The following is a 46,255-nucleotide window of genomic DNA, read 5'->3' as shown; positions in this document are numbered from 1 at the left end:
GTGTCATGGCCCCGAAGCTGCTTATCATCGATGAAATAGGTTATCTGCCGTTCAGTCAGGAGGAAGCCAAGCTGTTCTTCCAGGTCATTGCCAAACGTTACGAGAAGAGCGCGATGATCCTGACCTCTAACCTGCCGTTCGGGCAGTGGGACCAGACGTTCGCTGGGGATGCAGCCCTGACCTCGGCGATGCTGGACCGGATCTTACATCACTCACACGTAGTCCAGATAAAAGGAGAGAGCTATCGGCTGAAGCAGAAACGAAAGGCCGGGGTTATAGCGGAAGCTAATCCTGAGTAAACAAGGTGGATCAATATTAGACCGTTGGTGGTGACGGTAAGTGGATCACTTTTTACCCGTTGTTGACAGTAGCATAACCAGCCCCAGCCTTCTGAGGCACAGATTAGCGTAACAGAGCGATATTCTCGTCAACTCGACGCTGGATGTCTCTTAGGGTATCTTCGGTGATAGTACCCTGATAGCCGCTCCTGGCGATGCTCGCAAACTGGCTGGCCACACCACACATTCTGTCGATCATGTCGCCCGCAACGTGCGCGGGAACTTCCGCTTCCCTTGCCAGGGCAAGCAATGCCGCCCGGTCTATTTCAAGCGCTTCGCCCATCACATCCATTTGGTGGTAACCACCGGGTCCTTCGCAGAAAGTCACGTCGTAGGCGGGCGCCAAGTTCCATTCGCCGGACGGCTGCATGACGTAGGCAAAGTTCTTGGGGTGATCATCTCGATTATTGAACACGACATTGAAGACGGCCCGTTCGAATGCCCGTCCCATTTCCCGTACATCGTTGGTGCACATGCGAGTGGCGCGTAAGAAATTCACATAATCCAAAACCCCCGGACTTCTGTAGTCGGCGCCGGTAAACGCAGCGAGGCTTTGCATGGGAACGCGCAGTTCGTCCTGTCGGTCAAACCGTCTGGAAGCGAATGCCGCCATTCCATTGGGCAAATCAAAATACAACGTGTCTGGTGTCTGAATGCCGCACTGACGCAAACACTCGGCATAGACCATCTCAACAGCACACACCTCAGGGTGCTCTTCCTTGGCAGGAAACTTGATCAGCCAGGCTTCCGAGCCAGGCATGGCAGCTGTAGAAAAACCGCCCGTATTGCGATCACGATAGACCAAGGCTTTAGGTCTGGCCCCCTGCGGGGAACCGCCCACCTGCAACAGGTGTTCCAGGAATGCGCCACCCTCACCGTTGAGGACATCCTGCACTTCGGCTGCGAGCAGATCGAGAGAGATATGCCCCTGCTGCTCCTGGAGCTCAGGCGCCACGGGTTCAAACGACATAGCTCCCATCGCGTTGCCCCCAATGTAAGCCAGACGTTCCAGAGGCCCGATTCGCGCTGCATTGAGACCGCGGCGTTTGAACAACCGATCCATCAGCAGCATACCCCAACCATCAGGCAGCGAGTCATAGATAGGGCCTGGCAGTCCCAACTGATGGGGCGGAAAGTCTCTGCGCAACTTTGGCCCATTCAAAGGGAGGGTGTATGACGACAGCTCCAACCCTCTATTCCTCGCTTCATCGCTGTACTCAAAGACAACCAACGGGCGTCCCGTGATGGCCGTTGTAGAAACCATTGAACCCCACAGCCAGTGCTCCCCCCAGCCATCGTAGTAGACGTTTACTCGTTCAATCATTTTTCGATCTCCTCTTGGAGCGCTGACGTTTAGCACTGTTCTCGTAGCGAATGATGTCCTCCAGGCTGTCCAGCTTCGGCAGGAACAGTCCCTCAAGCTCCTTGCTTCGTCCAAGAACCATGGCCACGCGAACCACGCTCTCCAGGCTCACATTACGCCCGGCCTCCAGGTTGGACACGGTATTGGCGCCGACGCCGGCGCGCGCGGCCACATCGGTTTGAGTCATCTGCAACGCCAGCCGCTCCGTGCGAAGACGCTCGCACAGCAGTTTGACGATTTCACTGGGCTTGCTAAAGCTTAAATCCAACATATTGTGCCTTCCTGCCCTGTAAGCTCCATAATCCCCAAAATTATAGAGTTAAGCGCCATAGCACTCAAGAGGCATAAATCTCGTTTGTTGCTTCTTAAGAAAGAATTTACCACTCTATCACCATCAAAGCTGAATTAGCTCTGGAAACCTGGTCACGTGCCGAATTCAACGGGAGGCCCGGCATCTCGCCTGCCCACACCACCGGGACTATCTGGAGAGCAGGCAACCCGGATTGTTGGCAGCCACGCACTGTTTTTTTGATGACACTGGGCAGCACCCCATTTCATCGGTATTGCCATCGTGAAGCTATGCCATCCGCTCCCCTTGCTGGATAAGGGACAACCAATTCTCGCCAGGGGGCCGCTATGACGACCTGGTGCCAGCACTTTCAACGCGCGCCAATGCGCGTCCAAGAGCCAAGAGAGACAGATGCCTGGAGCAGGCACGTTCGAATGCTAGACGCGGCGGGGATCCCCGAACCCGGCAATACAGGGTCAAGCCAGCGCGCTACGTTAAATGATGAGCAGCAGCTCTATGACGTCGCCCCGTCCTTCGTCGACATGCTGCCTTGGGTCGAGTATCTGCCAGAAGCGCAAAGCCTGTTGCTGGAGGATGGTGCGTCGGTGGCGGCCTTCTTCGAGCTGACACCGGTAGGCACCGAGGGCCGTGAGCTGCACTGGCTGGCCCAGATACGCGACAGCCTGGAAAACGCGCTGCAGGACTCGTTCGACGAACTCGACGACAACCCATGGGTAGTCCAGCTCTACGCCCAGGACGAGACGGACTGGGCCAGCTACCTGAACACCCTGCACAGCTACATTCAGCCACGCGCGCAGGGCTCGGCGTTCAGCGAATTCTATGAGCGCTTCTTCGCACACCACCTGCGCGCGGTCGCTGCGCCAGGCGGATTGTTCGAGGACACCACCGTCACCCGCCTGCCGTGGCGCGGCCAGATACGCCGCATACGCATGGTGGTGTACCGCCGTGCATCGGCTCCTGCGGCGCGGCGCGGCCAGTCGCCGGAACATGCCTTGACAGTGGTCTGCGATCGCCTGCTCGGGGGCCTGGCAAACGCTGGCGTTCGCGCGCGGCGCATGACGGCGACCGACGTACACGACTGGCTGCTGCGCTGGTTCAACCCCAACCCAACCTTGCTCGGCCACGAAGCGGTTGATCGCGAGCGCTTCTACGCGCTGGCGGCCTATCCTGAGGAATCCGAGCCGGGCGAGATCGAACTGGCCAGCGGCACCGATTTTGCGCGGCGCCTGTTCTTCGGCCAGCCGCAATCGGACGTCGAGCACGGCGTCTGGCGTTTTGACGGCCTGCCGCACCGGGTCATGACCGTGGATCGATTGCGGTCACCGCCGGGCATCGGTCACCTGACCGGCGAAATGCGCAAAGGCGGCGATGCGGTCAACGCGCTGTTCGACCAGATGCCCGAAGACACGGTGATGTGCCTGACGCTTGTCGCCACACCGCAGGACGTGCTCGAGTCCCATCTCAACCACCTGAGCAAGAAGGCCGTCGGCGAGACGCTGGCCTCCGAGCAGACCCGGCAAGACGTGCACGAAGCCCGCAGCATCATCGGCAGTGCGCACAAACTGTATCGTGGGGCGCTGGCGTTCTACCTGCGCGGGCGCGACCTGGCCGAACTCGACGCGCGCGGCCTGCAGCTCGCCAACGTCATGCTCAACGCCGGCCTGCAGCCGGTGCGCGAAGAAGACGAGGTGGCGCCGCTGAACAGCTACCTACGTTGGCTGCCATGCATGTTCGATCCCGCCAAGGACAAGCGCCAGTGGTACACCCAACTGATGTTCGCCCAGCACGCAGCCAACCTGGCGCCCGTCTGGGGCCGCAGCCAGGGCACCGGCCACCCCGGCATCACGATGTTCAACCGCGGTGGCGGCACCATTACCTTCGATCCGCTGAACCGGCTCGACCGGCAGATGAATGCCCACCTCTTCTTGTTCGGCCCCACCGGCTCGGGCAAGAGTGCGACGCTCAACAACCTGCTCAACCAGGTCACTGCCGTGTACCGACCGCGGCTATTCATCGTCGAGGCCGGCAACTCTTTCGGCCTGTACGGCGACTTTGCCGCACGCCTGGGGCTTTCAGTTCACCGGGTCAAGCTGTCACCAGGCTCCGGCGTCAGTCTGGCTCCGTTCGCCGATGCCTGGCGCCTGGTCGACACGCCCGGACAGATCCAAACGCTGGACGCCGACGCGCTGGGCGATGAAACGGATGCGATCACCGCCAACGCGGAAGGCGATGACCAGCGCGATGTACTGGGCGAGTTGGAGATCACCGCACGGCTGATGATCACCGGCGGCGAAGAGCGGGAGGAGGCCCGCATGACGCGCGCCGACCGCAGTCTGATCCGCCAGTGCATCCTGGAGGCAGCCCAGCGCTGCGTCGCTGCGAAGCGCACCGCCCTCACGCGCGACGTGCGCGATGCGTTGCGCGAGCGCGGCCACGACACATCGCTGCCAGAATCCCGGCGCACGCGCCTGCTGGAAATGGCCGATGCCATGGACATGTTCACGCAGGGCGTGGACGGCGAGATGTTCGACCGGCCCGGAACGCCATGGCCCGAGGCCGACATCACCATCGTCGACCTGGCCACCTTCGCCCGCGAAGGCTACAGCGCCCAGCTTTCCATCGCCTACATCAGCCTGATCAACACGGTGAACAACATCGCCGAGCGCGACCAGTTCCTCGGACGCCCAATCATCAACGTGACAGACGAAGGCCACATCATCACCAAGAACCCGCTGCTCGCGCCCTACGTGGTCAAGATCACCAAGATGTGGCGCAAGCTGGGGGAGTGGTTCTGGCTCGCCACGCAGAACCTGGACGACCTGCCCAAGGCAGCCGAACCAATGCTCAACATGATCGAGTGGTGGATCTGCCTGAACATGCCGCCCGATGAAGTCGAGAAGATCGCAAGATTCCGTGAGCTGACACCGGCACAGAAGGCGCTGATGCTCTCCGCGCGCAAAGAGGCTGGCAAGTTCACCGAAGGCGTCATCTTGTCCAAGTCCATGGAGATGCTGTTCCGCGCGGTACCACCGAGCCTCTATCTCGCCATGGCGATGACCGAGCAGGAAGAAAAGGCGGAGCGTTTCAGGCTGATGCAGGAGCACGGCATCAGCGAGCTGGATGCCGCGTTCAAAGTTGCCGAGGCAATCGACCGTAAGCGCGGCATTGAACCCCTGGCTCTCGACGCCCAAGTCTGACATGGAGCCGTGCATGCCCCGTTATCTATTCATCCGCCGCCGCCTTTGGATCATCCTGGCTCTGGCGATGCAGGGCGCCGCCGCAGGCGCCATCTTGCTGAGCCACAGCCCACAAGAGGAGAGCCGCCCCGCTGCAGCCCCAACCTCGCAGTCCGGTCCGCCCTGGATATACGGCAGTGACGGTGCCCGCTTCACGATCGTGGTGTATGCCGACTTCGAATGCCCGTACTGCCAGACATCAATCCCCCAGTTGCTGCGATGGGTGAAAGCGAACATGGACGTGGCACTGCAATGGCATCACCTGCCCCTGTCGGCACACGAGCCGGTCGCATCACGCGAAGCCCGCCTCGCCGAATGCCAGGGCGAAGTAGGCGGCGCTGCGGCCTTCTGGCAGACAGTCGGTTGGATCTACGCCAATACGCGCGGCAACGGCCAGGGACCCGCAGCAGCAGCCATTCCCCCCAATCTCTCGCCGGCAGTACAAGCGTGCCTGGACAGCGAACGCCCTGCGCCCCTTGTGCGAGCCCAGGCCGATGAAGCCGCCGAGGCCGGCATCACAGCAACGCCCACACTGCGGCTGCACGACCGCGAAACCGGACGCACGCTCACGATCGAAGGCGCGGTCGATGGCAGCGTGCTGCTCTCCGCGCTGGACTGGCTTTCCAACACGCCTGACATAGCCAGTGGTAAGCACGGGACACCCTGAGTGCCTGACATGTCCGGGTAGCTGCAATCTTCCAGACCTACGGCGCACTACCACGCAGACAGTCTTGCTGCTGCTGGCCGTTGAGACCTCACTCAATCAGCCGCACTATGCAGCAACTCCCGGATAATCGTGGCAAAAACGGAGGGCACTCCTGCATCGGATAATGCCCGCAGTTCAGAATCACCCGCAGCGAGGCCTTTGGATGCTACGCTAGGACAGCTCGCCCTATATTATTTTAGGACTGGTGCCAGGCGAACAGCATCTCATTACATCCCATTGATGCAATAGTGCCAAATTGAAGGCCGCATTATTTCCCCTCCCCCTTCAAGTACTTACCCTTCTTACTGACCGGATCCCCGTCTCGAAAAAGACCAACAAATCGCTCATTGTGCTCAGCCCAGTAATAGATACCCTGGCCGTTCTTACTATCGCGCTTAAACTCACCTTCGTACCAGTCACCGTTGGGATAGGTCATCCGCCCCTTTCCATCCCGATCGTCTTCTTTGTAGTCCCCTTCATAAATCTGGCCACTGGCATAAATGTATTTTCCTTTTCCATCATATAAGCCATCCTTGTAATTACCTTTATAACGATCACCATTAGCCCACTGCATTTCTCCGTAGCCATTTTTCTGGTCATGAGCCCAGAGGCCTTTGAAATAAGTACCGTTACCCTTCTCAGTAACTATGCCACTACGCACCCCCATGTGATAGTTACCTTCGAACGTGAGCCCGTAGTTGCTATCGAAACATTTTGCCTGCCCTTCCAGGGCTTCTTTGTATTTACCTTCGCACCATCCTCCAGGATAGACAAAGCGCCCATACTTACGGAAGCCATCTTCAAAGTCACCCTGCCATTTTCTTTCATCAGACCACGCAACCCATCCTTTACCTGCCGCCTTCCCATTTATGCATTTCTCGCTACTCCATTTAAAATTATCATCAGGCTCATTCAAAGTTGCTATCGTGACTTTGCAAGTTCCAGCCTTATTTGAAATTTCATATATTTTAAAATCCTCAGCATAACCAACCCGAGGAAGTAATGCATAAGCACCCAAAACCAGTAAAAATCTCATAGACGTTTTCATATAACCCTCCAAAATCATAATTAGCCTCACCCTATCGCAAAGCCATGCAAATTCATCGAATTTATTTTTCGATACCAGACGACATCGTTTTTTTAAAATAACCTCCAACGAAATTAAAAAATATCTCAAAAATTTCTCACACATCAATGCTCCGTGGTTTTTAATATTCTCCGCCTCTTTCCCAGCTCGCTCAAAGTTCTACCGACATGATTCAGAATCAATTATTTCAAAGGTGGCACGCCATCCTTTGCTAAACGTCGGGCAAGCGAAGCGTCTGGCGTACAAAAATGCCAAAGCGGCGTCGCGGGCAAGTCCGGGTAGAGGCTTTGCGCCAGCCTTCGGCAGATTTCCTGCTGGCGGCCGCCACGCATCAACAGGCGATCCAGCACATATCGCCATCCCCGCGTCCCGGACACCACGACGAACACGTACCGACTGAACCCAGTGTCGATGCGCGACAGCTTCTTGAGCAGCCAGATGTTCTCGGCGTAATGGAAGATGGGCCTTAAATCCTGTTCGAGCTGGCGAATGCGGTGCAAGGGGAGCCCATGGGGAGCAAGGTCATCACCTTCATGGACCGCGTCAAACTCCGCATCGATTGCTCTCTGCTGCCTGACTACATCATCAACGCGCCGGCGATGGCGCGCTGCTCCCGGCATGTCACCGCGTGCCAGACTCAGTCTTGTCAGCGCTCGCGAGCAGCGCAAGGTTTCCATTGGGTCGAGCTCAATGGCCCGCAGCAGACATTCAGCAGCCTCTTCAAGCCTGCCCTGTTTCTGGTGCGCCGCCCCCATAGCATGGAGCACGTCCGGGTTGTCGGGCGCCAGCAAATACGCCTGCTGCAACTCCGCTTCCCAGGATGGATCGCTCAACCGTCTGCTTTTTTCCGACATGGCCAGCCAGTCCCATACTGACAGGCGCTGGGTCGTAGCACGCAAGCGCAGAGCCTCATGCTCGGCGACCACCTCTTGCCACCCCTGGTGGTGGCGCGTCCAGCCCGGTTCTGCAGCCTTCAACCATTGCGCGTCCATCTTCGCCGCAACGTCTCGCAGGAATGGCTCGGAAAGCAGCAAATGAGGGACTCCGCCAATAGGAGAGCACACCGTCTCGGTCAGGGTATTGGCGCCCAGCCGGGTCACGCGGTCGTGCAATGACGGATGCGTATCCTCATCACTAGTGGGCGTGCGCAAGGCATGGTAGATCCACTCCGTTGCCTGATCCGGCGTCATGTCGTCCATGCCTTTCCCCAAGAGCAGTTGCGAGAAAGGTGCCCCGCACGGGATGGGTGAGGTCCTGGCTTCGTCCCACCATTTTGGCCAGAACTCTTGGTGCAAATAGCGCTCGGCCAACTCCAGCAAGTACAGCGCCTGAATGAAGGTCTGCGCCCCATGCCAGCGCGCCGCCGCCTGATCGGCCACATACTCGCCCGCACGCCGAACCGCGAACGTTCTGGCATCCAGGCGGGGAACATACCAGCGCAGGAAAAGATGCAGGCCGCAACAGGAAATCTGGTGGAACCAGCCCCAATGCCGCGACGCAGTTCCACCGAGCTCGGACAGGCTTTCCTCCAGGCGGATCAAGCACTGGCGCAATGCCTGGATGCGTCGGCCAAGCAGTCCGTGCTTCCCCCTCAGGTGTCCAAACTCATGGGCAATGATCGCGCCGACCTGCTCGACAGGCAGCAGACAAAGCACGGGCAGCCCGATTTCCATCGTCTGCCGGGCCCTGCCCGGCCAGAGAAAAGAGCCCCGTTGCGATATGCTGGCGTTCAACCGATTGGACAAAATGACTGTACGCACGGCTGGGCCACCGACACTGGCTCGGACTGAATCTATCAGGGCATACAGCCCGGGGGCATCCTGCTCTCGGAGCACAGTCGCCTCCTCGACGCCTGACTCTGCAGGCCGATGCAGCACCCGGATGACATCGATGCCGTAGAAGACCGCCAGCAAGGCCAACAGCGTCGTTGCCCCCCCTTGCAGCAGCGGATACACGTACAAGGCCAACCCCAGCAGAGCCAGAATGGGCAACAGCACCAGCCCTGCGATGGCTGTGTAGCCGATGGTCAGCCAGAGCCAGATATGCAGGCGCTCATACCAATGCGCCAAACCGACCGACTTGGCGGGCGGTTTCGAGCGAACAGGCTCTTTGCCCGAGAACTGACTAAGCAAAGTCAGGCTCTCCCCTGCCGAAGGTCAGACGGTGTGCCCGGTCATCGATGCGCCCGCGAGCCCTGCGAAAATCGAGCGCCGCTCTCCATGCCCCGAGGAATGTGCCGCGCCGGTAGATCTTGTCCGCCATGTCGCGATAATGTTCATTGTCGGGACTGATAGCCAGAGCGCGATCGATCCAGATTTTCGCCAGGTATCGATTCGGCGCACATCCTCTGCCTTCCAGGAAAGCCTCGGCATAGCTGTACGCGGCTACACGCTGGTCGCGGTCATCGTCCTCGGCCCACATCCAGGCGAGAACCTCGTCCAGAGACGCACGCCGGTCCTCGTCGATATCGCCATGCATCATCAGCCATGCAAGGTTTGTTGCCGCCGCAGATTCAAGCCGGGTGCCCGGCCCTTCATTCTCCCAGACATCCTCCATCCATTCCTTGCACTGCGCATACTGCGCAGTGCTCAAGGGTTCGCCGGAGTCGGTGATACTGAAGACCAGATTGCAGCGGGCAATACTGTGCCCAGCCTCGGCGGCCTTGCGCAGCCACTGGAGCGAGAGTGCTTCGTCGATGGGATTGAATGTCGGATCAATCTTGCCGGCATACAACTCGCTCATCCCCATGTAGCCATCGCCATTACCGCGCGCGGCGCACTCTTGCCATAGGAACAACACGGCCTCGTGGGGAACGTAATCCCAAAGGTTGGACCCGAGTTGGGTGATGTTGATCTCCGGTGCCGTCGATGCCAGCGCCTGGTCGATCAGGGCGGCAGGGTCATGAGCGCCCTTCTCGATGCCGAAAAGTCCGAACCGGCTGCCGATAGCAGCGAGCAATTGGGCCTCGGAGTCGTTGCCCCAGCGTACGGCACGATCCAGAACCTGCCCCAATAGCTCCTGGGTATCAGGCATGCCGTTGAACCACAGGCACGCCTGAAGGGTATACAGCGTATTGGGATAGGTCTTCCCGGTGAAGTCAACGGCTGCGGGAGCGGATACCATGGCCTCCGCGAGCAGGTCATACGCGCGTTGCAACCGGTCACGATCCCAATGCACATTGCCCTCGTCTTCGCTTCGCGCTGCTGAGCGATGAAAGTCGGCATACAGGCACAACGCCCGGACCCTGCTCAGCGGTGACAGATCGAGTTGCAGGCAGCGTTCGAACTCGTCTGCGAATGCTTCGAGACGCTCGGTGTCGTCTGCATCCGGGTAGGCTCCGAAACCAAGATAGTCGAGTGCCTGCGCGAAACGCAATTCGTCGCGCTCATGCTCGCTCAAACCGGCACAGATGGGGCCTTCGATGAAAGCCTCCATTTCGGCGTGACTCCCACCCCAGCGCGGGTAGAGAAAATACAGGTAGTCGCCCAGAACATCACTGTCGCCGGGGCGCGCCATCAACGCCAGGCGGAGCCAGTAGGTCTTGCCGTCATCGAGCTCCCCCGCCGCGCGCCGCGGCAAGTCAGGAGGAAGAGCCGCTGGAATGTCCACAAGACTGTCGCCATACTCCTTCAGCAGGGTCAAGCCTCCTTCCCAGGTTTCCGGCCCCCATTGCGCCTGCAACGCATCATGGCCGCATGGGTCCTTGCCTTGTGCAAGGTCCAGGAGCCATTGCGGCTCCCCCAGATAAGCCCCCAGGCGCATCATGCGGTGCAGCGCCATGGCCGGTCTTGGGTGCAGGGCGATGGCCCGAAGGTAGGCCGCCAATCCATGATCACGCGCCATCTGTGCACCGGCCCATTGAGCCTGCTCCACATAGTCAGCGCAATATGACGTACGTATCTTTCCGACCGCACTCTCCCAGGCCTGACCATAGAGCAGATGCGCATGATAGGACGTCGGCGAACTCGCGCACCATGCCTGCAGTTGAACCAACATGTCCGGCAGCGGCAAAGGCCCTTCCGTGAAGTGCTTCACATACCAGACGTAGCCGTAGGCACGACGCGGGGTGTCCAGCCATTCGGCAGCGGCATCGTCGAAGAATACCTCCAGCGGGCCAAATTGTGCAGCCGCCAGGTGCTGGCGGAGGGTTATCAGCTGATTACACAGCGACTCGATAGTCGGGGAAGCAGAGAGCATGTTGTCGGTATCCACGGTTTATGAAGGTTTGCAACGGCTTCAGGCATTTATCGAAAGCCCGGAGTTCGGGCCCGGCGTACCGCAAGTACCTAGCGGTCTGCGGAAGCGAGAAGCTGGATGAGATTGCTGGTCATGCCCGGAGTGCCGACGGTCTACAACCGCCATGGCATTACTGACACGGAGTACAGCCGGCAGCCTGCGGAAGGGAGTCTGGATATGGGTCTATCAGGGTAGAACGAAATATGACTCTGGCTGAGATTTAGCCAGAGAAAACAAGTGCAGCGGAGCAGGCTCAATCCCCCTCCCTGAAATATTCGCATGCACCTCAACGCTATTGCCCGCCGTCCTTGACTGCACTACCGCCTGCTTTTATCGGGGGGTGTAATCGATCATCTGATTCACACCTGCATGACCCTTGGCGGGTTCATTCTCCATATTTCATCAGCCAAGAGCAAAAAACATCCTAGCAATCGGCAGCCGGCATGTGAAGCAAAAACCGACAAATAAAACTATTTATCCAATGAGAAATCATGCACTTCTATGATGCATCAGCCTTCCATCAAGCTTCCGAATATCTCCCCCAACTTCCCAAGAATTGATATGGCTCGTTCTGCAAGAGATGACCAAGGTACTCACTACCCTGCGTAGCTTGGCGGCGATGGTGGCACTTGTTCCACACACAGTCTGCCACCACAACTGGAAAGCAGCTCGCATCTATTCATCCCACGGCACGGGCAACGACTTCTGATGACCTTGTGTGCTACAGGCCCCATCGCGGCCCCCCTATTGCGAGGGTGAACCCAGAGTGTCTCCACACCTGCATGCCTGACACCTGAGTGGTTCGCTGGATAAGTCCAAGAATAAGGGGGGTTGCAGCAACGGATTCCTTGTAGCAGTCCTCCGCGATCTGCGGTCGACTGTACGCCTCCCCCCCCCCCTCTTGAGGCGCTACATGATGAATCTTGTGCTCACTGCAAATGCAGCTCTACTTGCAGTCATCGCTCTTCCGGTAACCGCGGCCGATCTCCACATCTTTACGGACCGCACAAATCCGGTTCGCAGCGTGCCTGCAGGTGCCATCGTGACGGAGCTGGATGCCGGCATCCGACTGGAAGATGAACTGGGGGCGGACTTGCCTGCCGATGCCGACCAGGCTGCGACTGCCGTCCAGCGACGTCTGCAAGCAGGCGGCCCCGCATTGCAACGCCGTCTGGCCGACGCCTACCAGGGCGTGGCGAAAGCCTGGAGCCTGGGCGTGACCAAGGTGCCTGCGGTGGTCGTCGATCACCGCTACGTGGTCTACGGTGAGCCAGACGTGGCGCAGGCGTTGTCCCGCATCGCCCGGTACAAGAGGGAGCAGCCATGAACAGCCCACGCCACCTTCGCATCGGCATCGCCACGTTGCTGCTTGGCCTCTGCGGCCCTTCACTTGCGCTCAATACCGCGTCGATCATCACGTCTGCGGTGTCGCCGAACTGCCTCGAATACCGCGTAGTCGGGATCTGCTACTGGCTTCAATGCGGCCTGGGTGGCTGCCGCATTCGCACCTCGGTGAAGGTGCGCCACTACATTCCGGACGCGGTGGTTTCGAGCTACGCAAACACGGGCGAGAACCCCTGGCTTGAAGTGCAATTGATGAGCATCCCCAACCCCACGGCCAAGGGCGGTGGCGACGGTACGACCAACCAGGGCAACGAGAACAACCTGGCCAAGTTCCGCAACGCCGATGTCATCGGCCATCCGGCTGGCGCGGTGTTCGGCAAGTTTGCCGCCTCGTTCGGCTATAGCTGCCAAGGTGCCGGCACCCCGCTCATGCCGTACCTGTTGAGCACACTCGACACACTGGCCTGGCGCTACAACGTGCCGGAGCTGGTCTATCCGGAATCGCTGGTCCCGGGCATGCGCGAAGTCGGCGGCCGCCTGACGATGAACCTCTGGGGCAACGTCTATCCTCGCGGTGGTCTGCTGCACCAGGTCGACGACCACAAGGCCAGTGCCGTTGTCGCGCAGCGCGCGGGCGATATCGTCACCCGAGGCGGTCAACCCCATGCCTACCAGCCACTGCTTGCGTCGAAACGAGACGGCTACTGGCCGGCCGGTGCCCTCGTAGAGAGCCAACCGGCGACCGGCAAGTGGCAGGAGCTCACGCCACGCATGTCCAGCAGCTGCGTGGTTTTTCCCAACACCAATTTCCTGGCCCAGGCCAAACGCGGTGACTACGCATGGGCGCTATGGCGGCCGTACAGCTGCTGCCAGCGGCGTGGCCAGAAGTTTCTGGGCAGCACAGACTTCCTGTAGGAGAACCAGATGATGAATCAATCAAGTATTGTCTCGCGCCCCCAACGGCGCATTTCCTTCCGGTCGATAGCCTGGACTGCCGCCTTGGCGCTCTTTTGCAGCTCGGCCTGGGCCCAGACGCAGATCGGCAACGGCACGATCAGCAGCTCCGGCAGCGTCATTGGAGACGACGTGCTCTACAGCATCGGTGGCGGCCGGGCAGTGTCGATGAGCGGAGCCGGCAACATGCAGAGCATCGGCGTGGGCCTTGGCTGGAACAGCAACCTGATCTGTGGGGACATGAGCATCACCACTACGCTGCAAAACCAGCTCAACGGGCTGACCAACGGTTTCCAGCAGATCATGTCGTCGGTGATCCAGAGCGCGACCAGCGCCGTGGCGTCTCTGCCGGCGCTGATCATCCAGCGCGCCGACCCCGGCCTGTACAACCTGCTGACCAATGGTGTGCTCCAGGCACGGCTCGATTTCGATCGCTCGAAGCTGAGCTGCCGCGCCATGGCAGAAAGGATGGCGGACCTGGCGGGCGGACAAACCGGCTGGAGCCAGCTTGCCGAAGGCATCGCGCTCAAGGAAACCGTGCGCTCTGGCAACACGGATGCCGTCGGCGCCGTGGAGAAGGCCGAGAAGAGCCGGGGGAATCATGGCGTGCCCTGGGTGGGAGGCAGCAATGCGGGCGGCAGTGGGCAGAGCGCTATCAAGGTTGTCGGCGACGTCACCCGCGCCGGCTACAACCTGCTCAACAGCCGTAATGCCACTGACACGTCATCGATCGGCAGGAGCGCATGCGGCAACCGGCAGACATGCCAGACCTGGGGTTCACCGCAGGCCGCCGCGGCCTGGGCCACCCGCGTGCTCGGCGAGCGCGAGCAGCGCACCTGCGAGCAGTGCACCAAGACCGCGACCACGCCCGGTGTCGGCCTCACGCCGATGATCCAGGAAGAGTACGAGGTCAAGGTCAAGGCTCTGCAGGAGCTGGTCAGCGGGGCCAAACCAACCACGCCGGCGAACCTCGACGCGGCCGGCAGTGCATCGCTGCCTATCACTCGCGGCGTGATCGAAGCCCTGCGCGACGAACCTGACCAAAATCTGCTGGGACAGCGCCTGGCGTCGGAAGTGGCGTTGACCAGCGTGCTGGAGAAGGCCCTGCTCCTGCAGCGCACGCTGCTCGCCGGCAAAAAAGAACCCAACGTCGCGGCCAACGAACTCGCAGTCCAGGCGGTCGATCAGGAAAGCGCCGCGCTGGCGCAGGAGATCAACAACCTCAAGACCGAGCTGGAGCTGCGCCGCACGCTGGCGTCGAACTCGCCGATGACCATCATCGAGCGCCACGGCGCTCGTGCTGCAGGCTCGCGTGGCGTCTACGAAGGCGATACTGTGCGCGACCGCGTGCAGGAAATCCAGAAGCCGGCTGGCCGCAGGCCGTGACCGCCAAGGCGATGATGCAACTTGGCGGCTTATAGGGTGAGCGTCCTGCCGTGCAGGCGAAACGGGTCATCACACACCATTGAAAATGGCACGGTTCTTCTCTCGCACCAGATCGGACCTGTCGCCTAGCTCCGTGAAAATTTTCCACGTTCTCAAGCTCGTCATCACGATCCCATGGTTCTGTACGAAGGGTGCGCTTATGCCGCTGTTGCAGGAAAAATTGGTGTATGGCAACCTTCCCCCGCAAGCAGCCGAGCGTTTCGGCACAATGGGCGAGCGCCACGGCACAACACCGAGCAGACCTTCCCAATAGACTTGTCTTTCACCTCCAATACCAAGACGAGCATCTGATGAAAAAACAGCTTTTACTCAGCGCACTTTCCCTCGGACTGAGCCTCAGCGCCCACGCCACCGACTTTTCCGTAAGCAGTCGCGACATTAGCGACGGCAAGCCGTTGAGCCAGCAAGAGGTATTCCAGGGCTTTGGCTGCGAAGGCGGCAACACCTCGCCTGAACTGTCCTGGAAAAATCCGCCGGCCGGCACCAGGAGCTTTGCTGTCACCGTCTATGATCCCGACGCCCCCACTGGCAGTGGCTGGTGGCACTGGACCGTGGTCAATCTCCCCGCCGCTACCCGGCAACTGCCCAAGGACGCCGGCGCCATCAACGGCGAGCACTTGCCGGCAGGCGCCGTCCAGGGGCGCACCGATTACGGCCAGCCTGGCTTCGGCGGCGCCTGCCCGCCAGCGGGAGATAAACCGCACCGCTATCAATTCACCGTGTGGGCGTTAAAGGTGGATAAACTGCCCATCGACCAGCAGGCCAGCGGTGCCATGGTGGGTTACATGCTTAATGCCAATGCCCTGGCCAAGACCACACTGACCGCCACTTACGGACGCTAGCTACGATGAACGTTCCTGCCGGCCTGCAGCACCATGAGAGCCGCATCGATGCCTGCGTCATACGTGCCCGACAAACCCATGCACTGCAACGGGTGCCGATTTTCGTCAGCGCCTTGTGCCGGATCCGGCAGGGCGAAAAGCGCATGGGCTGGGACGGGCGCGAAATGCGCGCGGGCAACCAACACCTGATCCTGCTGCCGGCGGGACGCCACGTGGACATTTGCAATTATCCGGGCGCACAGGGTCACTACATCGCCGATGTAGTGACCTTTCCTGCTCAGGCATTGCATGCGTTCAACCTGCGCTACAGCGAACAAGTCAGCACCAGGCCCGGCCGCGGTTCGGACCTGTGTATTCCTCTGGAACGGTACACTACCTTGGCGTGGGACAACCTGCTTGATTGCATCGCTAGCAATGCGCCGGATGCCTTGCGCAGCCACTATGGTGAAGCCGTGCTTTTGGCACTGGCCCTTGGCGGCTGGGCTACTCCGCTCTTGCAGAACCGGCACGATCCAATAGGTGAACGCGTACAGCATATCCTCATGGGCAATCCAGAGCGGGACTGGACAGTGGCTTGTGTCGCCGAGCGACTGAACCTCGGGGCTTCGACATTGCGCAGGCAACTGGCAAACGAGGCCAGCAGCTTCAGCAAAATTCTGGAAGACGTCAGGCTGGGAATGGCTCTGCATTGGCTGCAGACCACGACACGCCCCATCGGGGAAATCGCCGCAGCCAGCGGCTATGCCTCGGCATCGCGCTTTACGGCGCGCTTTCGAAAGCATTACGGGCTGTCGCCCAGAGAACTGCGGACTACGCTCTAGCAAAAACAGGTACCGGACGATGGGTTTGCCATGCCTACTGGCAAGAGCAATAACGGCATGCCTGCCTCATCTCCGGCAGGGTTCGATGCATTTAAGTGCGCAGGCAAGGCGTCAGTCGCCGCTCCTCAAGGGGCTGCCGCCTTCCTGCAAACGCTCTAAATAGGCGTCGTCATCCGGGTACCAGCCAACGATGCGCTGGCCGTCAGCGTCCTCGCCCTCGAAGGCCTTCAACAGGCTGGGGTCGAACATACGCTTCATCGGTTCTTCGCACTGCGAACCATCGATTCGACAGCCACAGCGCTCTTCCCCGTCCACCTGGACGAAGTTGTGTAGCAGGGCCAGACACCGCGCGTCGAGATCACCGTGCACATGGATAAATTCGCCGGTCTCCAGCAGCGAGATAGCGGTCAGGTTGCCGCCGACCACAAACGAGCAATCGTTGCCGGAACTGAAATAGGCATGCTGCACACTGGCATCGCCACGCACCACCAGACCACTCCAGCAAATCAGCGTATCTGCCTGCAGCCGTCCGAGCACGATAATGCCGCCCTCGTCTATCTGCGGCGACACCTCCATGCAGCCGTCCACGATCAGATTGCCTTCTACGATCAGGCAATCGTAATCGTGCATGTCGTCCTTAGTTGGAAGGAATGACGGAAGGTGCAAATCGCCTGAATGCCAGCGAATGTTTGCTTGTTCAGGATCGTAAAAATCCGGGTTGAGCAATTCGGCAGCTGTATTGGCGACACTACCCGCAGATTTGGTGATACGTGCCAGCGCTTCATCGCAGCTGAGCACAGGAAGGTGGTTTATTTGCATGGAACCTCACGGTAAGGTGCGATTGGTTGAAACGGTTGCCACAGTTGCACGTTCAGCCGAAAGGCTGCTATTTACAGTGCGATTATGGAGAACATCGCGCGCATTTTCACTCACTGCTTGCGCTCAGGAGGCGGCGTCGCCATTTGATATGCACTCTCGCCCGGTCACCAGATAGCTACACCAACGTCTGACGACAATGCGGTCGCCACGCGCTCCACTTTGACGCTCGTCGGCATAAGGCATATGCGATGAACTGAGAGGGTCGCTCATCACCGCTGCCACCTTTGCGACGGGTGGTCAATCCGATCCGGAGACTCCATGCTGACATCCCCTTCGCGTCCGCGGAAGCCACATTGGCGCTTGATCCGCGCCATTGCGCTATGGACAGCCTTATTGCTGTTGCTGGCCTTCACAGCGAACATCGTCGGCATCTACCTCATCGGCGATGTCATTTCCTGGCGGCGGTGGCTGGTCGATCACCAAGGGCATCTTTTCATCTGGCGTCTTTGCGTGTACGCCGCCACCGCCGCCGGCTGGCATTGGGCGCGCCCGCGGTTGCTCCGGCGCGATCCCGAGAGCAGGCTGCGCGTGCGCTTTCTCGAGCGCGTCGCGCTGCCGCTGGCCGCGCTGCTTGAGCTCAGCCAGTGGCTGAGCCGGCCGTAACGAGGATGCGAAGATGGGACAGACGCTCTACACCAACGACTACCTGGAGTACTACCTGACGCTGGTCAGTTGGGTGGTGCACAACGGCATCTGGAACACCTTGGTGGCCACCAGCTTGCTCGCCGTTCCCTTCCTCGCGATCGTGATTCAGGAATGGCTGCGCGCCCGGGGTGAGGGTGCCGACGAAGGCAACAAAGGCATGCTCTCGGCGGCCCGCATCGAGAACCGCGTGTGGGTCGCGGTCATGGTATTGATGTTCGCCGGTATCCCGGTCATCGATGTGAGCATGGACACCATCAAGTTCGACACTACTCGCTCCAAACAATGCCAGGTGCAGGTTCCACAGCCGCAAGACACCGGCTGGAGCCAGACCTTCACGACCCTCAATCACCAAAGTGCGAGGGTGCCTCTCTGGTGGTTCTTCACTCATGCCACATCCAAGGCGGTAACTGGTGCCGCGGTTGCAGCAATCCCCTGCGGCACCGACCTGCGTCAGCTGCGCATGGATATCGACAGCACGCGCATAGACGACCCCGTCCTGTCTCAGGAGGTCGCCGACTTTTCTCAGGACTGTTATGGCCCGGCGCGGGCAAAGCTCTTCATGAACCGCCCGACGCTCAGCGACGCGCAAATGTACGACGTCACATGGATTGGCTCACGCCTATTCCTGAACACCCCAGGCTACTACAACACCTACCACTCACGAACGCCACGTACTGCGTGGCCTTACAACACGACCTGGGACGCTGGGCTCGCACAGGTGCCCAGCGGGGGTGGCTATCCGACCTGCCAGCAATGGTGGAGCGATGCCGGCAAGGGGCTGCGGGCACGGCTGCTAGAGCAAGTCAGCCCGGACCTTCTGACCAGGATCAGCAAGTGGGCCAGCTTCATTCCGAAAGAACAGGCTGACGATACCGTCATCCGTGCAATCGCAACGCCGCGCAAACAGAACGTGAACAGCGGTAGCGTGTATACCGACTACGGTGGGCAGATCGGCAAGACGGCCCCGAACTGGGCTGGCCGCGTCGCTGGTGACGTGGGCCTGGCCGTTGGTAACATGTGGTGAACGGAGCCCGTGATGTACGGCCGCGCGACCGGCTTCGACAAGAGAGTCCACTCGTGCCCACCGCCCTCCATCTTCTGGATGAACTGCTTGGCCGACTGCTGATCGGGAAAGCTCAACTGCAGGGCTTCTCCCTCACCGGCCGGGGCGCGCGACATGATCCGAGGCGCCGTGAACTTGATCTCCTTGGCGGAAATGGAGACGGTCTCGCCTGTCTGTGTATGTTCGCCAAGAGCGGTCTTGGGCTGACGGGAATGATCAGGGATAACGCCCAAATACGCATTAAGAAAGTCGAGCTGCCCGGCAATCTCGTCGACGAGGCCCGAGTAGCTGTTGTCATGCGTGTGGCAATAGATATCCCAAAGGCTTTTGTCGACAGGTTCCGGTTGCTGCGTAGTCATGTTCGGCATGACGGACACTTCATGGTGCCATTCTTTGTCAATGCATCGCGGATAAGTGGCCGTGGCTTTATGGATGCCTATGAATCTATTCCTCTCGGTGCACGAGAGGAATTCCGGCAGAGCTTCGTGGAGTACAGGTCGCAGGTGCGGAGAATTTACCCCGGATTCTGGGCGGAGCTGCACAGGCCACTCATCGATGTAAGACACCTCTTCCAACTCGGGCATGAGATACGAATCGTTTCTGGCAAAGATTCGGGATCGATATCCACGATCCTGCAACTACTCGGTCAATGGCTCCCAGACTCATTCATCCATGGGAGGATGACCAGCAAAGTGGATGTCCTCACTCAGATAAAAGAGGAAGCGCTCAGCCGGGGAATCGGAATGATTTTTGTCGATGACAACATCGAAAACATCATCGAAGCAAAACAGCTAGGAATTAGCTGTTACTGGCCCGATTGGGGATACAAAAATTCTGAGCACATCGCAATGGCCGCAGCACACGAAATTTTTCCGATTACCACCGAGAATTTTTTCCAATTCTTGAGCAGAAAATAAAGGAAGCATATTCAACCAGAATGAAAGGAGCTAATCATGGCAAAAGAAATACTTTGTGGTTTTGGTGTTGGCGTGGATGCAGTCGCTGGTTGGCTCTCCTCCTACGGAGGAGAAGACTCCCCTAGCGATATTTCACGCGGCATGTTTGCCGGAGAGGTCGGTACGCCACGGCTTTTGAATCTCTTCAAGCAATTCGAACTCCCTACAACCTGGTTCATACCCGGGCATTCCATCGAGACATTCCCTCGTCAAATGGAAGCTGTGGTAAAGGCTGGCCATGAAATCGGCGTGCACAATTATACGCATGAGAACCCAATCTCCATGACCCCAGATCAGGAACGCGAAGTACTCATCAGAGGGATAGAGATGGTCACCGAACTGAGCGGTCAGAGGCCAACCGGATATGTGGCTCCCTGGTGGGAGTTCTCTCCTGTAACAACGGACCTTCTGTTGGAGAATGGCATCAAATACGACCATTCCTTGATGCATCACGATCACCAACCCTATTATGTTAGAAAAGGTGATTCCTGGACCAAGATTGATTACACCAAAACACCCAGAGAATGGATGAAGCCGCTTGTCAGAGGAAAAGAGACTGATTTAATAGAGTTACCCGCCAGCTGGACTATTGACGACATCCCTCCTTTCATGTTCATGAAGACCAAGCCAAATAGCCAGGGGTTCATGAACCCTCGCGATATTGAACAACTATGGAGAGATCAGTTTGACTGGGTCTATCGCGAACACGACTATGCAATATTTACATTCACGATTCATCCAGACGTTTCTGGAAGGCCGCATGTGCTGATGATGCTGGAACGTCTGTTAACTCATATGCTAGGCCACCCAGGTGTCAAGTTCATGACACTGAACAATATTGCAGATGATTTTGCAACGCGATCTCCACGAAAAAAATAGTTCCCCGATGGCAGCCACATTATTTAGCGAATCCCCCAGCTTCTGCCATCTCGATAATTCTATCCCTGGCCTTTAAGACAAAAGGATTTCCAAGAGAACTTTCATTCCACACAAGATATATCGAGTTTTCCGTAATTTTATCCAAAACTCCGACATTTGCTATCACACCATCAGCAATCGCCCGCGAACATAGATACTCTGGTATTACCGACCATCCATAATCTAAAGCCACCATCTGCTCTATTATTCTCAAATCTGGAACAAGCAATGAAGGTCGAAGTTTTAGAAGAAACTCCGGCATACCTCTAAACATCTCACGAATGAGAGGAAGTTGGCTATCATATGCTATCAGAGGAGTTTCCAGCAATGCCTCTAGAAAATCATCGGCTTTTAAAATACCATCTTCTCGTGATGAAGAAGAAATTATTATAAGCCGCTCCCTCCCAATCTCTTTGAAGCTGTACCTCTGTTCGTCCGGTCTTGATGTAGTAAACGCCAGATGAATCCCACCGTTACTCAACCCGGCATATATACCTTTTCTATTCCCGGTAAAAATATTAAATCGAATTTCATCTGCAGCCAGTACAGGGATGACAGATGACAACTTAGCCCAGAGCAACTCTGCCGGCCCCATGATAGATATTGTTCCCGATGGGCCTTTTGAGTAACTTCTTAATGTAGCCAACTTAGAAGAGATGGAGTCAAAATCATGAGATATCAATCTGGCCAGCTCCTCCCCTTCAGGAGTCGGTATCACGCCATGAGAAGAGCGTCTGAACAAACGTTTTCCAGCAAAGGACTCCAATGAATGGATATGCGATGAAACAGCAGGCTGACTAATACCAAGACGGACAGCCGCTTTTGAAATCGAACCTGCGCGATACACATCTATGAAACTTCTTAACTGTATCAAATACCGCATCCCAGCCCCCCTATGAGATCCCTATTTCCCTACACCAAAGAAAAGCCAAACCATAAACATATTTTTATATTTTTCGATGAGTAAACTCCAGCATTTGTTACCATCCCTTAAAATAAACCAAAAAATAAATAAACTGCACGAATTCTCCCCGGCATAACCTTTTCACAATGAATATATGGGGCGATAAAAATAAAAAGCCAACGGAACCCGCTGGCTTTAAAGGCGATATTCACATCACTGTAAAGGATCAGTCCGGAGCAATCATTGAGTCAGCCTTCGCAGCCCCGAGTTGAGCAAACATCCACAGAATCCCCAGTACAACCACCACTGCGCCAACCCAGGCTGTGCTTACCAGGCCGGAGACTTGCAGCGCAACGCCGCCGATCACGGAACCCAACGCGATACCGCCGTTGAAGCCGGCAATGTTCAACCCGGCAGCGACCGCGGGAGCCTGCGGAGCATGGTCATGCGACAGCGCGATGACCCGAGCCTGAAGTGCGGGAACAGCGGCATAGGTCAGAGCACCCAGCATGCCAATCAGCACAGCCATCAGCACCAGCGACGTGGCGGACAGCCAGACAGCAAGCAGCACGATCGCCAGCCCGACCAGCACGGTCATTACCGCATAGTCAGGCCCTTTCTTGTCAGTCAGCCTGCCCCCCCAGATATTACCGATGGCAGCCATCACGCCATAGCCGAGCATCAGCAGACTGGCCGTTCCTTCGCTGACCTGGGTCACCTGCAACAACAATGGCGAGATGTAGGTATAGAGAGTGAATGAACCCGCATAGGCCAGAACCGTAATCCCGGCGCCAGCCAACAGCCGTGGATTGAACATGGCTTTCAGGCCATCCATGGCATTGGCCTCGTCGGGCACACTGCCCTCCGAGCCTGGCATCAGGAACAGTAAACCAAGAAAGCCTATTGCGCCGCTCGCCGCAACGGCCATGAAAATCACCTGCCAGCTGAGCATGCTTCCGAGGTAAGTCCCGAGCGGGACGCCAAGCGCCAGGGCGAGGGTCAGCCCACCGAATACCACGGCAACCGCAGCACCAGCGCGGTGACGTCCGGCGAGTTGTGTGGCGACGCTGGACGCCACCGCCAGAAACACGCCATGCCCCAGACCCGACGCGAAGCGCGCCAGCAACATCGGTGTCAGCGAGGTGGACAGACTGACTACCGCATTGCCCAGCGTGAACAACGCCATCGCCACCAGCAACAGACGCTTACGGGACCAGCGGGTAGCCAGGGCGGTCAGACCGGGAGCGCCGATGACCGCGCCCAGCGCATAGGCCGTGACCGCACTCCCCACCTGGCTGACAGAGCTCTGCAGGTCGGTGGAGATAGTGGATACTAGGCCGATGGTGACGAACTCGGTGAAGCCCAGTGCGAACGCGCATAGCGCGAAAACGTAGATGACAAAGGGCATGCGCTCAGTAGCCATGACTCAGGTCCGCTCGGCGCGGGCTACGGCCAACAACGGCAACATGGCCTCAGCGACACCTTTTGCAGAGGCCGGGTTCTGCCCCGTCACGAGCCGCTCGCTCACAACAACATGTGGCTGGAAGTTCGGCACCCCGACATGTTTGGCGCCACGCTCAGTGAGGACATCAGCCAGCAGAAACGGCACGGTATCGTGCAGGCCAACGGCACGCTCTTCATCGTTGGTGAATGCCGAAACCTGCTTGCCGTCGACCAGGTAGCGACCGTTCGCCAGCCGGATGTTCACCAGGCCAGCCGGCCCGTGGCAGACCGCAGAAACAATGCCGCCCTGCTCATAGATGCGAGCAGCGATCGATGCCAACTCCTGGTTGTCGGGAAAGTCCCACATCGTCGCGTGGCCGCCAGCATAGTAGATCGCGGCGTACTTGCCGGGATCGACGTCAGAGGGCGGCAGGGTGGATTCGGTCGCACTGCGCAGCTGCGGATCATTCCAGAATGCCGCGTTCACCGGATCATTGAGGTTCAGACCATCGACATGCGTATTACCACCGGCTGGGCTGACGAAGTCGATCTGGTAGCCAGCATCAGCTAGAACCTTGTGTGGATGTGACACCTCGGAGAGGTAGAACCCGCTCGGCGCAGCTCCCGGCTTGCCTGGGGCACCTTTGCGATCATGGCTCGTCAGCACGAACAATATGCGTTTTGACATTTCAGAACTCCTTAGTGGTACGTGTGAATGCCCGTCTGCAACTCGGACGGACTTGTGTGATGCGTATCCGGGAACCATTCTCTGGCAATTGATTTACCCATGAAAGTGCATAAAATAGAAAATCACTTACCAAGAAATGGACTAAATAAAGTGCGGAAAGATGATCTGGAAGTGTTCGTCCGAGTCGTGGACAGCCACAACTTTTCGGCTGCCGCCCGCGCTCTTCAGATTGCCCCAAAGGCGGTGAGCCAGAAGATCGCCCGGCTTGAGGCCGCGCTTGGAACCACGTTGTTCGAGAGGAATACCCGCAACCTGCGCATCACGGATGAAGGACGCACGATTGCAGAGCGCGCACGGGTAGCGCTTTCAGTTCTGGACGAGTTGAAGGAAATCGCTCTCGGAGGAAGTGAGGAGCTGACAGGCAACATACGCCTGACAGCGCCTGCGCCATTTGGAAGAAAGTACGTTGCCGCAGCAATCACAGAGTTCAGCCGACGGCACCCTCGGGTCGGCTTTGACTTGCGCCTCTCCGATCAGGTGCAGGATCTGTACAGCGGTGACTTTGATCTGGCGATTCGAATGGGAGAGCTGGCAGATTCGCGCCTGATCGCTCGGCGTGTGGCAGACAATCGCCGTATCCTTGTCGCTTCGCCAGCCTTCCTCGAGACACAAGGTCATCCCCAACGGCCCGAAGACCTGGAGCACCTCAACTGCCTGGTGTTTGTCTATCCGGGCTTGCTGCAGAACATCTGGCCGCTGCGCAAAGGCCGGCGCGAGAAACCTGTGGCCATCAACGGGAACCTCTGTAGCGACAACGGAGAAGTGCTGCGGGAGTGGTGTATGGCAGGCTTGGGGATTTCACTGCGCGAGATGTGGGATGTGCACGATGAATTGCGTAGTGGCCAGTTATTGCGTGTGCTTCCAGAATGGGAAGGTGCCACATCGAAAATCAGCCTGGTTCGGGCACGCAGAGAAACTGTGCCGCGTAGGCTGACTGCGTTCAGCGAGTTCCTGGTCACACAATGGCAGCAGGCGCCCTGGGATATTTGAACCAACGCAACGACGAGCGACACCGTTCATCATCCCGGCAACACCTACTCCGTGTTCCTGAACTGGCGAGCCCCCCTGTTACAGCAACCGAACCATGCCCGCGTCAAGGGGCCAGGCCTGAGTACCGGCCATCCAAGAACGCCAACACGGCCAGTAAGCCGAGCCATAGCACATAGCGCCCCAGTAGCGCCGTTGGCCCACCGGCCGTAGATGGGCCTGCCGCACAGGTGGCTGCTCAACCCTGGTACTTGCGCGCAATATCGACCAAGTTTTTGACGCCGAGTAATCTCCAACCGTTGCTCCATGCCCACCGCTTGATCTCATCGACATTTATGGTGTGACCATCCTTTTTCAGCGCCTTGTTAGTGCAACTGGCGCCTGACCAATTCCGGCAACTGCATCAACCTCAAACCGGCGAGCCCACTAACCTACGAATGGTGTACTCCGCGGGGTAAGGTCACCCTGCTGGAATTTGGCGCCGCCCCAGAAGGCGAAGATATCCACGGGTTTGCGGCGTGGCTGGAGGTGCTTCGGGGAGATCATGCCGACCTGCTCGCACTGATCCTCAAGAAGAAGTCGGACCTGAAACTGGGCACCTTGCCGGACAAGGGGGTTTCGCCCCTGGCCTATGCCCGATGCATGAAGGCGCCGCGCGTAGCCGCGATGCTGCAGGAACTGGGAGCACCAGAAGAGGGAACGGAGCGCTGCCGCAAGGCTTTGGGACTTGACGTGCATCGCCTCTCATCGTGGGCCTTACCCCTATAGTTATGGCCAAAGGCTTGCCTCCTTGCCTAACCCACGTGCAGCCAGGCGAAGCTTGGCGTCATCGTTCCATTTCATGCTGGCCGAAAACAAGTGGACCGAGCGAGTAGCAAGGGGCCAATCCCGGTCACGCAATGCATTCAGGTCAAGCGCCACACGCAAGGCGCAAAATTCTCGCAGCCGGTCCTGCTCATCCAGTCCTGGTAATTCAGCCAGGTTCCGGCAATTGGACAACCACAGTCGTTCCAGCTTCGCACCGCACAAGTTCAGCGTTGAAAGCTGTAATTGGTCCTCGATACATAGGGCTGATAGTGAGGGTAAGCGTGACAGATCGCCCACCGAGGAGAGTCCTCGCACCCGCAAGACTTGCAGCATCTCGATACTTGCGCTTTTCAGCTCGTCGATGTTATCTCGGCCACCCAGGATCAGCTTCAGTTCTTTCAGGTTCGCGATGGCTGTGATGAAGCCAAGCGAGTGTTTTTTTGCATAGGAGCTGAGCGTCAGCTTGCGCAAGCGGGGTAGCCCTGCGATCGCATCGATGCCCTTTGAATGGCCGTGGATGAATAGTTCGGTCATCGATCCGCACTGTGCCAGAGGCGACAGATCGATATTCCGTTTATGGTTCTCAATCAGTACAAGCCGCTCAAGTCGGCTCATGTCTATCGTGCTCAGAAAGTCCGGCCGATTCAGCTTGGAAACCCCGAAATTCAGGTATTTCAGCTTTGGCAGCCGACCGATTTCTTCTTCATGGTCTATCTCGGAAAGACAATCGACCGCAAGGTCGCATACTTCGGGTAAATGGCGAAGTACAGCCGCATCGAACGGCGCTCTGTAATGCCCGTAGAACCGGACCTGAAGGCGATCCTTCGCGAGCCGGCAAGCCTCATTCAGCGATTGCAGGATCGCTGGGCTATAGGCGTCGGGCGAACTGAACTGGACGACCAATCGCCCGCGCTGCTCACAGGCTTCGACGACATCAACCGCCGAAAGCGTTGTTGGGTCATTAACCCGCCCCATATCTATCTGTAGCATGCAATCCCTCTGCTATTTGTACATGACTTCGCCATTACGCGGCCAGGCCAGCCGGTGAAACGGTCTTCGTGTGCCGCCCCTACAGGCAGACAGGTTAGCCACTCCCTACGGAGTCGCAGGAGGTGGGGTGAAGAGGCTGAGGTCAAGACCCGCATCGCGAAACCGCTGTATGGTCGTTTTCAACAGGCGGTCGCCTGCTTCGCCTTTCAAAGAGCCAACGGCCATTGACGATGCCCGGCACTTGTCGAGGCTTTCCGCGCAGCCGTTGTTGAGCGGCATCTGGCTGGCCCGCATGGCCAGGTTGATCGCAAGTGTCGGCGCCCAGATGGCCTTGGCCGGCTTGCCCTGGTAGAAGGCATTAAGTTCGGCCTCCATGGTTTCCCAGGTACGTCGTCCGAAGTCGTCACCGAACTCGCAGTCGGTAAAGTCAATGGCACCAGCCCGCTCGCCTTCGACCCCGCAGGCGAATACGGACAGTTCGCCCGGGCGTAAAGCAAGTGCTCTTGACACCGCGTCATTGCGGGGCTGGGCACGCACCAGGATGGCTCCGGGTACGTCGAACACCACCAGCGCCTGGCCTGGCCCGCTACCTTGAACAGATGCGGTGATGCCAGACACAAGCACACGCTTACTCCGGAATCGGAAATCAGCAGTCGCTTGCTTTTCTGCATAGGCACGCGCGACCTCGGATGCGGTGGCCATGGGGATCTTCAATACTGTGGCGGCGTAATTCTCCCAGCCTTCGGCGATGGCCTGAAGGTCGTCTTGGATCACTGCCTGCAGCATACCGGTTTCGGTCTCACTGGGAACGTAGCCCCCGGCAACACCCAGCCCAGGAACCAGCCCAGCAACAAGGAGGACGCAGAGCCGCAAACACACACCGACACGTCGCGCCGAACGCCGAATCCAATCGCCTTGAAAGCGCATAGACATTTTCCCTCCGTATTCATTCATGAGCAAAACGGGACGGAGGTATTTAAACCTCGCTAACTACCTCGGTCCCGTTCTCTAATCTCCCTCGCGCCTGGCATCTCTGCTTGCCTGCCGGAAATTTACTGATAGTTGTGGGCTTGCTCGTCGACGAACGCCTTCAACCAATTGGCTATATGGACGGTGTCGATGACCTCTCCCTTTTCCATGCGTTTGAGCAGCATGGTGCCCCCCCAGAACCATCAGTTAATGTATGCGCCAAGAACTTCCTGTTCAATTAGATGCAATCTTGCCTGCTCTTGCTCCTTTCCCACCACATCCCATTTGAGAAATGAATTTAAATATTGATGACAGCCAAACCGCTCGATAGCGTCGATCAATATCTTGCGTTTTTTCGCAGGGAGGGAACTTATTTTTCTATCAGAGAATAAATTCACGTCAAAAACATCCCTAATAAATCCATCCTCTTTGGATGCCCTCACAATTCTCGCCCAATTTTCAAGCTGCCGCCCACCAGCCCAAAGAAATGGATGCTCGTCATCTATCACATGAGTACCACTTGGAAATCCCGTTCCGAACCGCTGCGTCTCTCTATACCCATAAATATATTCAATGCCGTCCAACAGCGCATCACACTCAAAGGAAATTTCAAGCAACTTTTGGATAGAAGCAACCTCATCGCTTGCACTCAACAGCAACCCGAGATCAAGTGAGTATGAAATAGCAAAATCGCAATTCATAAACTCTTCTTCACAATCCTCAACGGGGAGGATTTTTTCAGAAAAAAGACCAATACTACTTACTTCCACATCATCTAGCAACTTACTGAAGTTTTTCTCTGAAAAACCAACAATCCCCCCCCGCTTATTGCCAAAACGATCAATACGCCTATCAAGATTCTCAAAGGCACACTTAGCTCCAGTATAAACGCCTGTCAATGTGGCATCCGAGTTCCTTGACAAATGCCCCGCAATAAAATTGTAAATAGCCAAAATAATTACCTCTTTGCCGGAAGGGTTCTTTGGCAAAACCCAACCTTTTCATACATCTGCCTCATCGCCCCACCGACCTTTTCATTCAGCTATCGCAAAGACAAATCCCCTCACTATCACTCAGCCTGCCACTTTAGTTCGGGGTCAATTTCACCATATTTCGAAAAATAAAGCAGGGCACGAACAGTGAGCTCCTTGTTAACACACAGAGGTGGCGGATATAGACCCAACTGCCCCCCACAGACGACGCCCAATTCATCCTGCCCATGATTCTCCGGATCCATTAAGGTATATATTTCCGCATCACCTCCAAGGGAAAAAAAGACAATGTAAACATCACCGCCCCCTCCCACAGTCAACGTTCTCTCATCATCTAAAACATAAAATGTTGAGCTTCGATTTTTCCCGTCAAGCCTCTCAATCGACTTAAGCAAGTCATCCCGACTCGGATTTGGAATTTCATCAAGCATGGCACTGGTGCCTTGCCGATATTCCTCAAGAATCTGCCGTATCATCATCACAAACTTCGCATCGACCTTCATTTCACCGAAAATTTCTTCAAATATTGACCGGAGAAACTTCGAGAATGTAGTGGCGGCCTCTCCGAAGGAAACCTCCTCAAAATCCACTTCTCCTTCGAGCAGCTCAAATTGAATAGCGTCGCTTACCCCCAATTAAATCCAAGACAGGAACGCATGAGGAACATTCTGGATTATATACATCGGCTGAGCCATATATGGCGATGGAGCTAACCACTATCGATGCGACCACGGCTTCACCCTATACCTATGAAAAAATCGCGAACAACTCCGGATGCGAATTTATCTCATTAACAAGGCCCTCATCGCTCAGTCTCTTCCATACAGGAAGATCATCATACGCGCCGAATTCAGCCTCTGAAATTATATCCCCTCTATAAATGACAAACCTAACATCCGGGCGAATTCTTGATACCTGCTTATGAGGTTTTGGCCACGCACCCTCATCGCTACCAAATGGCAAATTGCCAATTTTCGGCCATATACCTTTATCAATAGCCGTTCGTGACGCAGACACCTCCATAATAATAGGATATTCCGCAACCTCCTCCAAATCCAAAAGTCTCATTTCAGAGATAACCCCCATGATCGCCACACTTGGTTCATGATACATTCGAACATAGCCATATCGACGCGCCAATGGATCAAGGGGAACTGCGTAGATGTCGCCAATCTCCACTGCCGGCTTTCGCCTCATTGCTCTTTTGCTCATTTCTTCCCCAATTTATTGGCACAATCCAAATACGTCACCCTTTTTTTTCGATCTAAAATTGGATTATTCTGTTTTGTTGCATTACCCCCAAGCCTCTCATATTCAAGATGTTCCAATCCACGAACAGCAGCATAAGAGTCGGCCTTTCTGACAATTACCGCATCATTCATAGCAATTCCTCTATGGTGCCCCCCGGAAAAGCACCGATTTAGAATCTGTCCTAGACTTCCATAACCAGATACCTTCCCAGTATATATTTTCCCTGGATTTTTAGTACTTTACGCATGATACACGACATGTAGTTTGCCATCTGGTGCGCACGGATCCTTTGTTTCACACAGTGGGCACGACTTTTTACGCGCAAGTCCTAGCGGATCGATCCAACTAGCAGGCTTAGGCTCGTACTGGAAAACATTCAGACCACCAGCATACCCAATCGGATCCTTGCGGCCCCCCCCCCCACCTCCAGATCGTAGTACCGATATCTGGATCTCGGGCTGATTGCTCTACGTCCACCCCAACCTCTGCCGAAACAGCATCACCAAGACTTACATCTTTAGTATAAAACGGAATATTTGCGATCCTAAATAACCCGAAATCAATCCTCTCCGACCACATACTCTCCATGGATACCGGTGGATAGTCGTCCACGACATTTAATTTAAAAAAAATCTTTCCCACTCCATCACTCCTCTCCAGAGAGAAGCAGGCAACTACCACGTTGCCCGCCAACCCAAAATTCAATGCCTCAGCGATATATTCACTTTAATTTTGATAGAACAAATGAAGCCCTCTGCCTAATTTTCTCGGAGACATCCCCTTGCATCACCGCAAGCCGAGAAACAATTTCGGCTCTGCCAGGTGTCTTTCCGCCCTGTTTTAGATGATCAATCAGCACATTCCGAGAATGCTCACCGTTTATTAGCCTGCAGATGAATGTATCCAGCCAATCAGATGCATTCACCTTCATCACCGGAGCCGCTTGTATTAAAGCTGCAGCAACTGAATCTACATCACTTGCCTCTATTAAATGAAGAAGACCATACATAACCTCTTCATGCCCAGTCTGGTCAATAAATACAGAAAGGAGATCTTCAAGGTCTCCCTTCGACAAGACTTCAGAACCAAGAATTTCAAGCACCCCATCGAATACGTCAATCTCATCTGGAGATTCAAGTCGACGAACACGCAACAGGTCTTCCAGGTAAGCTTTTTTCATAACCCCGTCCTGTAATTCATTCCGGTTTCGGTCGATAACCTGGATTTTTATTTCGCTCTTTGCGAACACCGCTCCCAAGGAGCCAGTGCCAGTTCTTAGCGCTGAAAAATGCAGCGTCAGTCCAGTAGTAATTATCTAAAATTCGACCACCATTGCCTTCGGCATCAATCACTCCCTTATGAGCATACGCCTTAAGCAACTTATCGAGCTCTCGGTTAACCAATTTTGCAGTATCTGATGTATCAGCTCCGTAGTGCGACGCACCAATTGCATTTTCATCATCTCCTCCGTAATCGACATCTACAAAACCAACGCGGCAATCTCTCTTAATGTCAAATTGTCGAGCGCCAAAAATCCTACCTTCATCCTCGGATCTTCCGATAAGCAGACATAACGCGCTCAATCCACTATCCCGCCATGCATCAGAATCAATCCGCTCAACTTGCACAAACGGATGTTCATAGCTTTCCGATCGGTAAAGGGTAAGCCCGGTTTTCTCCAGCAATTCCGAATTGATCTTCACAAAATCATCGAATGTCATAAAGACAGTTCTATCCATTTTACTTCTTCCCTTTTCCTTGGCATGGGGAATATTATCTAACCTGAAGATTTTCCGAATCATGCTGCAACTTCATCGACTGCTCAACGTAGTCATCGTTTCTTCACCCAAAGAGTCGTAGAGCCAGATGCAATCTCATTTAATTCATCTGAATCATCGTAGTGATACACCCAATCAGATCCGGAAGCAGCCAAATTAGAATACCCAAATGCCGTCACTGGTCGCCCATGCAAGCAGTCGGTGTCGTCGAAGTATTGCGTCGTGATCGCATGGTGCCTCAATGCCCTTGAGCACTGACCACCGTCGCTGTCGAACATGACTTGACGAGACAGTCCTCTGTTACAGCAGCCAAGCCATGCCCGTTCCAAGCGACTCTAGCCTGAGCATCTGCCAACCAAGAACGCCACCACGGCCAGCAGCCCGATCCACAGCACATAGCGCCCAGGTAGCGCCGTTGGCCCGCCCGCCGTACGCTCCTGCGGCGCGGGTGGCATTGTGGCCGCAGCCGATGTGAGCTCGGCCAGCCGCTTCGTTACCGCATCGTGCTCGTGCAGCAGTTTGTTGTGCGCCTCCTGCAATGCCTGCTCACGTTGCGTGCGCATCCGCTCGCGGTCGATCAAGCGGCTCGCCTCGACGAGCGCCTGCCCCAATACCGATGGCGTGGCAAAGGCCTGATCCGCGTGCTTGTCGAGCAGCAGCACATTCGTCTCATGCCCCAGCGCCGAGTAGAACGCGCGCCCGCTCTTGAGCAGCGCATCGGCCACCTGCGTGGAATCACCGACAAGCGACAAGCCCTCGCCGCCGCCGCGGGCAACCACCAGCATCTTCACGGTCGGATCTTCGCAAAGCGTTTTCACATCGGCAACGAAACGGTCCGGCTGCATGAAGTTGGTCGTAACGCGCCGGCATTGGGCCAGCCACAGGAGTGCCCGGGCGGCCTGGTTCAGGTCACCCCAGGCTGTGTCGGTCGCCAGAAAAGCGAAGGCCTGCGGGCCATGCGTCGACAAAGCGGCCTCCAGAGGCAGGCGCGGGCCCTCCCGCACCAGCGGAACCGAGAGTTCCGCGTCCACATCGTCGCGCGGCATCCAGCGGCCGACCACGTCACCGATCAGGCTGACCTCATGCGTGGTCCGAAAGCCGTCCGCCTGCTTCACGCGCAAGGTGCCATGCAGCACCACCGGTTCGCCCTCGCGTATGGCCGCGTGAGGCTGCAGTTCAAAGCGGATGCTGGCCTCGGCCAACACGAGGCGCCCATAAATCCGCGTCACCTCGCTGCTGCCCGGTTTGCTCCAGTACCGCACCTCCGACGCCAGCCCCTTCACCGAAACGGGCCCTCTCGGCACCGTAATGGTCAGCAGGCTGGTTAATGCCTCCGGCGTAAGTGTGGGCTGGTCAACAGCCATCGTGCTGTCGGCCAGATCTCCGGCAAATTCAGCCGTGCCAAATGTCTGCTCCCTCGTCATGTAGTGGCTCCTTGCCGATCAGGCCATCCGCCCTCTTGTCGATTGCTGGCGCATGCCATGCCCCTTGCCCGCGCCCTTCATCCTATTACCAAATACAACTCGCGCTGCTTGCCTTTCAGCCATTTTGGCAGTCGGCCCGACCCGTCCCATGTCTGCCCCGTTACCGGATCGCGGTAGATGCCGTAGATATCTGGATCTCGGGCTGGTTGCGCTACGGCACGCCCCGATACGAGTGGCCGAGCCGCAGCCGTGTCGAACACTTCGCGCCGCGTCAACACGAACTGATCAATCAGACCCTGCACCTGCGCCAGCGCTTCACGCCGCTCCGTAGAGCGCACCGCCTCAATACGTTCGTCGAGCGCGGCAAGCTCGTGCCGAAGCCTTTGAACCTCACTTGTCGCCGCACATCTCGGACACAGTCCGTTATTCACGGTTTTCTCCATCGATCTCGCCAGATTAGCCCCGCACTCACTGGCGAATCATGCCATATTCGTAATCAAGCCAATTAGCCTGCACGTATCTATCAAGCAGGACAAGCACATCATCGAAATCCACATCCCCCGGCACATTGAAAGAATAGAACCGATCTCCCATTCCCTCCCATGCACAGCCCATCTCCACAAGAGCCCCTAGAACCTTCTGAATCTGATTTACTCCATCATCAAAAATCACGATTCTGAACGTACTATTTTCACTAGGAACCACAACCCCCTTAAATATCAACTCTCCATCCACTCCAATTTCTGCCGAAACAGCATCACCAAGACTTGCGTCTTTCGTATAAAACGGAATATTTCCAATCCTAAACAACCCAGAATCCATCCTCTCCGACCACACACTCTCCATGGATACCGGCGGATAATCATCCACAACATTAAATTTAAAAAAAATCTTCTCCATCCCATCACTCCACGTACGAGTCACTCTTAGAGCGCGAGTGCAATGCTGGTGCTCACGCACCTGCTTGCCGGACTGGACCCAGGGAAGATCAATTTTCAATATATCGGAAATCAATAACCATTTTTCCGTCTACCTCAGTAAAATCAGCGTGAAGTATCGGTTCGGCTCTCTTTCCCCCATGCCATAGTCGGCATTCACCCCCCCATACTCCAGGTTGATTCATTTCATAAAAATCAAAATCCCGCGAACCGTCACCACCATTTAATGCAATGCTCTCAGGAGGAAGCGCCCAAGCTGGCGCGCCATCGAAATATCCGGATAAGGCATCAAAAATCTCTTCACACACCTCATCCGATACCCCAAATTCGCGCACCAAAGCGCCCCTCTCCTCCTTATTATGGCATCAACGAGTCGATCGATTATTCGATACACCTCCACTTCCTTAGCTGATCTCATGAATCAATCCAGCTGAACGAAAAGCTCAGGAAGGGAAACGCTTGCTCAAGAGCCGAGATAGAGATACTCAATCCTGAAAACCTCATTTTCATGAAAAAGATCGAAATACGCAGTTATTTCACTTTCGCGCCCATCAATCCAAAGCAAACACTCGACCCTCCAACAGTAATTCTCGTCTTGCTCTCCGTATGCTGCCAACGGCACTCTCCCCCCACGCTCGTTAAAAGCAATTTGACGTGGCGGCGGTAGGATAACAGCATTTATTTCGTCTACATTTTCCTCCAAGAACGCTCTCATTTCCACTGCCACCGCATCACTCACACCATATTTATCTTTAAGAAAGACGTAGTCTCCATTGCTCATGTGAGACAAAAAATCCTCAATAAGCTCGTACGCTACGTTCAACACCTCTACACGTTGTTCGCGCATCAAATCCTCCTATCGACGTCTGGATTTCGGAATTTTGGTAGAAGACCCAGCGCTTCCGCCGAGTCCAGCCAAGTAACCTCTCGCCTTAAGCGTGGCGCATTTTGCTTCTTTCGGCCCTAAGCCTGCTGCTCGGAGTGCTTTAAACGCCACTACGGTTTCAGAGCCAAGCATCCCTCCTGCTTGAGATGTGTTTTGAACTCTCGAAGCATTGTAGTGAGGAGTTCCAGTAGTCGTTCTATCAGGGTTGCGGCCCTGAATAATGACCGTCATTGCATCTTCGCGCTTATAATGTGGCAGAGACTCGACAGCTTTGTCCTGATATATGTGATGCGAATCGTTCAGAGTACCTCGCGTCTTTGACGCCATCTGCGAATGAGGGCCGACCTCAAGCCCTGCATCGGCTAAGACCTTTTCGCAATCGCATGGACAACTTGCAAGCCCGAGAGGGTCAATCCATCCCGTTGGGTTCGGCACATACTGGAAGACATTGAGGCCACCAGCATAACCAATCGGATCCTTGCTAACGAACCTCCCCACCTCCGGATCGTAATACCGATACCGGTTGTAGTGCAGCCCCGATTCATGGTCATGGTACTGCCCCTGGCAGCGGATGGGATTGGCGATCGGTGCCTTCCCCGAGGCCTTGCGAATCGCCTCCTGCGCAACACCCCACGCCCGGTACTCCGCACTCCAGGCAATCTCGCTGTGCTCGTCGGTCAGCTCCTGCGGCGTGCCAAGGTGATCGCACTGGTACCACGCCAGGCTGTTGATCGGCGGCGCAGGCGGCGGAGGGCCCCACAGCGGGTCTTCGCTCTGCCGGTAGTAGTCGCCGTACTCGGGCTGGTCGAGCAACTCGATGGCGTCGTTGTGCACCGCCTGCGCCACCGGCACAAAACTGCCCGGCTCGTAGACGTAGTGCGTGGTGCGCGCACCAAAGCCGTCCTCGTCAGCGATCTTGCTTTCCCAGGCCAGCGTGTCGCCATCCCAGCCGTACAGCGTGAAACCACACTGCAGCTCGCGGTTGCGCTTGACCCGCTCGGCGCGGTTCCAGTGCGGCCCGGCCTCTCTTCTTTCCTCGTAGTGCGCCTGGCTGTGCTTGGACAGGCGCCGGCCGAGTGCATCGTAGGAGTAGTCGACCTTCAGGCGATCATCTTCGTAGTGCGTGAGGCGGTCGAACAGGTCCCAGGTGAAGCGGCCTTCCTTGCCGTTGTGCCAGCGTTGCGTGAGGTTGCCGCGCGCGTCGTACTGGTAGTGGGTGCCGGCGTATTGCTTGAGCAGGTTGTCCAGCGCCTTGATGCGCGGCATACGCTGGCGCTCGGCTTCGCGCTGCTCGGCCGGGTCCATCAGGTTGCTGGCCGGGTCGAAGTCGAAGGTCTCGTGGCCCAGCCGGCTTTGCGCTTCGAGCAGGCGGCCCACGGGATCGTAGCGGTAGGCGAGCTGACCGCGCCGCGTGTCGTTGATGTCGGTGAGCTGGCCGCTGGCGTCGTAGCGGTAGCGGCGCACCAGCAGGCGGTTGCCGCCTGCGGTTTGCCCGGTCGGCCCTTTGGCTTCATGGGCGATCACTTGCTCGCTCAGCCGCCCCATGGCGTCCCACTGCTGTGTTTGCAGCAGCCGGTTGCCCTGGGTTCTGGCGACTTCGCGGTGCAGGTCATCACGCTCGTAGCTGACCAGCTCGCGCTCGTCGAGCTGCAGCGCCAGCAAGTGGCCGCTGCCGTAGGTGAGCCAGCTGACGCGGTGGCCGTCCGGGCGCACGGTGGCGATGCGCTGGTTCAGCGCGTCATACTCGTGCTGCCACACCCCCACCAGCGGCTGGCCCAGGCGGGTGTAGTGCTGGTGCTCGCGCACCAGGTTGCCAACGTTGCAAGCTAGGGCCGAATTGCCGTTGATAGGTTATCGAAAGAACGATCATATTAAAAAATGCTGTATCAGTTCACGCCCATTAGAGATAGGACTGTCATCAAATTCACCTCCCATCCCGCGACTTCACCAACCGATCAATTTAATCATCGCTTCTTCACCCAAATAACGCCAGAGCCAGATGTAATCTCACTTAACCCACCCAACTCATCATAGTGGTACTCCCAGCCAGATCCAGAGGTAGCCAAATTAGAATACCCAAGTGCCGTCACTGGTCTCTCACGCAAATATTTATAGATAAATACGAACCACGCCCCACCCTCCCCAACACCCAAATATAATTTCCCCCCCTCACCCAGGTCATTTAATCTACGCATACCAATTACCCGGGAACTCCTCTTCCCTGGCCTGTGCATGCTTTTACATGAGATACTCCGAATGGTGATAATCCCTTCCTCGCTCACGCTAAAGAAGTCGGCATCAAGTGCCTGAATGTTTGGCTCACTCGGCATGACAGTAACGAGGTGCTGCCCCGCCAAAAAACCGGCGCAGTATTTTCCTCGCCACCGGGCCTCATCAACAGTCTCATAAGATTTCTTAATAATTTTCGGCGAAGGAAATCCACTACGCTCTGCCTCATAAGGCACTGGAGAAAAATAATCTCCAGACGAAAATCTCCATTCATCAATGGCATCAGTCGTTCGCAAATACTCATCATACCAGTCCGAATTCGGCTGCCCCTCAAAATCATGCCGAAGTTCAGCAAGCTGATGTTTAATTAAACTATCCTCTAAAATCATTGAGTTATCCTATTCGCAACAGCAACCAAATGTCGCCTTCCAAGAACCTGACTCCATGCGTCGACCAATGTCCTTCAATGCATTTTCCACATTACCGCCACGCTTTTGAACGCCCTTCAGCACTTGGTAAATCAGCGCCTGGCTGTGCTTGGACAGGCGCCGGCCGAGCGCATCGTAGCTGTAGTCGACCTTCAGGCGATCATCTTCGTAGTGGGTGAGGCGGTCGAACAGATCCCAGGTAAAGCGGCCTTCCTTGCCGTTGTGCCAGCGCTGGGTGAGGTTGCCGCGCGCGTCGTACTGGTAGTGGGTGCCGGCGTATTGCTTGAGCAGGTTCGAGCCGCGTCAACACGAATTGCTCAATCAGGCCCTGCGCCAGCGCTTCACGCCGCTCCATAGAGCGTCAAACGCAGCAAGCTCGTGCCGAAGCCTTTGAACCTCGCTTGTCGCCGCACATCTCGGACACAGTCCGTCACTCACAGTTTCCCCCCTCGACCTCAACAAAAGGCGAGTTACAGAGTTACTGATGCCGCTCTACAAGTCGCCAATCGACAACTTTTTCGGCAAAAATCCCATCTGCCTCTTGAAAGACAGTTTCCCCCAAAAAATCAGGATCATTCTTGATAGCCTCTTCATCAGCATCGGTCAAAACAACTGCTCGCCCACCTTTCTTGTTCAGGATATATCTCTGACTGGCTATATAGTCATAGAAATCCAAAATTGAATTTCTAGCCACCCCCAAGCTACTCGCACTTCCCTCCTCAAAATACATGCAAAAATTTGAGAGCGCGTATAGAAACATATTGACGACTATTTCTTCATAACCTGCATCTTGCTCATCTACGATCCGTGCATCAAAAAGCCTCTCCATAGATCTTGTCGAAACTTTCGAGACAGAATCATCTCGAAGAGCCTCCCAAGCGAGATCAAGAAATTTCTCCACTTTTTTTTGATCCGGAAAAGCAACCCCCTTCTTTTTCAGAAAGACAATCATCCTGTCAAATGCCCAGACCAGCAAAAAACATTCCCTTTTCTCTTTTTCCATCATTTATTAAAGATCCAAGCCTACCCCACATCCCGAGAATATCCTCTGGATACCATTTTTTATGCTTGTTAATTTTTCCACAGAGAAGCTATGCCTTACCCTCACCGACTCCAGCTCATCGCGCCACTCAGCACCTCTAGAGATGACAAACTCAATCACCCCAACCTCTACCCTTACCTTATCGATTCCCCCATAACCACAAACGCCATCCTCAGCCACCTCAACGTAGTAAACATCTTGCCCAAGCGCCATATCTTGGCTATCTGGATTAGTTGCCCTCTGAAAGATCAAATAATCACGAGGTGCGCTTGATTGATCTACGAAACTCAAAACCTCGACTTCACCGTCAGATGTAAAGCTTGCATCAGTGGCCAAAAATTCAAAATCCATATTTTTACTCCACAACTTAATTATGCCAACAGCACCTACCCCGAACGAGTGTAACGCTGAAGGTCCCGGCCAGGCCGCTTGGCCGGGACTATTGCATTTTCAGGTGACACTGCCTAATTAAGCCATAGGCGGGTCTTCGTCCTGCCAATTGTAGCTCCTCGCACCTATACCGATTTACATAAAATCTAACCAAGCTGAAGAAAGAACTTACCTAACTCTGTGCTCTTCATCTCAAGCCCAGCATTATCGATGAACAGATATCCCATGCCATCCGAAAGCACGCCCTTATAATTCGGCAGAGCCAAATCAATATCACCGCCGTATATCGAAACTCTTCTATGCATGCTTGGTATCGTAATTGGGCGCTGCAACCAGGCATCCACCCCGTCAATTTTCGAGGCAAGATTCTCAGAATCATCGGTGTCACTACTCAGAGAAATTGCCACCCTACCAACTTCGTTGATCTCGCTTGCACCTTCATTTCGAAGGGATTCACTCGCCACGTACCCAACAACAACGGCCTCTGAGCGGCCATTCCTTTCGCAAAGCTGACGATAGTGACCAACCTGATCTCTTACGTATGGAATAAATACGGAGATCCAGAAATTATTGCCTCTAAGGTTTTCACTGAACCACCATCCGGGTAGACTCATCATATGAATCAAAGGTTCGCCGTTGCTGGCTGTGGGCCAGCGGACCTCAGTCGGAAGATAAACCCCTCCTCCAACATATGCATCCCTCTTGGGGGGTCTCAAGGGGGAAAAACTAGTTCCTTATACATTTCTCCTGCCCAATAGTCTCGGCAAGCCACGCCCAAAACCCATAATCAAGCTCAATAACTTTCTCATCACCTTGAACCCAATACCAGATTCGCGAAAGGTCACCCATCTCCCTATTGAAGCTAAAGCAACCACGCGAACCATCAGTTGCAAAAATGATAAATTTATCAAAAGTTTCCTGATCACCGCCAAACCAAATAGATCTCGTCGAGCTATTGATAAAGGCTATAGAGTTGGCTGTCTTTTTAACATTATTCTTCGACCTAACCGGCAATATCTGAATATCACCAAAGCGCATCCCATTGGAAAAACCAGCTAAAAAATCTCGCAACCCTTGGTGCAAAGAGGTGCCAAGCAACGCCTCCTCTTCTGAAATTTCCGGGTGACTTGCGCATTTCACGCATCGAAAAGTAGCAGGATTTTCGCTAATGACCTTCTTCACATGAAACATTGCTTGTTGTTCGGTCAGGGATATAGAAACAGGAGTGGACTGCCAAGACATGCTTTTACCTCCACGATCGGTACGCACTGTGCGCTCATCTGTTCTAAATACCTACTTCTCAACAAAGCAAAACACGATGCATTAACCATGGCCTGTTTGTATATTTTGGAATCTCTTGTTTTCGATAGATTCAGCTCCTCCACCAAACCAAAGGCCATTTGAAATGCAGACTCCAACTCTCTATTGACATCCATCTCGAGTTTATACTTATTCCAGCACGCCTTATATCCGGGGGGAGCATGTGGAGAGTCACTATGGAGTGACAGCGTCGTTCTTAGTCTTATGTCTCCGGCTATAAAAAAATACTCTGGCCTTGGAACATGGCCAATAGCCTCAACGAAGCCAAGAAAGTAAGCGTGTTCGTAACGGCCCTCGAGGAAGTACTTCCTCCCCACCTCCTCTGCCTTAGTTGCTTGTTCAACACTGTCCCTCAACTTAATCTTTCTCTTGTAATTTTCTACCATATTCCTAAAGTCGCTCCAATCAATCACAACGCCCCCATTCAAATCTGTCTCAAAAGAATGCGCATGAAAGGACGCCGAGAGAAACCAAAGTGAGCAAGCAAAATACATCGTTCTTTTGAACATAACTTACCTATTTCAGATTCATCCTTGGTAATCAGTGCCCCGTCCCCGTCGGTATGAGGCTCCGGCAGCAGCGCCGTTAAGCGGAGGAGGTTCAGCAACCAGATTTTTACCGCTCCTCGTAGAGTTGCCCATGGCGATGCTTCTTCGTTAATTGATGATTACTTCTCTCTTCGCATCATTTCCAAACCGAATTTGCGAAGCTCATCCCGCTCCAGCCCTTCTTTAGGCAGCATTAAAGACAAGACATCCACACCAAATTGGGCAATGGTCCGTGAATTTTTTTCACCAGAGATCCACATTCTGTGGAAAGCCCTCAGAGCATCTCGCAGAGGATACTTTCGAGCGATCAAGTCGCCTATCGCGAGACGTAACGTAGAATCAGCGCATTGGCTAGCGTTGAGAATAAATAGCTCCAGCAAGCTACGCCGCTGTTCACCAGACAGCTTGTAAAAATCGTTGAATAACCCGAATACAAAGCCATCAGTTCCGGATTTCTCGCAAAGGACAGAGGAGGAAAAAATCTCTGTGTATAGAGTGAATATTTCATCTGGAACATTTGGAGTCTCAAGTGTGCAGTATTCCAACTCCATAGCCAATGCAAAGCTCACTTTTCGTCGAGTATCTTTCGTTGTAGCCAAGATGCTACTTCGAAGTTCATCTATAGCTCTTTTCATGGCACCTCCATCATCATCCTTCCTATGCTACCGGCTACCTTCTGGCATGAAAAAAAGAAGAAAAATCTTCAAATGAATCAGATATTTTCCTCCAATAGTCATCATCCCACCATATCACTGCAGGACACTCTGGGCTATCTCTAAAATCAAAGCAAAAAGGACTGCCATCACCGGCCTCTCCGAAGCAAACAATTTCTTTGAAATCAGTTATATCAGAAATTGCGATCGGATGGTTTGAATTCCAATTTCTCACCATTGATATAGCGTTCACACTGATATCGTGCCCTATCCAAGCCTTCTCTTAGCAAGCGAACTTCTTCATTGTTGATTTTACGCATAACACAATCAACTCCATTAATGGCTCGCATTAGGCCACTCACTTCTTGCATCGTTCTTGATTCTTTTTTCACAGCAGCCCCCACTTACCCGTTTCATTTCTTGAGAAGATGGACATCGAAAAAAATCCAAAAAATTCTTTTACCGGGTGAAATATTTACACCGCGTTTTCACCTTGAGAGGCAAGCTATGGCCAGAGGCTCCCCCTCTTTACTTAATCCATGTGCAGCTAGCTGAAGCGTGGCGTCGTCGTTCCACTTCATGCTGGCCGAAAACAATCGAACAGAGCGAGTGGCAGGTGGCAGCTGCCGTAGGTGAGCCAACTGACGGGTATGCACTATATGCATTACTCGCATCATATGGATACATTGTCAGGATACTTCTTTCCCCATCGAAAGATAATTTAACCCGACTCGCTCAAGTGCTTAAGGCTCGTCCCTTAGTCCTGGATCTTCTCAGAGTCATCTATCTGTGCAGCAAGATATTTATCAACCTCATCGGATAGCCTGGTCTTTTCTCGTATTTCGGAAAGTGCGTTTTTAGTAACCAAAAATGGGACATCATTAGGCAAGATTTTCACTTTAGGGTCGCCAATGGCATCAGCCAGAATAACCGCGTATCCTTTGTTTTTCCCCTTAAGCGGGAAACCTACGACCGTTTTCTCGGTTTGCAATGCCTTAGGCAGAAGAATGTAGGGTGCACTGTTCTCAACCTCTCGATAGTTATACTCGACAGCTTGCACGATAGAGCATTCGTGTTTATTGATAGCTCCGCTCTTCATTCCGATGAAGTCACACCCTCCAAGAATGAAAGCCATGAATACCCATATATTTCTACACCCAAGCATATGGACTCACTATTTTTGAAGACAATCATTTCGCCAGGAATTCCAGCCCTCTTTGTAGCACAGCCTTAGCTCGATCTGGACGAAAATAGGATTGGTGGTCGGCACCTTCCCCGTCCCCTTCCTGATGAATTCTGAATGAATGGAAGAGAAACCATCACAATTAGTCATAATTATTTTTAGTTATCTCATCGCCATTATTCGAGGGATTAAATCATTGTCTTTTCCTCGATTAAGCTCGGGTGCGATATAAAGTGATGAACTTCAGCAGTTCAGAGACCAACAGCAGACCAAGATTGAGCCATGGGCTCGAGGCTCCGCCCAGATGCAGCAACCACGGGAGGAACGATAGCGACGGCACCGCCAAAAGCAGGCGCAACGGCAGCTGGGCATAGGCCAGCGGCTTGGCATAACGGCTGTTGCATAAAAACAGATAGGCCGAACCGGCTATGGATACGGTAAGCAGCAAGGAAAGGCCGAAAACGATGGCGGCGTAACCGCCTGGCTCGTGGAGCTGTCTGAAAGCCTGAATATCGTGATACAGCGGAATGTTGCCTGCAGCAATCTGGAGCCAGAGGAATCGGATCACGTAAAACAGATCCAGCACTCCCCAGAACAAATACACCGGACGCCTCATGGCCCCGCCCGCCACTTCGGCTCGGAATAACCCCCAGTGGGCCTCATGATATGTCCTGTTCCGCAGGAACAGTCTGATGGCGGGTAAGCATTGGTGTATATGCTGTCTAAGTGCTGGTGAGATCCGTTCACGGTACTATTCCTTTAATCTTTATGTTCTGCCTGAACGTCTGGGCTGCCTGCCCATGACCCGATTTTCCGCCGATAGTGAGGTATTAACGTTACGCCGCTCACTCCTCCGCAAGCCGGAATGCATTCGCCATACGTTCCTGCTCACGAGCAGGGAGCCTCAACGCATCGGCAATCGTTCTCCATTGGCCGACGACGCCGCGAAAGCTCTCGATAATCTCATTGGCTTCCTCAGGCTTCAATCGGAAATAATGCGCGACTTCACGTGCCAACTCAAGATCCAAAGCGTTGTCTGCCTCAGTGATATTGAGCTTCAAACCATTGGCAAAAGGCACGGGGTTCATATCATAGGCTTCAGACAGCCGCCACCCGCGCCCCGGCACCAGGATGAACCCATGGTTGCGCAAGTGATCGTCTGTGTTCGAGACAAGGATATTGAAAACGATCCGTGACCAAAGTTCACGCAGGTCGACGTTGGTTTGCGCCCCCTGCTGAATGAGGACTTCGGCCAGTTCCAGATAGCTGACACCCGTGGAGGCATCATCACCATCAACGTGCCCGGTCATGGTCATAGCCGAGGCAAAGTGAAGGCGGCGGCCTTCAGGCGTCCGGTCAAAGCGGCGAACCAGAAAACAGTGATGGTCGCTGGCAAATTTTCGCGCGTCGGCGGCTGCGACATTGAGCTCGCAACCAACAGCCAGGGCATTGACCACCATCTCCCAGCCACCTATGTCGTAGTCATCGCGAGCACTCGGGAACTTGGCAATGTACAGATGCCCATTCTCGTCCGCCACACTAGCCTTGGGACGAGCGCCCCCCAGTGAGCCCCCAGGCGCAATAAGCATCCTCAGCCATTCCTGAGCTTGCGGCGCCCGGTTGTCGGGGTCCTCCTCCAGATCGCGGGCAGCACGTTCCAGTGCCGCAATTTCTGTGAACGGAGGGGCTGCAATTCCTTGTCTGTCATCGAGAAATTCGCCAGCGTCGTTGAGCTTGTAGCGCAAGGCCCCTACCCGGTAGAGATCGTGTACTCCCAACAGGTAATCCGATTCATAGAGCCGAGCCCCCTGGGGCTGCAGACCACTACGAATGTCGCGCTCAAGGCGGCGGTCCATCAACAGGCGCCCCCACCGGTCAGGGCTGGAATCGGCAAACATGCCGAACCTGTCCTGGTGCTGTGCCGGAAACTGTGCACCTTCAAACAAGAAAATTCGTGGATCGAGCGATACGTTACCTATGTTGGGATCAGCCAATGCCGCAGGGTCGTAGGAAAATTCAAAGGTCTCATTCGCTCGGGTCTGGCGAGAATTCAGCCACCCCAGTCTCGTGGGTTCCGGCAAGCCGTCCCAATCCGCATACACGCCGATCATGGTCATGACTTATCGCCTTCTTTTTTTCGTGGCTTCGATAGATTCAAGAGCGAAGCAAGGGCTATCGATGAGGTACCGGAAAGCTTGGCTGGCCGATTCGCCTGGCCAAGAGAAAGCTTGTCGTCACGCGCTTTGGCGGGGGAGCTACCGCCTGGCTCGTTGGTCTGTGGCAATGTATCCCTCTTCTTCCTGGCAGCCCCTGCACTGACAACGGCCCCCCGAACCTCAGTTGAAGGACGGCGACCAGGCTGAACTTTCGGCGTAGCACTCCGTTTCATCATCCGCGAATCCTGCAGCTGTCTGCCGATTGCGTCTTCGGCCCCCAACATGGCCAAGTCTTTCTCAAGCCCCAGGACTTGCATGACGGACAGATAGGCGCCGATTGTCACGCCAGCCCCGCCGGCTTCCAGAGATCTCAGCGTCATGGGAGACATTCCTGCGCGCTCGGCAACCTGCTTAGCAGTCAGCTGACGACGCATACGCGCAAGCTTCAGCCGCTCCCCGAATTCGATGAGCAACTGATTGGTCGTGGGCAAGAGTGGAGCCGTTCGTTTTGCCATGGCGATAGTATTTTTACTCTATGGTCCTAGTATCGCCACAATATTAGCATCACCATGGGAAGACGCAAGCTTGCCTGAGGACAAAGTGGGGGGCGCTCCTTCGCGTTTACAGCTAATAAATTAGCTATACCAATCCGATGAAGCCAGAATATTAGCATTCATGGTTTATTGAAGGTGTTCCCTTCCCCGGTTCTGGTATGGCGGTTATGCTGTCCATCCTGCGGCTATGACACGGGTGAGACAGCGCGCTCCTTGCTACAGCTGATGTCGACGGCTACAAGGCAAGCAGCTATCGGGGGCTATCAACGACGTCCCCCCGATAACTACGCCTCAAATACCAGCCCGGCCGTACCGGTTCGCCACTCATTCTTGTCGGGAATCACAGCCTGACGGGTAAGGCATAAGTGTTAGTACCGATGTAAAAATGACCCACATGCCAATGTAATTCGGACCCACCTGGGGTAAAACTGGCAGTTTTAAGCGAGCTGCCGATGCTAACATTGGAGTTAAGAGTGGAGATTGCTGTTCTT

At 55.3% G+C, this 46,255-nt stretch carries 52 protein-coding genes; 13 read left to right on the top strand and 39 right to left on the bottom strand.

Going from position 1 to position 46,255, the window contains the following annotated elements:
• On the top strand, positions 1–299 hold a 299-nt coding region (locus tag M6G53_RS20580; protein WP_253334166.1), incomplete at its 5' end, for an ATP-binding protein.
• A 103-nt stretch (positions 300–402) separates the two neighbouring features.
• On the opposite strand, the gene M6G53_RS20575 is transcribed toward M6G53_RS20580, so the two are convergent.
• Both M6G53_RS20575 and M6G53_RS20570 read right to left on the bottom strand, forming a co-directional pair.
• A complete protein-coding gene (locus M6G53_RS20575) occupies positions 403–1,662 on the bottom strand; it encodes a type II toxin-antitoxin system HipA family toxin (protein ID WP_253334164.1) in 1,260 nt (419 codons plus the stop codon).
• Complete coding sequence (locus tag M6G53_RS20570) at positions 1,655–1,972, bottom strand: helix-turn-helix domain-containing protein (protein ID WP_057388673.1); 318 nt, start codon at positions 1,970–1,972, stop codon at positions 1,655–1,657. Before M6G53_RS20570 ends, M6G53_RS20575 begins: the two co-directional genes overlap by 8 nt.
• Positions 1,973–2,424: 452 nt before the next feature.
• On the opposite strand from M6G53_RS20570, the gene M6G53_RS20565 reads away from it, so the two are divergent.
• Together M6G53_RS20565 and M6G53_RS20560 are read left to right on the top strand one after the other, a co-directional pair.
• Positions 2,425–5,208, top strand: a complete 2,784-nt coding sequence (locus M6G53_RS20565; RefSeq protein ID WP_436286540.1) for a conjugative transfer ATPase — start codon at positions 2,425–2,427, stop codon at positions 5,206–5,208.
• 13 nt (positions 5,209–5,221) lie between these two features.
• Positions 5,222–5,914 carry a DsbA family protein gene (locus tag M6G53_RS20560; RefSeq protein ID WP_253334162.1) on the top strand — a complete coding sequence of 231 codons (693 nt, stop codon included), beginning with the start codon at positions 5,222–5,224 and terminating at the stop codon, positions 5,912–5,914.
• 307 nt (positions 5,915–6,221) lie between these two features.
• Here the strand turns inward: M6G53_RS20560 and M6G53_RS20555 are convergent, their stop codons facing one another.
• The 3 genes from M6G53_RS20555 to M6G53_RS20545 all read right to left on the bottom strand — a co-directional run bounded on the left by M6G53_RS20555 (position 6,222) and on the right by M6G53_RS20545 (position 11,237).
• Positions 6,222–7,145, bottom strand: coding sequence for an MORN repeat-containing protein (locus M6G53_RS20555; protein ID WP_253334160.1), 924 nt, complete (start codon positions 7,143–7,145; stop codon positions 6,222–6,224).
• Positions 7,146–7,222: 77 nt separating this feature from the next.
• Positions 7,223–9,172: a tetratricopeptide repeat protein gene (locus tag M6G53_RS20550; protein ID WP_253334158.1), complete on the bottom strand. Its 1,950-nt coding sequence runs from the start codon at positions 9,170–9,172 to the stop codon at positions 7,223–7,225.
• Positions 9,165–11,237: a DUF4034 domain-containing protein gene (locus tag M6G53_RS20545; protein ID WP_253334157.1), complete on the bottom strand. Its 2,073-nt coding sequence runs from the start codon at positions 11,235–11,237 to the stop codon at positions 9,165–9,167. The genes M6G53_RS20550 and M6G53_RS20545 overlap by 8 nt, the downstream gene beginning before the upstream one ends.
• Positions 11,238–12,189: 952 nt before the next feature.
• On the opposite strand from M6G53_RS20545, the gene M6G53_RS20540 reads away from it, so the two are divergent.
• The 5 genes from M6G53_RS20540 to M6G53_RS20520 all read left to right on the top strand — a co-directional run bounded on the left by M6G53_RS20540 (position 12,190) and on the right by M6G53_RS20520 (position 16,683).
• A complete protein-coding gene (locus M6G53_RS20540; protein ID WP_366519510.1) occupies positions 12,190–12,603 on the top strand; it encodes a TIGR03757 family integrating conjugative element protein in 414 nt (137 codons plus the stop codon).
• Complete coding sequence (locus M6G53_RS20535) at positions 12,600–13,535, top strand: TIGR03756 family integrating conjugative element protein (protein WP_253334156.1); 936 nt, start codon at positions 12,600–12,602, stop codon at positions 13,533–13,535. The genes M6G53_RS20540 and M6G53_RS20535 overlap by 4 nt, the downstream gene beginning before the upstream one ends.
• 9 nt (positions 13,536–13,544) lie before the next feature.
• Positions 13,545–14,960, top strand: coding sequence for an integrating conjugative element protein (locus M6G53_RS20530; RefSeq protein WP_253334155.1), 1,416 nt, complete (start codon positions 13,545–13,547; stop codon positions 14,958–14,960).
• 350 nt (positions 14,961–15,310) lie between these two features.
• A complete protein-coding gene (locus tag M6G53_RS20525) occupies positions 15,311–15,862 on the top strand; it encodes a kinase inhibitor (RefSeq protein ID WP_253334154.1) in 552 nt (183 codons plus the stop codon).
• A gap of 5 nt (positions 15,863–15,867) precedes the next feature.
• Complete coding sequence (locus M6G53_RS20520; protein WP_253334153.1) at positions 15,868–16,683, top strand: helix-turn-helix transcriptional regulator; 816 nt, start codon at positions 15,868–15,870, stop codon at positions 16,681–16,683.
• A gap of 111 nt (positions 16,684–16,794) precedes the next feature.
• Here M6G53_RS20520 and M6G53_RS20515 read toward each other — a convergent pair whose 3' ends face one another.
• Positions 16,795–17,502, bottom strand: a complete 708-nt coding sequence (locus M6G53_RS20515) for a hypothetical protein (RefSeq protein ID WP_253334152.1) — start codon at positions 17,500–17,502, stop codon at positions 16,795–16,797.
• Positions 17,503–17,820: 318 nt separating this feature from the next.
• Here M6G53_RS20515 and M6G53_RS20510 point away from each other — a divergent pair, with 318 nt between their 5' ends.
• The 4 genes from M6G53_RS20510 to M6G53_RS20495 are packed head-to-tail and all read left to right on the top strand — an operon-like array spanning position 17,821 to position 21,105.
• Entirely contained in the window at positions 17,821–18,165 is a 345-nt protein-coding gene (locus tag M6G53_RS20510; protein ID WP_253334150.1) for a hypothetical protein, read from the top strand.
• Between the two features lie 13 nt (positions 18,166–18,178).
• Positions 18,179–19,231, top strand: coding sequence for a conjugal transfer protein TraG N-terminal domain-containing protein (locus M6G53_RS20505; protein ID WP_436286539.1), 1,053 nt, complete (start codon positions 18,179–18,181; stop codon positions 19,229–19,231).
• A 53-nt stretch (positions 19,232–19,284) separates the two neighbouring features.
• Positions 19,285–20,187: an HAD family hydrolase gene (locus M6G53_RS20500; RefSeq protein ID WP_253334148.1), complete on the top strand. Its 903-nt coding sequence runs from the start codon at positions 19,285–19,287 to the stop codon at positions 20,185–20,187.
• A gap of 36 nt (positions 20,188–20,223) precedes the next feature.
• A complete protein-coding gene (locus tag M6G53_RS20495) occupies positions 20,224–21,105 on the top strand; it encodes a polysaccharide deacetylase family protein (protein WP_253334146.1) in 882 nt (293 codons plus the stop codon).
• A gap of 19 nt (positions 21,106–21,124) precedes the next feature.
• Here the strand turns inward: M6G53_RS20495 and M6G53_RS20490 are convergent, their stop codons facing one another.
• From M6G53_RS20490 to M6G53_RS20480, 3 genes are all read right to left on the bottom strand, one after another.
• The gene (locus tag M6G53_RS20490; RefSeq protein ID WP_253334145.1) at positions 21,125–22,027 is read right to left on the bottom strand and encodes a LysR family transcriptional regulator; all 903 of its coding nucleotides are present in this window, start codon (positions 22,025–22,027) and stop codon (positions 21,125–21,127) included.
• 247 nt (positions 22,028–22,274) lie between these two features.
• Complete coding sequence (locus tag M6G53_RS20485; RefSeq protein WP_253334144.1) at positions 22,275–23,471, bottom strand: MFS transporter; 1,197 nt, start codon at positions 23,469–23,471, stop codon at positions 22,275–22,277.
• Positions 23,472–23,474: 3 nt separating this feature from the next.
• Positions 23,475–24,179: a type 1 glutamine amidotransferase domain-containing protein gene (locus M6G53_RS20480; protein WP_253334143.1), complete on the bottom strand. Its 705-nt coding sequence runs from the start codon at positions 24,177–24,179 to the stop codon at positions 23,475–23,477.
• 99 nt (positions 24,180–24,278) lie between these two features.
• Here M6G53_RS20480 and M6G53_RS20475 point away from each other — a divergent pair, with 99 nt between their 5' ends.
• Complete coding sequence (locus tag M6G53_RS20475) at positions 24,279–25,229, top strand: LysR family transcriptional regulator (protein WP_253334142.1); 951 nt, start codon at positions 24,279–24,281, stop codon at positions 25,227–25,229.
• Between the two features lie 235 nt (positions 25,230–25,464).
• Here the strand turns inward: M6G53_RS20475 and M6G53_RS25740 are convergent, their stop codons facing one another.
• The 30 genes from M6G53_RS25740 to M6G53_RS20345 all read right to left on the bottom strand — a co-directional run bounded on the left by M6G53_RS25740 (position 25,465) and on the right by M6G53_RS20345 (position 45,725).
• Positions 25,465–25,584 (bottom strand): hypothetical protein, encoded by a 120-nt coding sequence (locus tag M6G53_RS25740; RefSeq protein WP_494546276.1) that lies wholly within the window; start codon positions 25,582–25,584, stop codon positions 25,465–25,467.
• Between the two features lie 410 nt (positions 25,585–25,994).
• Positions 25,995–27,023 carry a leucine-rich repeat domain-containing protein gene (locus tag M6G53_RS20470; protein WP_253334141.1) on the bottom strand — a complete coding sequence of 343 codons (1,029 nt, stop codon included), beginning with the start codon at positions 27,021–27,023 and terminating at the stop codon, positions 25,995–25,997.
• A 105-nt stretch (positions 27,024–27,128) separates the two neighbouring features.
• Entirely contained in the window at positions 27,129–27,956 is an 828-nt protein-coding gene (locus tag M6G53_RS20465; RefSeq protein ID WP_253334140.1) for a hypothetical protein, read from the bottom strand.
• A 239-nt stretch (positions 27,957–28,195) separates the two neighbouring features.
• A complete protein-coding gene (locus tag M6G53_RS20460; protein WP_253334139.1) occupies positions 28,196–28,981 on the bottom strand; it encodes a hypothetical protein in 786 nt (261 codons plus the stop codon).
• Positions 28,982–29,061: 80 nt separating this feature from the next.
• On the bottom strand, positions 29,062–29,619 hold the full coding sequence (locus M6G53_RS20455; RefSeq protein ID WP_253334138.1) for an Imm1 family immunity protein: 558 nt from the start codon (positions 29,617–29,619) through the stop codon (positions 29,062–29,064).
• Between the two features lie 112 nt (positions 29,620–29,731).
• Positions 29,732–30,196: an Imm26 family immunity protein gene (locus tag M6G53_RS20450; RefSeq protein WP_253334137.1), complete on the bottom strand. Its 465-nt coding sequence runs from the start codon at positions 30,194–30,196 to the stop codon at positions 29,732–29,734.
• Positions 30,193–30,366, bottom strand: coding sequence for a hypothetical protein (locus tag M6G53_RS20445; RefSeq protein ID WP_253334136.1), 174 nt, complete (start codon positions 30,364–30,366; stop codon positions 30,193–30,195). The genes M6G53_RS20450 and M6G53_RS20445 overlap by 4 nt, the downstream gene beginning before the upstream one ends.
• Before the next feature lie 223 nt (positions 30,367–30,589).
• Entirely contained in the window at positions 30,590–30,814 is a 225-nt protein-coding gene (locus M6G53_RS25615; protein WP_366519513.1) for a DUF4265 domain-containing protein, read from the bottom strand.
• Between the two features lie 142 nt (positions 30,815–30,956).
• Positions 30,957–31,415 (bottom strand): Imm30 family immunity protein, encoded by a 459-nt coding sequence (locus M6G53_RS20440; protein ID WP_253334135.1) that lies wholly within the window; start codon positions 31,413–31,415, stop codon positions 30,957–30,959.
• A 16-nt stretch (positions 31,416–31,431) separates the two neighbouring features.
• A complete protein-coding gene (locus M6G53_RS20435; RefSeq protein ID WP_253334134.1) occupies positions 31,432–32,037 on the bottom strand; it encodes a hypothetical protein in 606 nt (201 codons plus the stop codon).
• A 311-nt stretch (positions 32,038–32,348) separates the two neighbouring features.
• A complete protein-coding gene (locus M6G53_RS20430) occupies positions 32,349–33,437 on the bottom strand; it encodes an exodeoxyribonuclease VII large subunit (protein ID WP_253334133.1) in 1,089 nt (362 codons plus the stop codon).
• 77 nt (positions 33,438–33,514) lie between these two features.
• Positions 33,515–33,880, bottom strand: coding sequence for an H-NS histone family protein (locus M6G53_RS20425; protein ID WP_253334132.1), 366 nt, complete (start codon positions 33,878–33,880; stop codon positions 33,515–33,517).
• Positions 33,881–33,905: 25 nt separating this feature from the next.
• The gene (locus M6G53_RS20420) at positions 33,906–34,337 is read right to left on the bottom strand and encodes a DUF4265 domain-containing protein (protein ID WP_253334131.1); all 432 of its coding nucleotides are present in this window, start codon (positions 34,335–34,337) and stop codon (positions 33,906–33,908) included.
• 88 nt (positions 34,338–34,425) lie between these two features.
• Complete coding sequence (locus M6G53_RS20415) at positions 34,426–34,713, bottom strand: hypothetical protein (protein ID WP_253334129.1); 288 nt, start codon at positions 34,711–34,713, stop codon at positions 34,426–34,428.
• 125 nt (positions 34,714–34,838) lie between these two features.
• Complete coding sequence (locus M6G53_RS20410; protein WP_253334128.1) at positions 34,839–35,222, bottom strand: DUF7668 domain-containing protein; 384 nt, start codon at positions 35,220–35,222, stop codon at positions 34,839–34,841.
• A gap of 9 nt (positions 35,223–35,231) precedes the next feature.
• Positions 35,232–37,067 carry an RHS repeat-associated core domain-containing protein gene (locus M6G53_RS20405; RefSeq protein WP_253334127.1) on the bottom strand — a complete coding sequence of 612 codons (1,836 nt, stop codon included), beginning with the start codon at positions 37,065–37,067 and terminating at the stop codon, positions 35,232–35,234.
• 158 nt (positions 37,068–37,225) lie between these two features.
• Positions 37,226–37,879 carry a hypothetical protein gene (locus M6G53_RS20400; protein ID WP_253334126.1) on the bottom strand — a complete coding sequence of 218 codons (654 nt, stop codon included), beginning with the start codon at positions 37,877–37,879 and terminating at the stop codon, positions 37,226–37,228.
• 9 nt (positions 37,880–37,888) lie between these two features.
• Positions 37,889–38,209, bottom strand: a complete 321-nt coding sequence (locus tag M6G53_RS25735; RefSeq protein ID WP_494546275.1) for a hypothetical protein — start codon at positions 38,207–38,209, stop codon at positions 37,889–37,891.
• A 187-nt stretch (positions 38,210–38,396) separates the two neighbouring features.
• On the bottom strand, positions 38,397–38,924 hold the full coding sequence (locus M6G53_RS20395) for a hypothetical protein (RefSeq protein ID WP_253334125.1): 528 nt from the start codon (positions 38,922–38,924) through the stop codon (positions 38,397–38,399).
• Positions 38,925–38,927: 3 nt separating this feature from the next.
• The gene (locus tag M6G53_RS20390) at positions 38,928–39,311 is read right to left on the bottom strand and encodes an Imm10 family immunity protein (protein WP_253334124.1); all 384 of its coding nucleotides are present in this window, start codon (positions 39,309–39,311) and stop codon (positions 38,928–38,930) included.
• Between the two features lie 185 nt (positions 39,312–39,496).
• Positions 39,497–39,976, bottom strand: coding sequence for a hypothetical protein (locus M6G53_RS20385; protein ID WP_253334123.1), 480 nt, complete (start codon positions 39,974–39,976; stop codon positions 39,497–39,499).
• Positions 39,977–40,076: 100 nt separating this feature from the next.
• On the bottom strand, positions 40,077–40,592 hold the full coding sequence (locus tag M6G53_RS20380) for an SMI1/KNR4 family protein (protein ID WP_253334121.1): 516 nt from the start codon (positions 40,590–40,592) through the stop codon (positions 40,077–40,079).
• Positions 40,556–41,083, bottom strand: coding sequence for a hypothetical protein (locus M6G53_RS20375; protein WP_253334119.1), 528 nt, complete (start codon positions 41,081–41,083; stop codon positions 40,556–40,558). The genes M6G53_RS20380 and M6G53_RS20375 overlap by 37 nt, the downstream gene beginning before the upstream one ends.
• A 254-nt stretch (positions 41,084–41,337) precedes the next feature.
• The gene (locus tag M6G53_RS20370; RefSeq protein ID WP_253334117.1) at positions 41,338–41,853 is read right to left on the bottom strand and encodes a hypothetical protein; all 516 of its coding nucleotides are present in this window, start codon (positions 41,851–41,853) and stop codon (positions 41,338–41,340) included.
• Positions 41,854–41,887: 34 nt separating this feature from the next.
• Positions 41,888–42,109, bottom strand: a complete 222-nt coding sequence (locus M6G53_RS25605; RefSeq protein WP_366519511.1) for an SMI1/KNR4 family protein — start codon at positions 42,107–42,109, stop codon at positions 41,888–41,890.
• A complete protein-coding gene (locus M6G53_RS20365; protein ID WP_253334115.1) occupies positions 42,066–42,263 on the bottom strand; it encodes a hypothetical protein in 198 nt (65 codons plus the stop codon). The genes M6G53_RS25605 and M6G53_RS20365 overlap by 44 nt, the downstream gene beginning before the upstream one ends.
• A 365-nt stretch (positions 42,264–42,628) precedes the next feature.
• The gene (locus tag M6G53_RS20360; RefSeq protein WP_253334113.1) at positions 42,629–43,006 is read right to left on the bottom strand and encodes a hypothetical protein; all 378 of its coding nucleotides are present in this window, start codon (positions 43,004–43,006) and stop codon (positions 42,629–42,631) included.
• 259 nt (positions 43,007–43,265) lie between these two features.
• Positions 43,266–43,658, bottom strand: coding sequence for an arginine:ornithine antiporter (locus M6G53_RS20355; RefSeq protein ID WP_253334111.1), 393 nt, complete (start codon positions 43,656–43,658; stop codon positions 43,266–43,268).
• Positions 43,659–43,899: 241 nt separating this feature from the next.
• Positions 43,900–45,171, bottom strand: coding sequence for a type II toxin-antitoxin system HipA family toxin (locus M6G53_RS20350; protein WP_253334110.1), 1,272 nt, complete (start codon positions 45,169–45,171; stop codon positions 43,900–43,902).
• A complete protein-coding gene (locus M6G53_RS20345) occupies positions 45,168–45,725 on the bottom strand; it encodes a helix-turn-helix domain-containing protein (protein WP_253334109.1) in 558 nt (185 codons plus the stop codon). Before M6G53_RS20345 ends, M6G53_RS20350 begins: the two co-directional genes overlap by 4 nt.
• Positions 45,726–46,255: the final 530 nt, after the last annotated feature.

Source organism: Serratia nevei (genome assembly GCF_024160145.1).
Lineage (GTDB): Bacteria > Pseudomonadota > Gammaproteobacteria > Enterobacterales > Enterobacteriaceae > Serratia > Serratia nevei_A.
This window is presented reverse-complemented; position numbering and strand designations above follow the sequence as displayed.

Bases quoted from the DNA above. Each gene is read 5' to 3' on its own strand.
- M6G53_RS20575 (WP_253334164.1), bottom strand. From the start codon at position 1,662: ATGATTGAACGAGTAAACGTCTACTACGATGGCTGGGGGGAGCACTGG.
- M6G53_RS20570 (WP_057388673.1), bottom strand. From the start codon at position 1,972: ATGTTGGATTTAAGCTTTAGCAAGCCCAGTGAAATCGTCAAACTGCTG.
- M6G53_RS20565 (WP_436286540.1), top strand. From the start codon at position 2,425: ATGCTAGACGCGGCGGGGATCCCCGAACCCGGCAATACAGGGTCAAGC.
- M6G53_RS20560 (WP_253334162.1), top strand. From the start codon at position 5,222: ATGCCCCGTTATCTATTCATCCGCCGCCGCCTTTGGATCATCCTGGCT.
- M6G53_RS20555 (WP_253334160.1), bottom strand. From the start codon at position 7,145: ATGTGTGAGAAATTTTTGAGATATTTTTTAATTTCGTTGGAGGTTATT.
- M6G53_RS20545 (WP_253334157.1), bottom strand. From the start codon at position 11,237: ATGCTCTCTGCTTCCCCGACTATCGAGTCGCTGTGTAATCAGCTGATA.
- M6G53_RS20540 (WP_366519510.1), top strand. From the start codon at position 12,190: ATGATGAATCTTGTGCTCACTGCAAATGCAGCTCTACTTGCAGTCATC.
- M6G53_RS20535 (WP_253334156.1), top strand. From the start codon at position 12,600: ATGAACAGCCCACGCCACCTTCGCATCGGCATCGCCACGTTGCTGCTT.
- M6G53_RS20530 (WP_253334155.1), top strand. From the start codon at position 13,545: ATGATGAATCAATCAAGTATTGTCTCGCGCCCCCAACGGCGCATTTCC.
- M6G53_RS20525 (WP_253334154.1), top strand. From the start codon at position 15,311: ATGAAAAAACAGCTTTTACTCAGCGCACTTTCCCTCGGACTGAGCCTC.
- M6G53_RS20520 (WP_253334153.1), top strand. From the start codon at position 15,868: ATGAACGTTCCTGCCGGCCTGCAGCACCATGAGAGCCGCATCGATGCC.
- M6G53_RS20515 (WP_253334152.1), bottom strand. From the start codon at position 17,502: ATGCAAATAAACCACCTTCCTGTGCTCAGCTGCGATGAAGCGCTGGCA.
- M6G53_RS20510 (WP_253334150.1), top strand. From the start codon at position 17,821: ATGCTGACATCCCCTTCGCGTCCGCGGAAGCCACATTGGCGCTTGATC.
- M6G53_RS20505 (WP_436286539.1), top strand. From the start codon at position 18,179: ATGGGACAGACGCTCTACACCAACGACTACCTGGAGTACTACCTGACG.
- M6G53_RS20495 (WP_253334146.1), top strand. From the start codon at position 20,224: ATGGCAAAAGAAATACTTTGTGGTTTTGGTGTTGGCGTGGATGCAGTC.
- M6G53_RS20490 (WP_253334145.1), bottom strand. From the start codon at position 22,027: ATGCGGTATTTGATACAGTTAAGAAGTTTCATAGATGTGTATCGCGCA.
- M6G53_RS20485 (WP_253334144.1), bottom strand. From the start codon at position 23,471: ATGGCTACTGAGCGCATGCCCTTTGTCATCTACGTTTTCGCGCTATGC.
- M6G53_RS20480 (WP_253334143.1), bottom strand. From the start codon at position 24,179: ATGTCAAAACGCATATTGTTCGTGCTGACGAGCCATGATCGCAAAGGT.
- M6G53_RS20475 (WP_253334142.1), top strand. From the start codon at position 24,279: ATGAAAGTGCATAAAATAGAAAATCACTTACCAAGAAATGGACTAAAT.
- M6G53_RS20470 (WP_253334141.1), bottom strand. From the start codon at position 27,023: ATGCTACAGATAGATATGGGGCGGGTTAATGACCCAACAACGCTTTCG.
- M6G53_RS20465 (WP_253334140.1), bottom strand. From the start codon at position 27,956: ATGTCTATGCGCTTTCAAGGCGATTGGATTCGGCGTTCGGCGCGACGT.
- M6G53_RS20450 (WP_253334137.1), bottom strand. From the start codon at position 30,196: ATGAGCAAAAGAGCAATGAGGCGAAAGCCGGCAGTGGAGATTGGCGAC.
- M6G53_RS20445 (WP_253334136.1), bottom strand. From the start codon at position 30,366: ATGAATGATGCGGTAATTGTCAGAAAGGCCGACTCTTATGCTGCTGTT.
- M6G53_RS25615 (WP_366519513.1), bottom strand. From the start codon at position 30,814: ATGTGGTCGGAGAGGATTGATTTCGGGTTATTTAGGATCGCAAATATT.
- M6G53_RS20440 (WP_253334135.1), bottom strand. From the start codon at position 31,415: ATGAAAAAAGCTTACCTGGAAGACCTGTTGCGTGTTCGTCGACTTGAA.
- M6G53_RS20435 (WP_253334134.1), bottom strand. From the start codon at position 32,037: ATGATTCGGAAAATCTTCAGGTTAGATAATATTCCCCATGCCAAGGAA.
- M6G53_RS20430 (WP_253334133.1), bottom strand. From the start codon at position 33,437: ATGACGAGGGAGCAGACATTTGGCACGGCTGAATTTGCCGGAGATCTG.
- M6G53_RS20425 (WP_253334132.1), bottom strand. From the start codon at position 33,880: ATGGAGAAAACCGTGAATAACGGACTGTGTCCGAGATGTGCGGCGACA.
- M6G53_RS20420 (WP_253334131.1), bottom strand. From the start codon at position 34,337: ATGGAGAAGATTTTTTTTAAATTTAATGTTGTGGATGATTATCCGCCG.
- M6G53_RS20410 (WP_253334128.1), bottom strand. From the start codon at position 35,222: ATGCGCGAACAACGTGTAGAGGTGTTGAACGTAGCGTACGAGCTTATT.
- M6G53_RS20400 (WP_253334126.1), bottom strand. From the start codon at position 37,879: ATGATTTTAGAGGATAGTTTAATTAAACATCAGCTTGCTGAACTTCGG.
- M6G53_RS20395 (WP_253334125.1), bottom strand. From the start codon at position 38,924: ATGATGGAAAAAGAGAAAAGGGAATGTTTTTTGCTGGTCTGGGCATTT.
- M6G53_RS20390 (WP_253334124.1), bottom strand. From the start codon at position 39,311: ATGGATTTTGAATTTTTGGCCACTGATGCAAGCTTTACATCTGACGGT.
- M6G53_RS20380 (WP_253334121.1), bottom strand. From the start codon at position 40,592: ATGTCTTGGCAGTCCACTCCTGTTTCTATATCCCTGACCGAACAACAA.
- M6G53_RS20370 (WP_253334117.1), bottom strand. From the start codon at position 41,853: ATGAAAAGAGCTATAGATGAACTTCGAAGTAGCATCTTGGCTACAACG.
- M6G53_RS25605 (WP_366519511.1), bottom strand. From the start codon at position 42,109: ATGGTGAGAAATTGGAATTCAAACCATCCGATCGCAATTTCTGATATA.
- M6G53_RS20360 (WP_253334113.1), bottom strand. From the start codon at position 43,006: ATGGCTTTCATTCTTGGAGGGTGTGACTTCATCGGAATGAAGAGCGGA.
- M6G53_RS20350 (WP_253334110.1), bottom strand. From the start codon at position 45,171: ATGACCATGATCGGCGTGTATGCGGATTGGGACGGCTTGCCGGAACCC.
- M6G53_RS20345 (WP_253334109.1), bottom strand. From the start codon at position 45,725: ATGGCAAAACGAACGGCTCCACTCTTGCCCACGACCAATCAGTTGCTC.